55 protein-coding genes, 1 tRNA gene and 1 pseudogene (2 of these 57 running past the window's edge) are annotated in these 57,671 nt (G+C 52.0%); 22 read left to right on the forward strand and 35 right to left on the reverse strand.

Annotation, left to right across the window (positions count from 1 at the left end; genetic code table 11):
• Together IPM28_04725 and IPM28_04730 are read right to left on the reverse strand one after the other, a co-directional pair.
• Nucleotides 1–613, reverse strand: partial view of a hypothetical protein gene (locus tag IPM28_04725; protein MBK9172298.1) — the 5' portion only. The gene continues 101 nt to the left of window position 1, outside the view; the window shows 613 of its 714 coding nt (coding positions 1–613); its start codon is at nt 611–613; its stop codon lies off the left edge, out of view.
• A 173-nt stretch (nt 614–786) separates the two neighbouring features.
• Entirely contained in the window at nt 787–996 is a 210-nt protein-coding gene (locus IPM28_04730) for a helix-turn-helix domain-containing protein (GenBank protein ID MBK9172299.1), read from the reverse strand.
• 159 nt (nt 997–1,155) lie between these two features.
• Between IPM28_04730 and IPM28_04735 the strand changes: the two genes are divergently transcribed.
• Both IPM28_04735 and IPM28_04740 read left to right on the forward strand, forming a co-directional pair.
• Nucleotides 1,156–1,794 carry a hypothetical protein gene (locus IPM28_04735; GenBank protein ID MBK9172300.1) on the forward strand — a complete coding sequence of 213 codons (639 nt, stop codon included), beginning with the start codon at nt 1,156–1,158 and terminating at the stop codon, nt 1,792–1,794.
• The gene (locus IPM28_04740; protein ID MBK9172301.1) at nt 1,794–2,963 is read left to right on the forward strand and encodes a site-specific integrase; all 1,170 of its coding nucleotides are present in this window, start codon (nt 1,794–1,796) and stop codon (nt 2,961–2,963) included. The genes IPM28_04735 and IPM28_04740 overlap by 1 nt, the downstream gene beginning before the upstream one ends.
• Nucleotides 2,964–3,232: 269 nt before the next feature.
• Here the strand turns inward: IPM28_04740 and IPM28_04745 are convergent, their stop codons facing one another.
• From IPM28_04745 to IPM28_04770, 6 genes are all read right to left on the reverse strand, one after another.
• Nucleotides 3,233–4,012 carry a PorT family protein gene (locus tag IPM28_04745; protein MBK9172302.1) on the reverse strand — a complete coding sequence of 260 codons (780 nt, stop codon included), beginning with the start codon at nt 4,010–4,012 and terminating at the stop codon, nt 3,233–3,235.
• A 195-nt stretch (nt 4,013–4,207) separates the two neighbouring features.
• Nucleotides 4,208–5,452, reverse strand: a complete 1,245-nt coding sequence (clpX, locus tag IPM28_04750; GenBank protein MBK9172303.1) for an ATP-dependent Clp protease ATP-binding subunit ClpX — start codon at nt 5,450–5,452, stop codon at nt 4,208–4,210.
• A 69-nt stretch (nt 5,453–5,521) separates the two neighbouring features.
• The gene (gene clpP / locus IPM28_04755; protein MBK9172304.1) at nt 5,522–6,109 is read right to left on the reverse strand and encodes an ATP-dependent Clp endopeptidase proteolytic subunit ClpP; all 588 of its coding nucleotides are present in this window, start codon (nt 6,107–6,109) and stop codon (nt 5,522–5,524) included.
• A 149-nt stretch (nt 6,110–6,258) separates the two neighbouring features.
• Complete coding sequence (gene tig / locus IPM28_04760; protein MBK9172305.1) at nt 6,259–7,689, reverse strand: trigger factor; 1,431 nt, start codon at nt 7,687–7,689, stop codon at nt 6,259–6,261.
• 159 nt (nt 7,690–7,848) lie between these two features.
• A tRNA-Leu gene (locus IPM28_04765) sits at nt 7,849–7,933 on the reverse strand.
• A gap of 59 nt (nt 7,934–7,992) precedes the next feature.
• On the reverse strand, nt 7,993–8,256 hold the full coding sequence (locus IPM28_04770) for a hypothetical protein (GenBank protein ID MBK9172306.1): 264 nt from the start codon (nt 8,254–8,256) through the stop codon (nt 7,993–7,995).
• Between the two features lie 111 nt (nt 8,257–8,367).
• Between IPM28_04770 and IPM28_04775 the strand changes: the two genes are divergently transcribed.
• On the forward strand, nt 8,368–9,870 hold the full coding sequence (locus IPM28_04775) for a UDP-N-acetylmuramoyl-L-alanyl-D-glutamate--2,6-diaminopimelate ligase (protein ID MBK9172307.1): 1,503 nt from the start codon (nt 8,368–8,370) through the stop codon (nt 9,868–9,870).
• Nucleotides 9,871–9,912: 42 nt separating this feature from the next.
• On the opposite strand, the gene IPM28_04780 is transcribed toward IPM28_04775, so the two are convergent.
• Nucleotides 9,913–10,254 (reverse strand): PilZ domain-containing protein, encoded by a 342-nt coding sequence (locus IPM28_04780; GenBank protein MBK9172308.1) that lies wholly within the window; start codon nt 10,252–10,254, stop codon nt 9,913–9,915.
• On the reverse strand, nt 10,238–11,725 hold the full coding sequence (locus tag IPM28_04785) for an amino acid permease (GenBank protein MBK9172309.1): 1,488 nt from the start codon (nt 11,723–11,725) through the stop codon (nt 10,238–10,240). The genes IPM28_04780 and IPM28_04785 overlap by 17 nt, the downstream gene beginning before the upstream one ends.
• Before the next feature lie 195 nt (nt 11,726–11,920).
• On the opposite strand from IPM28_04785, the gene pabB reads away from it, so the two are divergent.
• The 9 genes from pabB to aroC all read left to right on the forward strand — a co-directional run bounded on the left by pabB (nt 11,921) and on the right by aroC (nt 20,992).
• Nucleotides 11,921–13,249, forward strand: coding sequence for an aminodeoxychorismate synthase component I (gene pabB, locus IPM28_04790; protein MBK9172310.1), 1,329 nt, complete (start codon nt 11,921–11,923; stop codon nt 13,247–13,249).
• A 71-nt stretch (nt 13,250–13,320) separates the two neighbouring features.
• Nucleotides 13,321–13,767 (forward strand): biopolymer transporter ExbD, encoded by a 447-nt coding sequence (locus tag IPM28_04795; GenBank protein ID MBK9172311.1) that lies wholly within the window; start codon nt 13,321–13,323, stop codon nt 13,765–13,767.
• Between the two features lie 115 nt (nt 13,768–13,882).
• Nucleotides 13,883–14,686: a J domain-containing protein gene (locus tag IPM28_04800; protein MBK9172312.1), complete on the forward strand. Its 804-nt coding sequence runs from the start codon at nt 13,883–13,885 to the stop codon at nt 14,684–14,686.
• An 84-nt stretch (nt 14,687–14,770) separates the two neighbouring features.
• Complete coding sequence (rpsT, locus tag IPM28_04805) at nt 14,771–15,034, forward strand: 30S ribosomal protein S20 (GenBank protein MBK9172313.1); 264 nt, start codon at nt 14,771–14,773, stop codon at nt 15,032–15,034.
• A 139-nt stretch (nt 15,035–15,173) separates the two neighbouring features.
• Nucleotides 15,174–15,875 carry a queuosine precursor transporter gene (locus IPM28_04810; GenBank protein MBK9172314.1) on the forward strand — a complete coding sequence of 234 codons (702 nt, stop codon included), beginning with the start codon at nt 15,174–15,176 and terminating at the stop codon, nt 15,873–15,875.
• Between the two features lie 99 nt (nt 15,876–15,974).
• Nucleotides 15,975–18,281 carry an ATP-dependent DNA helicase RecG gene (recG, locus tag IPM28_04815; protein MBK9172315.1) on the forward strand — a complete coding sequence of 769 codons (2,307 nt, stop codon included), beginning with the start codon at nt 15,975–15,977 and terminating at the stop codon, nt 18,279–18,281.
• 6 nt (nt 18,282–18,287) lie between these two features.
• The gene (rsmD, locus tag IPM28_04820) at nt 18,288–18,839 is read left to right on the forward strand and encodes a 16S rRNA (guanine(966)-N(2))-methyltransferase RsmD (GenBank protein ID MBK9172316.1); all 552 of its coding nucleotides are present in this window, start codon (nt 18,288–18,290) and stop codon (nt 18,837–18,839) included.
• A gap of 12 nt (nt 18,840–18,851) precedes the next feature.
• On the forward strand, nt 18,852–19,769 hold the full coding sequence (locus tag IPM28_04825) for a DMT family transporter (GenBank protein ID MBK9172317.1): 918 nt from the start codon (nt 18,852–18,854) through the stop codon (nt 19,767–19,769).
• Nucleotides 19,770–19,825: 56 nt separating this feature from the next.
• On the forward strand, nt 19,826–20,992 hold the full coding sequence (aroC, locus tag IPM28_04830; protein MBK9172318.1) for a chorismate synthase: 1,167 nt from the start codon (nt 19,826–19,828) through the stop codon (nt 20,990–20,992).
• Nucleotides 20,993–21,098: 106 nt separating this feature from the next.
• Here the strand turns inward: aroC and IPM28_04835 are convergent, their stop codons facing one another.
• The gene (locus IPM28_04835; protein ID MBK9172319.1) at nt 21,099–21,623 is read right to left on the reverse strand and encodes a prepilin-type N-terminal cleavage/methylation domain-containing protein; all 525 of its coding nucleotides are present in this window, start codon (nt 21,621–21,623) and stop codon (nt 21,099–21,101) included.
• 264 nt (nt 21,624–21,887) lie between these two features.
• Nucleotides 21,888–23,159 carry a phosphoribosylamine--glycine ligase gene (gene purD / locus IPM28_04840; protein MBK9172320.1) on the reverse strand — a complete coding sequence of 424 codons (1,272 nt, stop codon included), beginning with the start codon at nt 23,157–23,159 and terminating at the stop codon, nt 21,888–21,890.
• A gap of 265 nt (nt 23,160–23,424) precedes the next feature.
• Between purD and IPM28_04845 the strand changes: the two genes are divergently transcribed.
• Entirely contained in the window at nt 23,425–23,820 is a 396-nt protein-coding gene (locus tag IPM28_04845; protein MBK9172321.1) for a zinc-ribbon domain containing protein, read from the forward strand.
• 1 nt (nt 23,821) lies between these two features.
• Here IPM28_04845 and IPM28_04850 read toward each other — a convergent pair whose 3' ends face one another.
• The 5 genes from IPM28_04850 to IPM28_04870 all read right to left on the reverse strand — a co-directional run bounded on the left by IPM28_04850 (nt 23,822) and on the right by IPM28_04870 (nt 30,075).
• Nucleotides 23,822–25,825, reverse strand: a complete 2,004-nt coding sequence (locus IPM28_04850) for an amino acid transporter (GenBank protein ID MBK9172322.1) — start codon at nt 25,823–25,825, stop codon at nt 23,822–23,824.
• A 329-nt stretch (nt 25,826–26,154) separates the two neighbouring features.
• Nucleotides 26,155–27,462: a matrixin family metalloprotease gene (locus IPM28_04855; GenBank protein MBK9172323.1), complete on the reverse strand. Its 1,308-nt coding sequence runs from the start codon at nt 27,460–27,462 to the stop codon at nt 26,155–26,157.
• A 28-nt stretch (nt 27,463–27,490) separates the two neighbouring features.
• A complete protein-coding gene (locus IPM28_04860) occupies nt 27,491–27,655 on the reverse strand; it encodes a hypothetical protein (protein ID MBK9172324.1) in 165 nt (54 codons plus the stop codon).
• Between the two features lie 163 nt (nt 27,656–27,818).
• A complete protein-coding gene (locus tag IPM28_04865) occupies nt 27,819–28,793 on the reverse strand; it encodes an SLBB domain-containing protein (GenBank protein MBK9172325.1) in 975 nt (324 codons plus the stop codon).
• A 283-nt stretch (nt 28,794–29,076) separates the two neighbouring features.
• Nucleotides 29,077–30,075 (reverse strand): hypothetical protein, encoded by a 999-nt coding sequence (locus IPM28_04870; protein ID MBK9172326.1) that lies wholly within the window; start codon nt 30,073–30,075, stop codon nt 29,077–29,079.
• A 339-nt stretch (nt 30,076–30,414) separates the two neighbouring features.
• On the opposite strand from IPM28_04870, the gene IPM28_04875 reads away from it, so the two are divergent.
• Nucleotides 30,415–30,654: a hypothetical protein gene (locus IPM28_04875; GenBank protein ID MBK9172327.1), complete on the forward strand. Its 240-nt coding sequence runs from the start codon at nt 30,415–30,417 to the stop codon at nt 30,652–30,654.
• Between the two features lie 2 nt (nt 30,655–30,656).
• Here IPM28_04875 and IPM28_04880 read toward each other — a convergent pair whose 3' ends face one another.
• The 3 genes from IPM28_04880 to IPM28_04890 all read right to left on the reverse strand — a co-directional run bounded on the left by IPM28_04880 (nt 30,657) and on the right by IPM28_04890 (nt 32,650).
• Nucleotides 30,657–31,433, reverse strand: a complete 777-nt coding sequence (locus tag IPM28_04880) for a 3',5'-cyclic-nucleotide phosphodiesterase (protein MBK9172328.1) — start codon at nt 31,431–31,433, stop codon at nt 30,657–30,659.
• Between the two features lie 39 nt (nt 31,434–31,472).
• Nucleotides 31,473–32,234, reverse strand: coding sequence for an SDR family oxidoreductase (locus IPM28_04885; protein ID MBK9172329.1), 762 nt, complete (start codon nt 32,232–32,234; stop codon nt 31,473–31,475).
• Nucleotides 32,235–32,431: 197 nt separating this feature from the next.
• Complete coding sequence (locus tag IPM28_04890; protein MBK9172330.1) at nt 32,432–32,650, reverse strand: hypothetical protein; 219 nt, start codon at nt 32,648–32,650, stop codon at nt 32,432–32,434.
• 560 nt (nt 32,651–33,210) lie between these two features.
• On the opposite strand from IPM28_04890, the gene IPM28_04895 reads away from it, so the two are divergent.
• The 3 genes from IPM28_04895 (at nt 33,211) to IPM28_04905 (ending at nt 36,317) form a co-directional block, all read left to right on the forward strand.
• Nucleotides 33,211–33,705, forward strand: a complete 495-nt coding sequence (locus IPM28_04895; GenBank protein MBK9172331.1) for a hypothetical protein — start codon at nt 33,211–33,213, stop codon at nt 33,703–33,705.
• A gap of 122 nt (nt 33,706–33,827) precedes the next feature.
• Nucleotides 33,828–34,505 (forward strand): DUF2490 domain-containing protein, encoded by a 678-nt coding sequence (locus IPM28_04900; GenBank protein MBK9172332.1) that lies wholly within the window; start codon nt 33,828–33,830, stop codon nt 34,503–34,505.
• A gap of 51 nt (nt 34,506–34,556) precedes the next feature.
• Nucleotides 34,557–36,317: a HAMP domain-containing protein gene (locus IPM28_04905; GenBank protein ID MBK9172333.1), complete on the forward strand. Its 1,761-nt coding sequence runs from the start codon at nt 34,557–34,559 to the stop codon at nt 36,315–36,317.
• A gap of 57 nt (nt 36,318–36,374) precedes the next feature.
• Here IPM28_04905 and IPM28_04910 read toward each other — a convergent pair whose 3' ends face one another.
• On the reverse strand, nt 36,375–36,836 hold the full coding sequence (locus IPM28_04910; GenBank protein MBK9172334.1) for a hypothetical protein: 462 nt from the start codon (nt 36,834–36,836) through the stop codon (nt 36,375–36,377).
• Between the two features lie 252 nt (nt 36,837–37,088).
• Between IPM28_04910 and IPM28_04915 the strand changes: the two genes are divergently transcribed.
• The 3 genes from IPM28_04915 to IPM28_04925 are packed head-to-tail and all read left to right on the forward strand — an operon-like array spanning nt 37,089 to nt 41,153.
• Nucleotides 37,089–38,405 (forward strand): amidohydrolase family protein, encoded by a 1,317-nt coding sequence (locus IPM28_04915; GenBank protein ID MBK9172335.1) that lies wholly within the window; start codon nt 37,089–37,091, stop codon nt 38,403–38,405.
• Nucleotides 38,406–38,455: 50 nt separating this feature from the next.
• Nucleotides 38,456–39,625, forward strand: a complete 1,170-nt coding sequence (locus IPM28_04920; GenBank protein ID MBK9172336.1) for an amidohydrolase family protein — start codon at nt 38,456–38,458, stop codon at nt 39,623–39,625.
• 7 nt (nt 39,626–39,632) lie between these two features.
• A complete protein-coding gene (locus tag IPM28_04925) occupies nt 39,633–41,153 on the forward strand; it encodes a peptidase S10 (protein ID MBK9172337.1) in 1,521 nt (506 codons plus the stop codon).
• An 8-nt stretch (nt 41,154–41,161) separates the two neighbouring features.
• On the opposite strand, the gene IPM28_04930 is transcribed toward IPM28_04925, so the two are convergent.
• The 11 genes from IPM28_04930 to glnA form a co-directional block, all read right to left on the reverse strand.
• Nucleotides 41,162–41,614: a DUF3574 domain-containing protein gene (locus tag IPM28_04930; GenBank protein MBK9172338.1), complete on the reverse strand. Its 453-nt coding sequence runs from the start codon at nt 41,612–41,614 to the stop codon at nt 41,162–41,164.
• A gap of 2 nt (nt 41,615–41,616) precedes the next feature.
• On the reverse strand, nt 41,617–42,108 hold the full coding sequence (locus tag IPM28_04935) for a MogA/MoaB family molybdenum cofactor biosynthesis protein (protein MBK9172339.1): 492 nt from the start codon (nt 42,106–42,108) through the stop codon (nt 41,617–41,619).
• Between the two features lie 8 nt (nt 42,109–42,116).
• Complete coding sequence (locus IPM28_04940) at nt 42,117–43,004, reverse strand: DMT family transporter (protein MBK9172340.1); 888 nt, start codon at nt 43,002–43,004, stop codon at nt 42,117–42,119.
• A gap of 23 nt (nt 43,005–43,027) precedes the next feature.
• Nucleotides 43,028–43,162: a FeoB-associated Cys-rich membrane protein gene (locus IPM28_04945; GenBank protein ID MBK9172341.1), complete on the reverse strand. Its 135-nt coding sequence runs from the start codon at nt 43,160–43,162 to the stop codon at nt 43,028–43,030.
• A 17-nt stretch (nt 43,163–43,179) separates the two neighbouring features.
• On the reverse strand, nt 43,180–45,120 hold the full coding sequence (gene feoB / locus IPM28_04950; GenBank protein ID MBK9172342.1) for a ferrous iron transport protein B: 1,941 nt from the start codon (nt 45,118–45,120) through the stop codon (nt 43,180–43,182).
• A gap of 33 nt (nt 45,121–45,153) precedes the next feature.
• Nucleotides 45,154–45,405, reverse strand: coding sequence for a ferrous iron transport protein A (locus tag IPM28_04955; GenBank protein MBK9172343.1), 252 nt, complete (start codon nt 45,403–45,405; stop codon nt 45,154–45,156).
• 134 nt (nt 45,406–45,539) lie between these two features.
• The gene (locus IPM28_04960) at nt 45,540–47,039 is read right to left on the reverse strand and encodes a DUF3108 domain-containing protein (GenBank protein MBK9172344.1); all 1,500 of its coding nucleotides are present in this window, start codon (nt 47,037–47,039) and stop codon (nt 45,540–45,542) included.
• A gap of 13 nt (nt 47,040–47,052) precedes the next feature.
• The gene (pyrF, locus tag IPM28_04965) at nt 47,053–47,838 is read right to left on the reverse strand and encodes an orotidine-5'-phosphate decarboxylase (GenBank protein ID MBK9172345.1); all 786 of its coding nucleotides are present in this window, start codon (nt 47,836–47,838) and stop codon (nt 47,053–47,055) included.
• 28 nt (nt 47,839–47,866) lie between these two features.
• On the reverse strand, nt 47,867–48,157 hold the full coding sequence (locus IPM28_04970; protein ID MBK9172346.1) for a 2-nitropropane dioxygenase: 291 nt from the start codon (nt 48,155–48,157) through the stop codon (nt 47,867–47,869).
• 15 nt (nt 48,158–48,172) lie between these two features.
• Nucleotides 48,173–48,778, reverse strand: a complete 606-nt coding sequence (locus IPM28_04975; protein MBK9172347.1) for a hypothetical protein — start codon at nt 48,776–48,778, stop codon at nt 48,173–48,175.
• A gap of 182 nt (nt 48,779–48,960) precedes the next feature.
• Nucleotides 48,961–50,382 (reverse strand): type I glutamate--ammonia ligase, encoded by a 1,422-nt coding sequence (gene glnA / locus IPM28_04980; protein MBK9172348.1) that lies wholly within the window; start codon nt 50,380–50,382, stop codon nt 48,961–48,963.
• A 451-nt stretch (nt 50,383–50,833) separates the two neighbouring features.
• Between glnA and IPM28_04985 the strand changes: the two genes are divergently transcribed.
• Both IPM28_04985 and IPM28_04990 read left to right on the forward strand, forming a co-directional pair.
• Nucleotides 50,834–52,951 (forward strand): M3 family metallopeptidase, encoded by a 2,118-nt coding sequence (locus tag IPM28_04985; GenBank protein MBK9172349.1) that lies wholly within the window; start codon nt 50,834–50,836, stop codon nt 52,949–52,951.
• Between the two features lie 73 nt (nt 52,952–53,024).
• A pseudogene (locus tag IPM28_04990) lies at nt 53,025–53,464 on the forward strand (four helix bundle protein).
• 74 nt (nt 53,465–53,538) lie between these two features.
• Here IPM28_04990 and IPM28_04995 read toward each other — a convergent pair.
• From IPM28_04995 to IPM28_05005, 3 genes are all read right to left on the reverse strand, one after another.
• Nucleotides 53,539–55,539, reverse strand: a complete 2,001-nt coding sequence (locus IPM28_04995) for a DUF1570 domain-containing protein (protein ID MBK9172350.1) — start codon at nt 55,537–55,539, stop codon at nt 53,539–53,541.
• A gap of 74 nt (nt 55,540–55,613) precedes the next feature.
• Nucleotides 55,614–56,969 (reverse strand): sigma-54-dependent Fis family transcriptional regulator, encoded by a 1,356-nt coding sequence (locus IPM28_05000; protein ID MBK9172351.1) that lies wholly within the window; start codon nt 56,967–56,969, stop codon nt 55,614–55,616.
• An 8-nt stretch (nt 56,970–56,977) separates the two neighbouring features.
• Nucleotides 56,978–57,671 carry the 3' portion of a HAMP domain-containing protein gene (locus tag IPM28_05005; protein ID MBK9172352.1) on the reverse strand. 1,436 nt of this gene lie beyond the right edge of the window, so the window shows 694 of its 2,130 coding nt (coding positions 1,437–2,130); the start codon falls outside the window, past its right edge; its stop codon occupies nt 56,978–56,980.

Here is a 57,671-nt window from a genome sequence, read left to right on the forward strand (position 1 = left end):
AGGCATCGGCTGCAAGTGTGATCGTGTTGCCCTCAATCCGTTCAAGCCGGAGACCTGCGAACCAATCGCGATACGAAATCGCATTGATCCGGGCTTGTAGTTTGGCTTCGGCTTTGCTCCAAACTTGCTGTTCAAAATCCGAAAGCTTCCCGATTCCCTCTGAATAAGTAATCAATTTAGGTTTAAGATTCTCTTGTGGCGAATCTGCAACTTCTTGCTTTTCTACATCTTGATTTCCTACATCTTGCTTTTCCGTAAGTAGTGTGTTTATCGGGCTTTCGTCTATTTCCGCTTTTTCCGTAAGTAGAGCATTTAAGCCGCCAAATTCATCAATTATGTATTCCCATTCGACGATCTTGTTTTGCTTTCGGATAGCGGTGCGTTTTACATAGCCGGTTTCGATAAGTTCATTGAAGCACGCGTAAACAGCATCCCGTCCACCCGGCGTTAATGCTGCAAGGCCCTCGATCGAATAACGCCATTTCGGGCTGAGGGACATGACCGTCGCAAAAAAACCACGAGCCTTCCAACTCACACGTGTGTCCCGAAAGATCGTTTTTGAAATCTTCAGAAAATTAGATAGATGCTCACGCTCGACCTTCGTAACCTTCACGCGCGACACCTCCGAAAGGCAGGAACCGGCGAAGGCCGCCGGCCGCATGGCGGGTGAGGAAACTTTGCGCTTAGAAGCTCCGATTGTGGTAAAGTAGCAGACATCGTTTCGAGGCCGGGCAAGGCAAGAAATTCGAAACATGAAAGGCTCGCATCCGCGGGCCTTTTTCACTGTTATTGATCCGTCGCCGCGGCACCACGCAAGCCGCCGTTCCGAATGAACTCTTCGAGCTTGAGTAGATCGTAGCGATACTGACGCTCACCGAGCACGACCAGAAAACCGTCAAAGGCCCCAGAACGAGACCGCTCATATACGCTTCGCTTCGGGATCCCAAGGATCTCCGCGACCTCATCCGCATTACCAAGTCTCTTTTCAACAACCATATCGAGTTAAGTCTCCTAAAATGTCACACTTTCTGTTATGTTCCGTTTTCGCCTAATCAGTGCTTGACGCGAGAATAACAACATTTGTATACTGACTTCAACGGATAAGTTTTAATATAAAGTGTGACATCCGTGGCTGCAGTCACATTTTCGCGTTGTATGAAAGTAGACGAACAACGAGAGCGGGCGAGCTTTTTCCTCGAGATCGTGAATTTACTGCCGTCCGATCTTGATCCCGGAGAGATTTTGCCCGGTATTGACACCTTCGACCCGGTGCTTGTCGCCGAGCCCATATCCGCGATTCGCGAATGGTTGCGGCGGTTCGAAAAGTTTCCCGCCTTCGTCGACTTCATAACCAACAATTCATTGACATTGCAGAACGCTCGAAATCAGCTCTTTGTCTTTCGTCAGTTTCGGTCGATGATCGAAGCCATCCTTGATTTAGGTGCTAAAGAAAGAGGCGAGCGAGTCGAATCGGTTGGCCGGGATCCTGACAATAGAAGGCAGTTAATCTATTGGGGCGGCCTCCGGCACACCGGGACTTTCAGCCTTCCGTGCGAACTGCTGAGCGAAAGAAGCGACGGGTTCGAAAACCCGCCGAAGCTAAAGGTTCAACCTGGGCACCGGATCAACGACTTGCAAGGCCTGGATCCACGGCGGTTCAAGCGATGCCCGATCGCGACATGTCGTAAGGCGTTCTTCGCAACCCGGCTTTTCACGAAATCCGGTCATGCTGAATGCTGCTCGGCAAAATGCGGGGCGACCTATCGAAAAAAACGTCAGCGAGGTCTCAAATAATGGCAGGTCACATATCGAAACGCGGGCCTAATACATGGAGAGTTCGGATCACATTCGGAACCGATGCCGCCGGCAAGCGGATCACCTTTAACAAGACGATCCACGGCCCGAAGAAAGCGGCCGAAAAATACCTTCGCGACAAACTGACCGAGAAAGACACCGGGACGTTCATTCAGCCTTCCGCAGAGTCGCTCAATGCGTATCTGGATCGATGGCTCGCAGATAGTGCGAAGCCGCGGCTCGCCGAAAGCACCTTCGAGAATTACAAGTATCTGCTCGGCCTGTACGTCCGGAAGGCCCTCGGTGCTCGTAAGCTCGCCGACGTGCGGCTTCTGGATATTCAGCGGCTCTATTCTGATCTGACGGCTGCCGGTCGTTCGCCGCGGACCGTGCGCTATGTTCACGCGATCCTTCGCTCTGCATTCGCCCAGGCGATCACGTGGCGGCTGATAGCCGTCAATCCATGCAGCGGTGCGGACCTTCCGCAAAGGTCACACGCGGAAATGAAGGCATTCTCGCCCGACGAAGCTAAACGGTTCCTGGCCGCTGCTAAAGCCGATCGGTTGTCCCTGCTCTTCATGTTCGCACTCGAGAGCGGTATGCGTCCGGAAGAGTACCTTGCGTTGAAATGGGCTGATATCGATTTTGCAAACAATACTGCGACGGTACAGCGGACACTCGTTCGCAGAAAAACGAAAGGCGGCGGCTGGTATTTCGGAAAGCCGAAAACCGCGAAGTCTCGCCGATGCGTTCCAATGAGCCGTGAGATCTTTGCGAAGCTCAAGGATCACCGGACCACCCAACTTGAACAAATGATGCGCCTCGGCAGCGAATACGATCGGAACGATCTGGTTTTCGCTAATGACTTCGGCGGGCCGCTCGATCTTAAGAATATAAGGACGCGGAACTTTGCCCGGATACTCGAAGCCGCCGGGCTCGGGCATTATGAAACGGTCGACGATGAAAAGGTGTTTATTCCGGGCTTTCGCGTTTACGATCTAAGGCATTCAATGGCGACGTTGATGCTCGCCGATGGTGTGCATCCCAAGATCGTTTCCGAACGCCTTGGACACGCCTCGATCGTTTTAACGTTGGACACTTATTCGCATGTGCTGCCGAGCATGCAGAAGGACGCGACCGCCCGGCTCGGTGCGGTGCTGTATAGCTAAAAAATGGGAACCAAATGGGAACCGAACTTGCCAAAACTGACTGTAACGCACCGAAACAGAGTATAAGGCTAGAGCCGCGAAATGCCCGAATTTACGGCACGAAACGCGACTTATCGCAACTAAAACGAACAATGAAAAACTCGCCGTTGGACACTACGAATCAAGGGGTCGCATGTTCGAATCATGCCGGGTGTACCACAATTCGTTATGAAAAAGGACGGCATCCGTGCTGTCTTTTTTTGTTTCGTGCAAGAGTTAGTTAATACGTATCATCTTCCTTTCACCTTGAAAGCATAGCCAAATGAAATCACGAGATTACCTGTCCGGCTCTTGCCGTTATTTATTGTGTCTTTTTGAAGTGTCGTCAGGCCATACGAGGCCCGAACGTCAATAAAGAGGTAGTCCTTTTTATAGGGAAACCGAACACCACCACCACCGGTAATTCCGAAGTTCACTCGGTTAAGGCTTTCGATCACATCGGTATCGGCGTCGAATGGGATCGGAGGAAGCGGTTGGTTTGTCGGGGGTATCAATAGCGGAGTCCCATTTCGATCGACATAGATCGTACTCGATCCTCGAGTCTCCTGCGTCGCCTTCAACAGGAAACCGGTATACGGTCCGCCGTTTATGTACGGCTCAGGGCCTGATTCGCGACGCCATGTATATTTGAACATTACAGGAACTTCGAGATATTCGAGTTTTGCCGTGTTCTCAAAATCTGCAAAGTAGAATGCTCCTGGCGGCAACGGCGGAAGGCCGGGCAGTGGCTGAGTTATCGGCTGAATCCCGTCTCGCTTGCCGCCCTGGGGCGCATAATCAATCCCGATCTGAATGGAGACTCGTTTTGTAAGCCCAACATCTGCAAAAGCGCCAAAATTTGGAGCCAGCCGCGATTTGTAATCACGTGTTATCTCCTGTTCATCGCCGCTAACCAAATTAGGCAAACTGAATCCGCCCTTGAAACCGACGAAAGCCTCTCTTTCTTCTGATTGGGCATCGGCCGCGATGTGCGAAAAACAAAGGAGGAGCGCGAATAGGGTTAAAGACACAAAAGCTCGATACGATCTTTGCATTGGATCACCTCGATAGATTGCGACTAACAGACAAATCGATCTCGTCGTTTGACGAGAGCCATTCACTGGACGTCTCCGGCAAAAACGAACAACCGGAGAGAAGCTAATTGTTGCAGGGACTTAAAGTCGGATAACAAGGTTCGAAGAACTGCCATTCGGCGTACAAGACACCTACGCGGCCTGATCGATCGGAGCGACGATGTCGAAGACCGGCGTCTTACGTTCGACCATTTCGCGTGTGATGAAAATATCCTTGACCTTTTTCTCAGACGGAAGAACGTACATCGACTCGAGCAATATCTCTTCCATTATCATCATCAATCCGCGTGCTCCGACCTTACGTTTGTGGGCTTGCTGGGCGATCGCTTTCAACGCACCCTCAGAGAACTTAAGGCTGATGTTGTCGAACTCGAACTTCCTTTGATATTGACGGACAAGAGCGTTCTTTGGTTCAGTTAGGATCTTGATAAGCGCGTCTTCATCAAGTTCGGAAAGCGTCCCGATCACGGGAAGGCGGCCAACGAATTCCGGGATAAGGCCATAATGGATCAGGTCCTCAGGCTCAAGCAGGCTGAAAGACTCGTTGCGACGCTGTTTGCTCGATTTGACATCAGCCTGAAATCCGAGCGACTTATTGCGAAAACGTTTTTCAATGACCTTTTCAAGGCCGATAAATGCACCGCCGCAAATGAAAAGGATATTGGTAGTATCAAGTTGGGTAAATTCCTGCTGCGGGTGTTTGCGCCCGCCGCCCGTCGGGATGTTCGCGACCGTTCCCTCGAGGATCTTTAACAATGCCTGCTGAACGCCTTCGCCCGAAACATCGCGGGTGATAGACGGATTGTCGTCTTTGCGACAGATCTTGTCGATCTCATCTATATAGATGATGCCTTGTTGAGCACGCTCGACGTCATTCCCAGCGGCCTGAAGCAACCTGAGAAGAATATTCTCGACGTCTTCGCCCACATAACCAGCCTCGGTGAGGCTAGTCGCGTCGACAATGCAAAAAGGGACGCTTAGTTGTCGGGCAAGAGTCTGAGCGAGAAGAGTCTTGCCTGTTCCAGTAGGCCCAATAAGAAGTATGTTCGACTTCTGAAGTTCGATCTCGCCGCGGCGTTTCGCGAGTTCGAGGCGTTTGTAATGTTGATATACGGCGACCGAGAGCCGCTTTTTAGGCTCGTCCTGACCGATCACATATTCATCGAGAAATGCCTTGATCTCCTGCGGCTTTGGCAAGTTCGCCCGATTTGCCGCCGTCGCGGTCTGTTCGTCATCATTGATGATCTCGTTACAGATATCGATGCACTCATTGCAAACGTAAACGCCGGGACCGGCGATGAGTTTCTTGACGTCGTTCTGCGATTTGCCGCAAAACGAGCAGCAAAGGAGTTCTTCGGGTCTGCGGAAATTTGCCATATTTCAGAGAAACCGGGCTACCGTCGCGGCGACTTTCGAACCTCGAGGTACTGCAACGATACCACTACCTTACTTTTCCCGATGCTCGATCACTTCATCAATAAGCCCATATTCTTTGGCCTGGATCGGCGAAAGGATACGATCACGTTCGACATCGAGCTCGACCCGTTCGAAAGACTGGCCGCTGTGATGAGCCAGGATCCGTGACGTCATCTCTCGCATTCTCAATATCTCTTCGGCCATGATGCGAACGTCGGTCGCTTGTCCGGTCGCTCCACCCGATGGCTGATGTATGAGGATTCGCGAATGGGGCAACGCAAAGCGCTTTCCTTTTGTTCCGGCTGTGAGCAATAGAGCACCCATCGAAGCACATTGGCCAACACAGATCGTCGTCACATCGTTCTTGATGAATTGCATCGTATCGTAGATAGCCATACCCGCGGTGATCGATCCGCCGGGGCTATTGATATAAAGATTGATATCACGTTCGGGATCCTCGGCCTCCAGGAAAAGCAATTGCGCGACCAACAAATTCGCGATCTGATCGTCTATCGGCGTACCGATAAAGATAATACTGTCCTTTAACAGCCGTGAAAAAATGTCGAACGCCCGCTCACCGCGGGAGGTTTGTTCGACGACCATTGGAACTAACGCCATATTGTTTCTCTCAGATTGGACTTTCGTTCAAGTAGTGGCTTAACTCTTAAACGATAACTTATTGTAAAAACGGCCGATTGCAGATTTTACACAGATTCATGAAAATTGCAAGGCATTGAACAATTGCCTCATCTTTCTTCCCGAAAACGCTACTTGGTCTTTGCCGACCTCTTCCTTTCGGGCTTTGCATCAGCGGATGCCTCATTTTTTTTCTTCGCCGACTTTTTCGGCTTTTCGGTCGAAACAACCGGCTCGGGCGCATTTTCGTCGACCCATGGTGAATCTGTGACGTTTGCGTGTTCGATGATCGCTTCGATCGTCTTGCGGGTCTTCAGGTTGTTCTCGATCGTGCCCAAACCACCCTGTTTCTCCAACGTCGCACGAACCTCGTCGGGTGACGTTCGATAGTATTCCGCGATCTTCGCGAGTTCATCATCGATCTCGTCATTCTCGACGACGATCTTTTCAGCTTCGGCCACCTTGTCCAACAGCATGGCCCCGCGAACATCTCTTTCTGCTTGGGTTCGCATCTGTGAGAACGCCATCTGGATGAAATCATTCTCGACCTTGTTCAAATCTACACCACGCTGCTGCAGGTCCTGTGCGAAATTGTTTAGCAGATTTCGCGACTGATTCTCTATAAGAGTATTCGGCACCTCAAACGGATGCGATTCGATCAATCGAGCGATGGCTACATTGCGAATTCGTGCGTCGGCATCCGATTTTGCATAGGTCTCGAGATCGGCTCTCAGCTTATTGCGGAGATCGGCCATCGATTCGTAACCCTCGTCCAGGCTCCTCGCCCAGTCGTCGTTAGCTTCGGGGGTTTCCATCAAGCCGACCGATTTGATCTTCGCTTTATAATGAACCGTCTTGCCCGCAAGTGCTTGAGAAGAAAAATCCTCTGCATAAGACACCGTGAATTCCTTTTCTTCGTCGGGCCGGACGCCGATCAGGTTTTCGGTGAAGGAACTCTCGATCATTTCATCGCCAAGTTTGACCTCAAGATCCGAAGCGGTGATCGGCTGACCTTCCGGATCATCGGCGAACGTACCTTCCAGATCCGCGATTACCGTGTCCCCGATCGCTGATGCGCGGCCCTCGACCGGAATGAGCGCTGCCTCCTGGCCAAGGCGGTTTGCAATCAGGTCTTCGATCTCTTTTTCTTCAACGGGCTTGATCTGACGCGACACCTCGATCCCTTTGTAATCAGGCATCGGCACCTCGGGCATCACTTCGACATGTACGTGCAGTTTTATCGACTCAGAACCATTTACTTTAACATTTTCAACGTTGTCAATATGTAAATGAGGTTCGGCGAGCGGCTGAAGTTCATGTTCACGAATCGCCTCGGTCACCTTTTCGGGAAGTAGAAACTGAAGCACCTCTTGCTTGATCTCTTCCTTGAAACGGACGCGAATTACATCAAGCGGAGCATACCCCTTTCGAAAACCAGGAACAGAAGCGCCTTTTGCATAGCGCTGGCTGACCTTGCCGTATGCGTCCTTAAGCGACGAAGCGTCGACCTCGATATGAAGTTCACGCTGTGTCGGAGAGATCTCTTTTATTTCGCTTTTCATTAATTGCCTGAGAATAAGTCTATTATCAAACAAGAGGATAACCAAGCGACGGGCAAAAGTCGAATAACCTGAAAATCAAAAAAACCCGTTGGCGAACATCGCATTTAGCAAAATGACGAAGGGCGTCATCTTCGCGCGTCCACGAACGGGCCTTGAACTTGGTGCCGAGGGCGAGACTCGAACTCGCACGTCTTTCGACGCTAGATCCTAAGTCTAGTGCGTCTGCCAATTTCGCCACCTCGGCAAGAGATCCGGCTACGGCAATATCGAATTTAGCCAATGATGCCGAAAATGTCTAGCCACTTACTTGTTAAGGTATTTGCGGTCGTATTCTTCCCACGACATGTTGAAATCGCGGTCCTCGATCTCGCCGTATGCCGAGCCCGAACCCAACGCATTACTCTCGAGTCGCTTGAAAAGGCGATAGCCTCCGTATCCGACCGCTGCAATGAGCCCGATCCAGAACGCATAACCCAGCAGCGACCAAACAATTCCAAGAAGCCAGAAGACCGCAAAAACTCCGAACACGAGTGCGAGTATTGCAAGAATGACCTTAATAAAATTCATGTCCAAACCTCCGTCGTTGACTACTATACGAAATTTCTGCTGCGATGTTCGTTTGAAAATGCCATCTATCGTATAATCCTCTTCTCGAATCCAAGTTCTACCCGATAAAAATTGTCGATACAAGAAACTAACTCAAGATCCCTTTCTGACGACCTCGGAGCCATTCATTACGGTTCCACGGTTTCAAGGACGACGGACGTTACCCACGATTCGCGTCAAGTCCGCGAAGGCACGCTTTTCGTTGCGATCAAAGGAGCGACCGTCGACGGCCATCGTTTCATTGAAGATGTCATGCGTCGCGGAGCCGCAGGCATAATCTCGGAGTACGATCCGCCGGAGGCTTTCGAAGGGATTTGGTTGAAGGTTAGTGATGCCCGGGTCGCATTGGCAAAGTCCGCGTCAATAATTAATGGCCACCCATCGCACAAACTCGACCTCGTTGGCGTTACGGGAACTAATGGAAAGACTACGACGACATATCTTTGTTACGCATTGGCCGAAGCGTCGGGCGTAAAATCCGCGATGCTGACGACGGTTGAATACCGGATCGGCGAACGATCCGAAGAAGCGATCCGGACAACGCCCGAAGCGAGCGACACCAACCGCTTCCTCAGACATGCGGTGGACGAAGGATGCGGCTTTGCAGCTATGGAAGCTTCCTCGCAGGCGATCGACCTTCATCGCTGCGATTGGCTCCGGTTCAAGATCGCTGTATTTACGAATCTCACACAGGATCACCTCGACTACCATCTGACGATGGAGAACTACTTCGATGCAAAGAAAAAGCTCTTTGACGGAAGGCTCGGAGAAAAACCGGCGTCGAGTGTAATTAATATCGACGACGAATGGGGTTCTCGGCTAGCGGACGAACTGAAAGCTGCGGGACAGAGGGTAGTCACAATTTCGCAAGATGCCGCACGTCGTTTTGCCGACCTCACGGCTGAAAACGTCATGGTTTCTTTGTTAAAAGGGACGTCGTTTCTTTTGAAGACTCCCGAGGGAGAACGGACCGTGATCTCCCCGCTCGTTGGCCGCCCTCATGTTTATAACATGCTCGCCGCATCGGCGACGGCGCTCGAGCTCGGCTACAGTCTTGAGGACATAGTCAACGGGCTCTCAAAATGCATCGGCGCTCCGGGTAGGTTCGAGCGTGTGCAGCACGATGGAGATTTTGCGGTCGTGGTTGATTATGCCCATACCGACGACGCATTGCTAAATACACTGAGGACGGCAAAGGAGCTAACCAAAGGCCGCGTGATAACCGTTTTCGGCTGTGGCGGCGACCGTGACAAAACAAAACGAAAGCCAATGGGCCGCGCTGCAGGCAGCCACAGTGACATTGCCATAATAACGTCAGATAATCCGCGAACGGAGGATCCGCTGAAGATAATGGATGAGATCGAGTCTGGACTTAAGGAGACCGGTACCGAGTATTTGTCGATCTCAGACCGACGCGAGGCGATCAACAAAGCGATCTCGCTTGCGTCTCCCGGAGACGTCGTGATCATCGCCGGCAAGGGTCATGAGAACTACCAGATCATCGGCAGCGATAAGTTTCATTTTGACGATCGTGAGGTTGCGCTTGCGGCTCTCGAAGCGCTCAAAGAGATTTGAGGCAAATATACTTTGCTGTTCCGGCGTCCATCGGTTGTGATCCTATTTTTGAACTTCGCGGTTCCTTTTGACAAAATCGTCTAAGAATTGCCGCTGATGGTCGGTCATTTCGACGAACCGCATCGCAAATCCGATCTCAAAAACGTGATTATTGATCTCGCCGGCGAGACGCATCGAGGTTCCATCTCCGATCGGTAGATAAATGAACACCTTTTCACCGTTTGCAAAATCACCGGAAGTCAAGACAAAGCAGCCGTCGCTGCTGATGTCACTCATTGTACCCGTGCGGATACCAGCGTGATTCTCCCATTCGATCTCACATGAGACCCTGAACCTCTCCGATTTTCTCCGTTCTTCGCCGCTGCGTCTATCCGTTATTGCCATCTGCTTCTTCCTCCGCTTCAACAACGCTATTACGGTTGAGAAAATAGTACACGGGCAAACCTAATATGATCAGGAACAGTCCGGTTACTGACTGTGTCGGATTATTGATCAGTGTACTGACCAGCAGCCATCCCGCAACAAAAAGAAATACGATCGGGACGACCGGATATCCCCATGCTCGGTACGGTCGTTCCATATCCGGGTACTTGCGCCGAAAAACAAAAATCGATGACGTGATCAACGCATAGAAGATCCACGAACCGAAGATAACGTAATCCGTCAGCGTGTCGAATGAACCTGACAATGCCAGAACACTTGCCCAAACGCCCTGGAACAATACACCGTTGATCGGAACCGCATTGACCGATACCTTCTTGAACTGCTTGAGCATTAAGCCGTCATTCGCCATCGCATACGGGATGCGAGAGGCGCTCAAGATGGATGTGTGAAGGGTTCCGAGCGACGATAGCATCAGGCCGACGGTGAAGATCGCAACTGCGAAGCCGGTAGCAAAACTCGCAAGATCGCCACCGAAGAACTTGCTGACAACGACCATCGCAACCGATGAATCTTTTGAAACCGACGCGATCGCGGTCGGGTCAAGCACGTAATAGTAGGCAATGTGAACGGTCACGTATAACACGATGATCAAAAGCACACTTCCGATGATCGCCAGCGGGATGTTCCGTTTCGGGTCCTTGACCTCACCAGCTACAAAAGAGAGGTTGTCCCAACCATCGTATCCCCAAAGCGCCCCAAGCATAGCCGCCCCAAAACCTGCGAGAAATGTATATTCGGCAGAACCGAATCGGACCGACTCTGCAACGCCTTCGCAGGTTCCTCCGGTGTCCATCAATGAAAAATTGTCGAATGTTCCGCCGGTCACAAAGATGAATGCACCGAGTCCGACAAGTATCACGAGACCGATCTTGATCGTCGTTAGCGCGGTCGCGATCTGGCCGCTAAGGCTCACCGAAAGGCAGTTTAGTGTCGTAAAGATCGCTATCACGACCACCGCTATCAACTGAAGGGATGTGATCTCATAGGAATAGCCGGCCACGCTCGTTTGAAAAAGGATCTGCTTAAGGGCTCCGCCTAGATAATCATTCAGCGCGATAGCGAATACCACCGCGACACCGGCCTGAGAACCCGTCCTCGCGATAAACATCTGCATCCAACCGAATAGGAAGCTCGAAAGCCGCCCGTACGAGTCCCGAAGGAAAACATAAGGCCCCGCAGCATGCGGCTTCATCGCTGTGAGTTCGGCGTACGTAAGTGCTCCGGCGAGCGATAACAAACCTGCCGCTATCCAGGCCGCAACGACCCAGTTCGGGCTGCCGACATTGCAGGTCATCACCCTCGCTTTAAGAAAAACGCCGGTTCCGATCACATTACCGATGATCACAGATGCCGCGGCCGCAAGCCCCAAACCGCGAATAAGGGTATGCTTGTCAACGGATGTAGAATTCATATTTTATTCCGGGGAAAACCGAACGATCCAGACTGCGTCATTCTAACTTCATTTTTCCCATAACGGAAACGATCATCTTGACCCAGCCGGTCAATTTATCGTACGGTCGACCGCTCACGAAAGCCAAAGGGCTTATAATTGACGCAAAGTCTTAGTACGTCTGACATCGTTTGGGAATAGAACTGCGATCACTGCATGCGATACTCGTCGCGACAACTTGATATCACTATCGGGCACCTGATTGATTCGCTTTCGCTGATCTGCAATGTGCCTGGTTTTAGTGTTCTCGATAGCTGTGGCGTGGCCCATCTGGGCTCACACTTACTCATTATCGGTGTAGATCCGGTCGAAAACTACGAACTCGAGGGCACAGCGGAAAGTGTCCTGGAAAGAACTGAACAGCTGATCGGGCGATTTGGACTCGCAGCAGTTCTCACGTTGTCATACGACTTTGGCCTGAAGATAAACGGAATAACAAAGCGGCCGAAAGGGTTTAGAACTTCATCCGAACCCGATCTTTTCATTGCCGCTTTTGAATGCCTGATCGTCCATGATTACGATACAGGAGTAACGATCATTTCTGGGAACGAAAGCAGATTTGATCGCATTGAGTGCTTGCTGCTGGATTCTGCCACGCCGCATCCGAAGCCGATCACAGAGCCTGGCACGGTAACCTCAAACTTCGATAAACAGTCATACATCGACGCTGTCGAAATGATAAAGGAATTTATCCGCAGCGGTGACACGTACCAGACAAATCTCACTCAGCAACTGACTGTCGAAGTCCCTATCGGGCTGACCGCTTTCGAAATCTTCAAACGTCTCCGGGCTCAACATCCGGCACCCTTCGGAGCATTCATCGAGCGCGGCGGGTCAAGCGTCGTCTCAGCTTCTCCGGAGCGGTTCTTTCGCATCGCTGACAATAGTGTCACAACGTCGCCCATCAAAGGTACGATACGACGAGGCGCTGATCTTGATGAGGACCAGCGGCTCCGCTCTGAACTGATGGCTAGCGAAAAGGACCGTGCTGAAAATACGATGATCGTTGACTTGTTGAGAAACGATCTCGGACGGATTTGCACATACGGCAGCGTGAAGGTTGAAAGCCTTTGTGATGTGGAAGAGCATCCTTCACTATTCCACCTGGTCTCGACCATCAGCGGTGAGCTTCGCAGCAACGTCTCCTTTTCGGAAATTATTCGGGCTGTATTTCCCTGCGGATCCATCACCGGTGCTCCGAAGATAAGGACGATGGAGATCATAGATCAGATCGAAACCGCCGACCGCGGACTTTCAATGGGCTCGATCGGAATCTATATTCCAGAAGGCTTTCCTGGGCTTGAGCCCGCAATTCAGTTGAACGTCGCGATCAGGACAATGGTGATCAAAGACAAAAGGGCGGTCTTCAATGTTGGCGGGGGCATCGTTATCGACAGCGACCCGGAATGCGAGTTCGCCGAATCGATGCTAAAAGCTGCAGCGTTGTTATCGGCGATCGGATGCGAAAGCGACCAAACGACCTAGAAAGGCCGGCAGCATTTCGAACTAGGGAACAAATTCGCCGACGCGGTGTCTAACACAATGGAGGAAGAACGATGCCGCGTCCCGATATCAATGTCACACCGCTTATCGATGTTCTACTGGTCCTATTGATCATTTTCATGATCATCACGCCAACCCGTCCAAGCCGCTTCGAAGCCAGGATACCAGCCGAGCCGACCGATCAACCCGGGGTCATTAACCATCCTCACACCCTGATCGTTGCCATCGATCCGGATCAACGTCTTTTACTCAACGGCAAACATCTGGCGACGGTCACTTCACCGTCTGCCTTGATCGAGGAACTGCGAGCCGTATTTGCGGGGCGTTACGAATCCTTTACGCTATCGGGCAACGACGGATCGGGACGGCCACACATCGAACGAACCGTATTTATCAAGGCCCCGACAAAGATCGCGTACGGACACGTGGCAAGTATAGTCGATGCGGTCCGAATGGCCGGTGCCGACCCGGTAAGTCTTCAGATAGACGATCTTAACTGACGGGCATTGAAACTCGATGCAATTTGGGAGGGTTTTTGTGATACAATTTTTTCGTTAGCACGCTCATTTTTTGGGCGGCCGCACGTCGTTTTCCTCGCATCGAAAAGTTTCAATCGTGAATTATTACGAGACGCTCAAAGTTTCACAGAATGCTTCGAAGTCCGAGATCAAATCGGCGTACCGAAGGCTTGCTCGTAAACTTCACCCGGACAAGAATGACGGTTCAGAACAGACGGCCCGGGCATTCGCAGCGATCGCTGAGGCTTACGAAGTACTCGGCAACCCAGAGGATCGGGCAAATTACGACAAAAGACTTCTGGAGCTAAAGATCGACGAAACACTTAACGGTGATTCTGTTTTTGCCTCGTCGAATTCTCATGCCCGGCGATGGCGACAGTTGGTCTATGAACATCGGTATAACGAGATAATCGACCGCATGATCGCAGAGGAACGTCGTGAATCACTCGCATTGCAACGAGTGATCTTCCCGACCGTCGCCTTGTTTCTTTCAACGATGGTCGTCGCCATTTTCAAGCCTCAGTTCTTTTCAAACTCGGCGGTTATTGGGAAGATAGTCCTGGTTTCGCTGTTTGCAGCTGGCGTGATCCACCTTTACGGCCGTATTCGTGACGGCCTCGACCGATTTACTTATAATGACGATGAGATTCACGATTCGATCCTAGACGATGCGGAAACCCGAACGAAACCTTACTCAAGGGTCTTTGCGGGAGGCATCCTCGTTGGCGGAACCATCGGGAGCTTTGGTATTGGGCTGGTCATCGGAAGCTATGTCGATTTTGTTTCCGTTTCGATCCCGGCAATGTTTTCGCAAACACTGAAACCTGAATTCGTATTCTATCCGCCCATTTTTGTGCTATTTGTTGACCTCGTGCACAAATTCGCCCTTCGTGCTGACTGACGCCTGCCGCTTGACATAGCAAGCCTGGAAATCTATACTCTGGAGTTTGTCTTTTATTGGAATTTCGATCCTTAAATAACAACGATGGCAAATCATAAATCGGCAGAAAAGCGAGTTCGGCAGAACGAAAAACGGAACGCGAACAACCGCAGCAACAGAAGCAAACTTCGGACTCAGATCAAGACTCTGCGAGCCGCCCTCGCAACGGGCGACAAAGCCGGCAGTTCTGACCTGCTTAACCCAACGGTTTCTCTAATAGATAAGGCAGTTAACAAAGGACTTATCCACAGAAATACGGCTGCCCGTCATAAATCGCGGCTGACAAAGCACGTTTCAGAACTTTCGTAACAGCCACGGTCCCGGTCTTTAGCGGGCCTGTAATATTTCGATCAAAGCGGATCTGTCGCAGATCCGCTTCATTTTTTTGTTTTCCGGTTTTCGCATTTGCTAGAATCTGAGCAGTGAAACAACGGGATTCCGCAGATATCTGACGACTAAACGATACCGCTATTATGATCTTATCCTGGCCGCTTTTGTAGCGGTCATTTTGTGCTCCAACCTGATCGGTGTTCATAAGGTCTCTTACGTCGAACTTCCACTGATCGGCGAATACGTTTTCGGAGCAGGGGTTCTTTTCTTTCCCATTAGCTATCTTTTCGGCGACATTCTGACCGAGGTTTACGGGTACGCCCGCTCGCGACGCGTTATATGGGCAGGATTCGGCGCGTTGATCTTTGCCTCGCTGATGGCGGTTACGGTAACAAGCCTGCCCGCGGCCAAGAGTATGCCGCCCGAGTATGTCAACGCCGTCAACATGATTTTCGGACAGACCCCGAGGATCGTCGCAGCGTCGCTCTTCGGTTTCTGGGCCGGCGAATTCGTTAATTCGTTCGTGCTCGCGAAATTAAAACTGTTGACCGCGGGGCGATTTCTTTGGACCCGCACCATCGGCTCCACGATATTCGGCGAAATGGCCGACAGTCTTATTTTCTATCCTGTCGCTTTTCTCGGTGTTTGGCCGACCGAACAAGTCGTAAACGTGATGGTCGGAAATTATTTCCTTAAGGTCCTTTGGGAAGTACTTGCAACCCCCTTCACCTATCTCATTGTCGGATTCTTGAAGCGTGCCGAGAATGAGGATTACTACGATCGCGAAACGGACTTTAATCCATTCAAGCTCGAAAGCTGATCCTCGTGGTGCCTGCTTGAACGGCACCGAAGCAGCCGGCAAGCCTATTTGGTAAACTCTTTTCAGGCAGCAGCCGAATACCCGATGCCGAGCATTTCGTTGAAAACGCCACTCGTTGATCTGGCCGCGATCAAAGGATCTGGTCTCTCGCCGGCCGTCGCACGAAAACTCGCAGCCGCCGTTGCGGGCTTTGCGGGTCGTGTTGATCCGTACGATACGAATGTTGAGGACCTTCTTTGTTATTTTCCGGCAAGATATGAGGACCGCTCGAACCTGCTACAGATAGACAAGCTGTATGACGGGATCGAGGCCTCGGTAGAACTTTTTGTTCGTGTCTCGGGCGCATTCCAAGTTGGAAAGAATCGGGGACCGAAAAAACCACCGCTATACATTTTCGAACTGACGGGCGGCGACCGCGAACGGGTCCGAAAACCCGTTGTCGTGATGTGGTTCATTTCCGGCAAAACGGCCAAACCTGTAATCGAATACTATTCAAAGCGATTCAGCCGCGGCGTTCGGCTTGTCGCTCACGGTAGGTGGGAATGGGACGGACGCCGGAACACATTCGTCCTGAAAGTGAATCGGCCCGAAGAGCTTGAGATACTGCCGAACAGCGAGGACGACGAGACGTTCGGACTCCTTTCGACGGTATCTGATTCACAGTCCGCCTCACCAGCCCCTTCGCAAGATCGGGAGGATGAGGAACTGGAAAAGGACGAAATCCGTGCGGAGTTCGCAACAGTTCATACGGCAAGGCATGTTCCGGTCTATCGTAAACTTGGGCCGTTCCAAACAAAACGGCTTCGCGAGATCTTATCTTTTGTGGTCAAAGAACTTGATGTCGGATCGGTTGACGAAAATCTGCCGAGCGGCTTGAGAGAGCGAAACGGTCTGATAAACCGCGCGGACGCGATCACCGAGATCCACTTTCCTCCCGACTCGGCAAAGATCTCCGAATACGAGAGTTACCGCAGTAACGCTCATCGCCGACTGATCTTCGAAGAGTTCTTTTGGCTCTCTCTTTCACTTCAGTTGATCCGCGGTGAGCGACGGAAAGAGTCAAAGGGTTCGGTTATCGAGATCACCGACGAGATGAAACGTCGCATTGCCGAACTGCTTCCCTTTCGGCTTACCGAAGCGCAGCGGCGAGTCGTCAGACAGATTTTCGCAGACCTTACCTCAGATGCTCCGATGAATCGTTTGATCCAGGGCGATGTCGGGAGCGGTAAGACCATCGTTGCCTTCATTACCATGTTTGCAGCGATCGAAAATGGATATCAGGCGGCACTCATGGCACCGACCGAGATACTCGCCGATCAGCATTATCGGAACGCACGTTCATTTTTCGAAAAAGCTGGGTATCAGGTTGGTCTCCTCATCGGGAGCATGAAGGCCACTGAGAAACGAAGGATCCAGGAATCGATCGCCAAAGGTGAAATACAGGTCATCATTGGGACACATGCGTTGATACAGGACGCAGTCGAATTCGAAGATCTCGGGGTTGCCGTCATTGACGAACAGCACCGTTTTGGCGTCCTGCAGCGTGCTGCACTCAAGAAGCTCGGAACTAACCCGGACGTTCTCGTAATGACCGCGACGCCGATCCCGCGGTCGCTTGCAATGACGGTCTACGGTGATCTTGACGTCTCTCTGATCGACGAACTCCCGCCCGGCCGGACACCGATCAAAACGGTGGTAGTCGGCGAAGATAAACGTGCGGGTGTATATAGGGGCATCGAACGAGAACTGGCGCTCGGCCGCCAAACATATGTCGTGTATCCGCTTATCGAAGAATCAGAAAAACTGGACCTAAAGGCTGCGACGGCAATGTTCGAAGTACTCCGTGACGAGGTCTTTCCGAACCGCCGCGTTGGCTTGCTGCATGGCAAGATGAAGTCAGACGAAAAGGACGCGATAATGAGTGCCTTCGTTGCCGGCAATATCGACATTCTTGTATCGACGACAGTTATCGAGGTAGGCGTGGATGTACCAAACGCTTCGACGATGGTGATCGAGCATGCTGAGCGTTTCGGCTTGTCACAGCTTCATCAGCTTCGCGGCCGAGTTGGACGCGGCTCGGAAAGGAGCTATTGCGTACTTTTGACGGGAGATAAGAAAACGGCAGTCGCGAAAGACCGACTCGGAATAATGGAAGAAACGAACGATGGGTTCAAAATAGCCGAAAAAGACCTGGAGATTCGTGGTGAGGGCGAGATCCTTGGCACGCGTCAATCGGGCGTTCGATTGTTGAGGATCGCGAATATCGTACGGGATATTGAGATACTGGAAGCCGCGCGGTACGAAGCTGAACAGGTGATCTTTTCAAAGAGCCTGGACAAGGAAACGGCGAAACTTGTCGAGATCGTTCGTTCAGATTCAAAATTCCGGCTCGCCACGATAGGATAATCAGATATGCGCATCATCGCCGGCGAATTTCGTGGTCGCGTGATCAAAAGTCCGCCGGACAGCCGTACGCGGCCCACGTCCGACCGGCTTCGCGAGACCTTGTTCAATGTACTGGCGCCGCGGATCGATGATGCCCGTTTCCTCGATCTGTGCGCTGGAACCGGAGCGATCGGTATGGAAGCCGTTTCCCGCGGTGCTGCGTTTGTTACGTTCGTGGACAAATCCCGTAAAGCCTGTGCTCTGATCGAGGAAAATCTTGACCTGCTTGGAATCGCCGAAAGCAAGACCGAGGTTTTGGCTCTCGCGGCCGAGAATTTCACCGGACGCGAACATAGGTCAGGTTGGGATATCGTCTTTTTCGATCCGCCGTATGATAGCGACTATTCAGACGTCTTGTTCGATTTTGGTGCCGAAGGTTCGCGGCTTCTATTGGACGGCGGTTTATTGATCGCGGAACACCATCTGAAAAACCGGTTGCCGGACGCTGTCGGCCATTTGAGGAGATGGCGGATCCTCAAACAAGGCGAAACGAATCTGAGCTTTTACGAGCGCAGCTGAGACGAGCATCGAATGAACGTTATTGTTTGGATCATCCTTTGTCTTATCTGGGGCTCGACCTGGATATTCATCAAGATCGGGCTCGAGGAACTTCCGCCAATTACTTTTGCCGTCTCGCGTTTTTTGCTATCTGCAGTGCTTCTCGTCCCGGTGATCTTTTTCAAAAAGCTGCCGTTCCCAAGAACGGGGTCTACATGGCGTTTACTGATACTGACCGGCGTGCTGCAGTTTACGATCAACTACAGTACGGTGTTTTGGGCCGAACAACATATCACATCCGGTCTCGCGGCCGTGCTTCAGGCGATGATCACGGTATTCGGCCTGGTCCTTGCATGGATCTTTCTTCCTGCAGAGCGAATCACACCTATCAAGATCGTCGCCGTGGCGATCGGCATCATAGGAGTCGGGATCATATTTGCCGACCAATTGAGAGTCGAGAGTACGCTTGCATTCGCTGGAGCGGCAGCAATTGTCATTGGCGCATACGCAGCAGCACAGGCCTCGATACTTATTAAGGCCCGGGCCGGTGGGCTTGATCCAGTGATCATTCTTTTTGTACAGATGATCTGCGGTCTGCCGCCTTTGATCATTTACGCACTCGCTGCCGAGGGCTCGCCGTTCCATCATCACTGGGGAATGCGATCAACAGTGTCCGTCCTGTATCTGTCGATCGCCGGCACCATCGCAGCCTTCTGGCTCTATTATTGGCTTTTGGCCCGGATCGAATCTACAAAAGCGATGATGATCTCGTTGATCACGCCGTTGATCGCGGTCGTGATCGGCAACATTGTACTGGGCGAAACTCTTCCGCCACAGACGATATTCGGCGGATCGCTGATTCTTGCAAGTATCGCGCTGATCGTATTTCGTCGAAGGAAGATTCACGAAGATCCGCACCAGATAGCGGCCGTTTCAGAAATTCAAGCCTAGTGGTTTGTGAAACTCGGGCTATCCGTGGCTAGATATTCTTTCAGGATCGTCTTGATATGCATTTCAAGTTCACAACCGCTGGCGAATCGCACGGACCCGCACTCGTAACGATAATCGAGGGCGTACCCGCCGGTTTGCCGATCGATCAAGACGCTATCGATCATGAGCTATGGCGACGACAGCAGGGGTATGGCCGCGGCGGCCGCATGAAGATCGAATCTGATTCGGTCAAGGTCCTTGCGGGCGTTCGTCACGGTAAGGCTCTTGGGTCACCGATCGCATTGATTATCGAGAATCGAGATTTCGTGCACTGGCAGGACGTGATGTCGGCCGTAGAACCGGACACAGAACCTAAGAATCCGCGTGAAGTAAAGCGCCCTCGCCCGGGCCACGCAGATCTTGCAGGCGGACTGAAATTTCAAACGCGCGATCTTCGCGACATCCTCGAACGAGCGTCGGCGCGAGAGACCGCAGCCCGCGTTGCCGCAGGGGCCGTAGCGAAACAGCTTCTTGCGCAGTTTAGTATCGAAGTCCGAAGTCACGTCGCGAAAATCGGCCCCATTCCTCAACGACCGATCGATGCGGCTTGGGAGTCGATTGCCGCGATACCAGTCGATTCGCTTTTGAATTGCGTTGACCGCGGTCTCGAACGCGAGATGGTGGCCTTCATCGATGAAGCGAAGGCAAACGGGGATACGCTAGGGGGCGTATTCGAGGTAGTCGCAAAAGGGATCCCTGTTGGATTGGGTTCGCACACAAGCTGGGAAGACAAGCTTGATGGTCGAATAGCAAGGGCGATAATGTCGATACATGCTGTTAAAGCGGTTGAGATCGGCGAAGCGATCGAAAATGCAGGGCGATTTGGCTCGGAGGCTCACGACCAGATCCACCATGACGGCGAGCAATTCGTCCGGCCGACGAATCGAGCAGGCGGGCTCGAAGGCGGGATCACGAACGGCGAGGAACTTCGCGTTCGGGGTTACATGAAGCCGATCTCGACACTTCGCAAAGCCCTTCACTCGGTCGACATCGATTCCAAAGAAGATAGTCTGGCGGCATTCGAGCGATCGGACATTACGGCCGTTCCCGCAGCCGGCGTTATCGCCGAATCGATGATCGCGATCGTTCTTGCAGATTCATTGCGCGAAAAATTTGGTGGCGATTCGCTTCACGAAATGACCCGAAATCACCAAGCGTTCCTTCAAAGTGTCTCTGAATATTAGAACAGGATGTTATGCGCTGGCCGAACTCCGCAGCAATACCGAGCTGGTTTCCAGGATCGAAGCATTGCCGATCCGAGTTCGTCGTTGCTCTCTTGTAATTTCCGGCCTAATTGTTTAACGGCAGAGCAGCGGCGACCGCCGCAGCACCCGTGCCGTCCAATACACAGTTTGCATTAGCAGGAATATCCGCCGAGGCCGAAAAGATGACGCCGTCGGTTGCAACAGCAAAATTGCGAGTACCGGTCGTGGTCACTCCGACAGTCGTCAATGGAACGCCCCGCGCACAAAAACTGGCAGGTCGAGCCGGCGTCGAGCTGCTTACGCCACCTGTGAACGAGAATCCGCTTTTGATGCCGGTCGCAAGTACGGGATCGATCAGTCGGGCAGTACCGAGTTGCGCGAACGAAACGCTGTCGAAAGCAGCGACGGTCCCTGCATAATTCCCGCCGCCGAATGTCGATGCATAAGTGACCTGTGCGCTATGAACCGTTCGAAGTGTCGAAATCGCCGATGCCTCGTTCGACGCCCGTCGCGATGCGAGAAGGTTCGGTATCGCGATCGCAGCGATTATGCCGATCACGACCACCACGATCAGTAATTCGATCAGCGAGAACCCTTTTTGGTCTTTCATTTTTTTACCACCTCCAAAAAAGCGGCTGAGATGGAAGACTCGGCCAATAACCACGAAACGATAAATCAATAATCGTGCCAGAACTCTGACAATGGCATCGATTCTTTCCGATCAGGAAAAACCCGGCGAATAAGTGCTCTGTTCGAGAACTAAACTGTATTAATTAGATGTTTTACTGCGAGAAAATGACAAAAGTTGTTAGTCGGTCGTACAAACCAACGGCAGCCAAATAAAGCTATTTGATGTCGCTGTCGGTTCTCAAGCTTATTTGCCGATATCTTTTCGATACTGCATTCCGTCAAATTCGATCATTTTGACCGCTTCATACGCCTTTGAGATCGCAGAATCGAGGTCATCCCCGACCGCGGTCACGCCGAGAACGCGTCCGCCGGCGGTTACGAATTCTCCTGCATCGTTTATTGCAGTTCCGGAATGAAATACGACGATGTCGTCAAGCCCGTCAAGTCTGTTAAGGCCTGCGATCACATCGCCGGTCCTGGCTTTGTAGGGATAACCGTCAGACGCCACGATGACACATGCCGAGTTGCCTGAACGCCATCTGATCTCAGTACGATCAAGCCGCTCTTCAAGCATCGCTTCGCAAATTTCGACAAGATCGGTCTCGAGACGTATCAGGATCGATTGCGTTTCAGGATCGCCAAAACGCACGTTGTACTCCAAGACCTGCGGGCCGCGATCGGTCATCATAAGTCCGAGAAATAGAATTCCGCAGAAAGGAAAGCCTTCGCTTTTGCAGCCTCGAATGGTCGGTTTGACGATCGATTCAATTATTTCATCGGTTTGGCCCTTGCTTAGAAGCGATGCATCGGTGAATGTACCCATCCCACCGGTGTTCGGTCCAGTGTCGCCGTCACCGATACGCTTATGGTCTCGGGTTGCAGGCATTAGAGCGAAGTTCTCCCCGTCGCAGAACATTATCAGCGAGACTTCCCTGCCGACTAGGCATTCTTCCAATACGATGACAGCTGCCGCTTCTGTGCCGACCGTTGTCGCAAGCTCGGCGATCGCCGTCAGAGCTTCGGCGCGGTTGCCGGCAACGACGACCCCTTTACCGGCCGCGAGACCATCGGCCTTTACAACAACAGGCGATAGAGCGTCGCCAAACAATCCCGAATTCAATATTGCGATGGCTTCTGATGATGAATGTGCGGTTCGATATTGTGCGGTCGGAATCTCGTGTCGACGCATGAAATCCTTCGCAAACGACTTGCTGGCCTCGAGCCGCGCCGCGTCCTTAGAAGCTCCGATAATTCTAGACCCGCGAGACTTAAATTCGTCGACGATCCCAAGCGCGAGCGGCGTCTCACCACCGACAAAAGTAAGATCGATCGCGTTGGCTTGGGCAAAATCGGCAAGCGATACGATCTCGTTCGGGCTGATTGGTACAAGCTCAGCCATCGACGCGATACCGGCATTGCCATTGGCGCAAAACAGCTTTTCAACGAGTCGGTTCCGCGAAAAAGAGCGACAGATCGCATGCTCACGCCCACCCGATCCGATGACTAGAATTCTCATTGTGTCAATCTTTACAAACGCCGGACTTTTGTGCAAATCGTTTTGGCTTGACAGCGAAAGTCAATAGTTATAAGGTCGCAGATAGTCCCAGCCCCATTCGCTCCCAGACGGTTTTGTTTGATGTTGTCGCTGGGAAATCTTCGTTGAATCTTGTCGAATTTTCGGACATTCAGCGTTCTTTATGAACCGATCGTCCGGGGAAAGCGTATTGCAATAGTCTCGGCGATTGTCCGACCGCGACGCGACATTATTGGAGGCTTGTGCAATGACCGAACATGGGTATAACGAAATCGACGGACACGAAAACGGTTCGGTTTCGGGTGAAGCCGAATTTGTAGATCAATCGATCAACTGTATCGATTGCGGGAACGACTTTATTTGGACTTCCGGTGAGCAGGCGTTCTTTCGAGATAAGAACCTGAAAAATCCGCCAAAGCGTTGCAAGGACTGTAAACAAGCAAAGACTCAGAGGTTGGCTGCGATAGCCGCGGCTCAGGAATCCGGCATAAAGCAACGCATCGAGGTCTCGGTCAACTGCGCAAGCTGTAATGCAAGCACGACCGTACCTTTTTATCCATCTCAGGGCCGGCCGGTCTATTGCCGTTCCTGTTTTCTCGAAATGAACCCGTCGCTTCTCAACAGCGGCAGCCCCGATCGTTGACCTATCCGCCGACGTGAACATTAGGCCGCAATTCGGGGTCAGGTTCCGCCTGGCGGAGGATCTCACGCGTTACGGGTGCCGTATCGCCCTCGCCAAAGAGAATGTAACGAGCAAGGTACATGATCGGGTTCCCCTCACTCCATCCGAAATAGACATGCGGGATCTTGCCTGTACGGTCACGAAGATGCAATAACAGGGCGGCGATCGCGTTCGGAACGGCTGGCGATTCGGTCCGCAGGATACGATATCCTTCGATATCGACTCCGCGGATCGTCAGCCCGCCGGTGAATTCCGAAGCGTCCCCGAGTTCGACCTCATAAAAGATCACCGGATCGGACGATGGGATGTGGTTATCGATCCGCTTTTCGTGTTCCTTGAATCTATACTCGCCTACGTTGCCCACTTCACGACGATTCGTGACTATCCGAATGTCGCCCTCGGACATCTCCTCGATGAACTCAAGAGCTTTCTCATCGAACGTGATCTTGTCGATCCGCAGTTCGGTCGTCCGCATAGCCCTCGAAATGAACGAGGTGACGATGATCGCCAATATGAATAACGAAGCTATCTGGATGCCGCCAGGCTGCTCGATCATGTTCACGATCGTCGTGTAAACAAAGACGACCGTGATCATAAGGAAAAAGATCCATTTCTTTTCAGCTTTGCGGCGAGCCGAGATCGTAACGGCGACGGCCGCCGAGGTCATCAGCATCAAAACACCGGTAGCATACGCACCGCCCTGGGCCGCCACATCAGCCTCAAAAAAGATCGTCACCAAGAAACAAATGGCGGTGAATACCAAGACCAACGGTCTCGTTGCCCGAGCCCAATCAGGAGCCATGCCGTAACGCGGCAAATAACGCGGGACGATATTCAATAGACCCGCCATGGCTGAAGCGCCGGCAAACCAGAGTATTGAGATCGTCGCTAGATCGTATACGGTTCCGAAGCCGGTGCCAAGGTACTTGTGTGCAAGGAACGCGATTGCCCGGCCATAAGCCTTGCCGCCCTCCTGATACTCAGACGCGGGGATAAGCATCGTTGTAACAATACTGCTGCCGACAAGGAAAAAACTCATTATGACCGCAGCACCGGTCAAGAGCTTTTTTCCGTTTCTGATGCGCCCTTCGATGTGTCTGGTGACGTCGGGCGGCTCTTCGGTCTGGTCGATCACCGACATATGGAGCGTAGCGAGTTTCGCTTTCGGAAGCTCAACATCACTCTTTACGAGAGGCATCACAACAACCCCTGTCTCAAACCCCGAAAGACCGAGCGCGAGTCTTGGAAAGGTCAGGATCGAGGCAGCAATAAGGAGAAAGATACTGCCTTCGATCTTTGGGTCAGACCACAAAAGCGCCTGCCAATTCGGCACGATCTCAGGCTGAATCGCAAATATCTGATACATCCCGACCGAGATCGTGATGATGTTCAAAACCAGATAGAATGCGACGATAACGACCGCCAGACCGATGACCTCATTGAAACCGCGTAGGAACATAGCTCCAAGCGCGGCGATCAGAACCAGCGTGACGATGATCTCATGGTTAAGAAATGTAAGATTGTGTTCAACGTAAGGATTCTCGATTATGTGGGCCGTGGCATCAGCGGACGAAAGCGTGATCGTGATAATAAAGCTTGTCGCGACAAACCCGAGAAGGGCGAGAACGAACATTTTTCCCTTCCATCTCGAAAGTAGCTTTTCGAGCATTGAGATCGAACCGTCGCCGTGCGGGCTCTCCTCGGCTACCCGCCGATACATCGGCAATGCTCCAAAAAGCGTTAACAACACCAAAACCAGCGTTGCAAACGGTGACAAGGCGCCGGCAGCAAGCAGAGCGATTCCCGGCTGGTAGCCAAGGGTCGAAAAGTAATCGACGCCTGTGAGACACATCACTTTCCACCAAGAATGCTGTGGATGCCGACCGACATGTTCATGCGGGCCTTCGATCTCGCCAACGTTATCGAAAAGCCATTTCTTCAGCCAACTTCTTTCCTTTACTTTCATATCGGAAAACGAAAAAACCGCGAATCGGATCGAGTCAGCGGTAATTGGTTCATTCGGGATCTCAATGTCGCATGCGCCGTGGAACGTGAGGCAAATTTGCGCGCTTCGGTCCGGGCAATATCATTCAGTTTACGCCGATTGCTCAGTAGGTCAAGGTGCGCTGGGCCTGCAAAAAATAATAGGGCGACGTCTCCCACACCGTCGCCCTGTTGGCCACAAGTCCTCACTCCCTGTGACCGGATGTTCACCGGGGAGGTGAACCCCTCGATTATGCACCAAAAAGGGCTAAATGCAAATACTTTTTTTGACTGGATTTTTCTCGGAAAAGCCTACTTTTGAAGAGGATTTGAGGCGGGCAAAACGACGATCGCACCCGGGAAATATGAGCGGGCGCCGCTGCGGTCTTCGACGTATATCGAATATGTTCCGGGCAGAGTATCAGCAGTCGATTCGAGTTCGAAACTAACGACGGACAGGCGGTCACCGTAATCGAGTGCCCGAAGCGACTCCTTCACAACATTGAAGAACGGCGACGTGGCTCCAACAATGATCGCCCTCGGATCCAGATTACGGCCGCCGAGGTAAAGCGTGACCGTTCGACCAGGATTGAGACCAACGGCAACCTTTGACAATTGCCCATTCAAACCGACGAACTGCAACTGCGCGGCAGTGTCAGACCGTTTGAGCGATCGTCGCAGGATCGCTCGCTCATCGTTGTCGATCGAGACATCACCTAGGAATTGATCGCCGATCTGCGGCTTTGCGATCTGCGCGTCGCGCCAAAACGCTTTGTAGCTGCCCTCCGCCAAGCCTCCGAAATTTGCATAGCCCGACGAGTCGGCATTTCTTGCGGCAAAAATACGACCTGTCTCGGCCTCTTCCAGCCAGATGCTGCCGGTCGGTTGTAGTCGGCTTCGCGCCGTTGTAGCTCGGACCTCGAGTTCTCCGCAACAGAGTTCCTCGCCGGCCATCGGACCGTACGTTTCAAGGAGCAATGCCCGATCCAGATCTGCCAGCGATCGTCCCGCGAAACTCGCCATCGAGTAAAGACCATTCTTAGGGACGTTTTCGTGCATCGCCGTCCCAGAGATCATTGAATGCTCGAGACCCAGCAAGTGACCCAGTTCATGGACCAGCACCGTTTCGAGATCAAAAGTACCAAATGTTCCGTCGGTCGAGAATTGATGAAAAGGACTGAGAACGATGTCTGCCTCTGTGATAACGCCATTGCGATCGAAAAAGATCCGGGTAGCTGCAGGCACGTCCAAAAGCTGGTTGCCAAAGAAGAGCACGTTCTCAGCCGTCGGAGCGATCGTTACAAGGCTGACACCATCGCCCGAAGCTCCGGCCGGGCTGACGTTCGAGCGTGGCGATGAAGCGCGTTCAAAACGTATGTTCCCAACAGATTCCCAAGCGGCAATGCTTCGGCCGATCGCACCATCAATGTCGCTCCCGACCTTTATGTTGAGATTATCTCGCGTTAACGAGTCTGAGATGGCAATTCGGATAGGATTTCGCGGCCACTGAAGACGCAAAGCCGTTTTTGCGTGATCGAAAGAATCGGTCGAACCAACGGCCTGCCACGGCATCGCTGCAGCCAAAATGATCACGAAGAGATTTCGAAACAAGTTCCTCATCCCGTCCGACAGGCTCGTCTTCTATCTATCAGAACTGTTCACGGTCGACCAGTTCGACGTTTTCGAGATCAGCAAATGCAACGATCAGAAGAAGTGCAACAAGGCCTACGGTCGCGAGTAGGTATAATACAGGTATCTGTTCGATATAGATCAGAAACCCGATCACAACCGCTGCGGCGAGCAGCCAGAGCATCGCGACAGTCCTCCGGCTAAATTTCCTGGAATTTTTGGACATATGTACAACGCGGCGGATCAAACTATGCCGCAATCTTTAAGTTAAACAAATTACCGGCCATTTTTCAATCATTTAGGTGATCGTAACTTTATTTTCGCCAGAGAGTTCAGGATCCGCGACGTCAATCTATGATCCGCAACGGCAGCTTAGGGTCAGCCGACCCAAATGCCGCCGCATTCTCGATCACAGGCGGGAACCGGCGTTTTGGTCTACCCTTTTGGCTAACATCCACAACGTCATATGGTTTTAGCGCGATGTCATCGGTCTTTTTTGCCTCGATCTCCGCTAAGCTGAAATTAAGCACCAAAGAGGTTCCCGCCTCGCGCCGAAAAACCGTAACCTCGTTCGCATCACCCTCTTTAGAGATACCGCCGGCGGCGGCTATCGCCCGAGAAAGCGTGATTCCGGCCCTTGCTGAAAGCGAGAGAGGGTTGTTGACGCCTCCGATCACATAGATCGGCATTGCTTGCGTGACCGTAACAATGTCGCCGCCAAGTATCGAGACGTTGGACGACGGTGAACCGCTAAGTAGATCGGCAATTTTGATGATGGTGTTTCTCGGTTCGTTGCTTTTCGATCGATTCCCCGACGAACTTGCGGCGCGAACGGCGTCGTCCTCACAGCTTAGATCCGGCGGACGAAATATATTTATCTCGCCGCTCGCAGTGTCGGTGATCCCACCTGCAAGAACTATCAACTCGGTGATCGTCACACGTCGCTGTATTCGGAATCGCTGGGGAGTCTTGACCGCGCCTCCGACATAAGCGACCGGACGGTCGGTTTTATCTACGATCTGAACGATGACCTTCGGATCCCGGAGAATTCGCGAGTATTGCGCCGCGATCTCAGTTGCGACCTCGCTCTCTGTCCGGCAAAGCACGAATATTTGCCTATCAACTTTGTCAAACCCGTCAAGAAAACCTTCGGGATTCACCCGGCCCCGCCAGTCAAATTCGAAGCTCCCTACCACATCGACGTCGATCACATCGCCAAAGTGGATCCGATCCTGTCCTGCGGCCTTTATGGACTGAGTTCGTACATCGATCGGATATCCGGCGAAGGTTACAAAAAGAATGGTAAGCAAGGCTTGTTTCAAACTATGTCTCGATGGCGTAAACCAGCCTCACCGAATTGACAGATCAGTCGTCAGAACCATTTCCGTCATCTGATGAGGGCGTATCCCGTTTGGGTTTGCGTTTTGACCGGGTTCCAACAGTTCCCGGAACCGCAAATCCCCGGAACTCAAGGTTGCAGCTGTCGCACAACAGGTTATAGCGAAACAACAATTTCGACAATATCATCGTTGGACGATAGCCTTTGCGAATCCTGTCGCTTCTGCATTTGGGACACTTTTGAGCAATCATTTATCGTCAAATAGATCAGACGTCGCGAACCTCGGTCTCACTTGTCGGCCCCTCCAGCATCGATTCTAGTCTCGCGATCTCGCGCGTGATCCTTTCATACGGTGCTCGGTCGTCTTCAGTTCCAGCGAAACCAGTTTGGACCAATCCAAGCGCATGCCGATAGTGAACGAGCGCACGCTTCAGATTACTTCGTTTCTCGGCACGCTCGGCCTTTTCAACCAGCGACGAGACCTCAAGCGACGAAATGACCTCGGCCAGAACCGTACGCGATTCGATCAAGGCCGGTTCATCCGGATAATGAGACAATGCTGCGTCAACTATATCCACAGCGCGGCCCGCAGACTCGATCTTTTCGGCAACCTTAACCCGTTTGCTCGATTCAAGGGAAAGGGCTCGCGATTCGATCTCGGCCCATTGCATCATGTGAAATCGATGTACTTCGCGAACAACACGCTCTCCGTTCTTGAAAGCTGCTATTCGCGGCGAGCCGATCGCGACATTTGGTAATTCCCGTGAAATCGCAGCAAGATACTCGTCGCACAGATCAAAGACCTCGCGGTGCCCCTCAGGTAACTTACCGAACATCCTGGCGGCTTCTGATTTCTTCTCGATATGTCTGAGCATCTGAGCATTTTGCTCGAGCGTGATCTTATGCGCGGTTCCCACACCAGGATGCGCTGCCCTTACACCTCGAAGAGTCCGGTCGAGCATTCGCTGCTCGATCACCTGTCGTTCCCGTGCGTTTCGCAGAATTATCTCGCGGAGAAAGACTGCACTCCCGAGCACGATGCTGGCGGCAAGACCAGCACCGATCCATGGCGTCTCATCGCGACCGTCATGCAATATTCCCCAGACAAGGAAGAATGTACCTCCCGAGGCCGCGATGGCGAGCATATAAAAGCCCGAAGCTGGCAGCCAAAACGGTCTGGCGGTTCGGCTGCGTCGATCACGACCACCCGCAGCTGTAACGATCGCAGCTTTCCCGATGGCAGTCTTTTCAATCTGTTGCGGCATTGGGAATCAAGTCGAAATCGTTTTTAATAGTGAGTAATAAGCCGGCGTATGTCAATCTTTGCATAACCGAGACCATTATTAGAAAGCCAATTGAGGCCGAAGGCTTCGTATCATAAATCGACTTGATCGATCGAGTTACACTCAGATCGAGATCTTTGTTATACTCCTCGCCGATGAGCGGCCAACGAAGAAAACAAAAGGACCTCCCTCTCTTTGATTCGATTCGTAAACCCCTTGCGCCTCCAAGCCAAAAAATCGGTAAGGACAAACCCGAAGAGCGCATACATCCGGCTGGCCGAAAGGTGAAACACAAGAAGAAACCTCCCACCGACGATTGATATGCCACTTTTCAAGAAGAAACCCAAGCAAGAACCGTTGACAAACATCGATATGTGGGCACGGCCCGAAATGCTTGTTACTTTCCGAGGAGAGATCATGCCCGGCAAAGACCGAGAGTCAAGAACATTTCGTGTCAAGACCGTCCTTTCGAACGGACGTGTGACGCTTTACGACTTTCCGGACGAACATAGAAAAGGAGCATTCGAACCGATCAATTTTCGCCGCAACCTGACGAAATGAAACTAGAATTCGTAGATCCTGCCAACCTCTAAGATCTCTACTGACGAGAGCCGCAGCGACCTTATCTCGGCGATGATCATCTCGCGATACATTGGCTTTAGATTCACGACGTAAACCGGACAATCCTTGTTCCGAAATTTGTCGAGTTCTCGTGCCAGCCGGTCTGGCGTGAGGTGGTGCGAAATGTCGGCAAGGTCGCCAAGATCGTTCGGAAATGCGCATTCGATCAAGAGAGCCGAAAGTCCCTCGGTCTCATTTATAAGTTCCCAAAATGCGTCCATTTCGGCTGTATCGCCGGAAAGGGCAATGCTCTTATCATCGTGCTCAACTACAAATCCCGAACTGGTCACCTTGTGATTCACGTCAACTGACCTAATTTTCAGGTGAGCGACCCCAAACTCATCATTTGCCCCGATCTCGCGATACTCAAGCACCGGGCCATTGGCGTTCCGCAGCTCAGAAAACCGTGGATACACCGCCCAATTGAAAACGTCGCGCTCAAGTACCTCGATCACCTCGCGACGAGCGTGAACGCGGACCGGTTCATCGAGATTAGCGAAAAGGTCGTCAATGAAGAGAGGCAGGCCGGCGATATGATCGAGATGAGCATGGGTCAGAAGTACATCGCGAATATTTTCGCGCTGTGCATCGGAAACGGAGGTCGCCAGACTGCCTGCGTCGATCGCAACGCGATCGTCGATCACGAAGCATGTAAAATGCTGGCCGCCGGACACCTTGCCCGTTGGATCTATCGTACTTGGCAGCAATTGTAGTCTCAACTGAAGATCACCTCGTCGGACAGGATCGACCGAGTCATATTACCGGGCGCATGTCTCCGCCCGGCCTCCGTCGATCGCATACGTTGCGCCGGTTATCCAACCGGCTTTTTCGGAAGCGAGGAAGCATATCAGATCAGCGACCTCTCGCGCTTCGCCGGCTCGACCCAGTGGATGGGTCTTCTTTGCATTCTCCAAAAACAAGTCATAATCGGCATCGCTCATTCCGCCGCGCTTGTGGAGATTGGTGACAACAACTCCTGGATTGACCGCGTTGACCCTTATCCCTTTTGGTGCAAGATCAAGCGCACTGCACCGGGTGAGCTGATCGGTCGCGGCCTTTGAAACGCAATATGCCAAAACTCCAGGAAATGCACGCGTTCCGGTTACGCTCGATATGTTAACGATGTTCCCCTTGGTCTTTTCTAGATGCGGAACACATTTTTGCATCACGTAAAACATCGAACGAACGTTGATCGACATCATTTTGTCCCAATCGTCAAGGGTTGTACTTTCGATCGAACCGGTTTTGATGATCCCGGCAGCATTTACAAGTATGTCAATTTGACTCAAATGCTGAACCGTTTCTGATACCAATCGGTCAACTTGCGACACTTCGGTAATATCGGCCAAATGAACGCGGATCGCGCCCTTCAGGTCACGCGCTTCATCGCGAAGTGTGCCGAGATCGCCCTCGTTCCTACCAACAGCAACCACGCTCGCACCCTTTTCAGCCATCGCGAGCGCCGTCGCTCGTCCGATACCGCTGCTTGCACCAGTTACAAGAGCAACCTTATTTTCCATATAGCTTTCTTTACCGGGATCTTGAGCTAAAAGGATAACAATCCGATTCTGCGTCTTGCAAATGACGAAGAACGCGTCGCATTTTTGCCAGCCGGAAGAATAAAAGGCAACTCGTTTAGAGCTGCCTATCGATTATAAATATTGGGTATTATTGCGAAAAGAGAGTTCTACGGAGCCCGTTTCAGGACCTAACCGATCTAGGACTCCGTAGGCTGCGGTTGTTGAGCAAACAGCTTTTCCAGTGCGATCTTTGTCTCGTCACGCTTGCGGGTCTGAAAATCGCTGACCCACGTAGTGACTGTCGAGACCATTTCACGTGCGGCTGCACGCTTGGTCTTTACTACCGGCTTCACCGGCCGTTTCCGATCGTCGATCTGCGCCTTTTTGATTACTTTGACTTTTGATTTGTCAATCATGCAATTGTTCCTCCTTATATTGGTTTCTGACTTAATTCGGCTTCAAGGATCGAATCCGTTTCCATTCTTCGTTTATTCCTGTATGCAATCGATGTGCCAATGATGAACGATTTCATCAGAAATTTTTGCGTATCAGGCTGAAATAACACTCAGGGGACCTGGCCGCGATTCGCAAAACGCCAAAAAAACTCATGGAATTTTGCGTTCTGCCAAAATTGGTTTACGACGAGTGTCCAAAAAATGTTCCCTTAAAACGTCCAATTCCGCGTAAATATCTTACTAATAGACGTCTGATTGACCGATTTCCGGACAATCGATCGTCTGGAATGGTCTTTGCACGTCATGGGTCCGTGACGATTTTTGATTCACTTGTCATTTACCTAACGTTCGGTGCACCATTCGCGGTGTACCGCTTTTTCCAGCTGAGTAGGCCAATCCGAGCAAGATCGATCGCGCTATTGGCGTTTTCATTCCTTTTCTGGCTGCCATCCGCATACCATTTGGTACGACGCAGCCTGTCAAATTCGTCACGTGTCTCTCATTTCGTAACGCGAAAAAGTTTGGATGCACGTATCATTACGGTCGAAGAGAATTTTCGTTCGAGCCTTGAAAGAGCTATTTCCAATTCTCTCCCCGATAATCACCGCCGATCCTTCATGGCGCTATTGGATCGTTATGTCGGCTTGCGCCTCGCTGTCGAAGATCAAACGACCGGCGAGGGGTCTCTTGCCCTTTTTGAGATCAGCGGCCACGCTCAGCCTCGACTTGCCGCGATCTGCTTTGATCGGCTCAACCGAATTCGACTAGAACGTCACTCTCGTCTGGCACAGCGCGACCTGCTTGCTTCGATCCTCACGATGGAAGCAGACAAAGAATTGACCGCATTAACGGCACAGTTGGCTAGGGCTATCGGGGATTCACATCTGGCATCAGCATTGAACAATAGCGAAGCAACCCGACAAAGGCATGCAGAGACGACCGTTCGCGAAGATATTTCACGCGAATCGATGCATCTTACGAGTCACCAGACTCAAGAGCCAGTTTCTCTTTCGTAGCAGAGGCGACGGTGACATTTCGAACGCATTTAACATTTCTGTGATGTTCCTGTAACATTGCGGTTTTGCTGATGCAAACACCAAAGTCAAAATTTTTTATCGTCTGCAGGAGATTCGCAGGCGTGCTGAATTTCACGCTTTTCATTGTTGCCACGTGCTTCTCACAATCGACGACTCCGGACTCCGACTTTCAGATCTGGAATGAAACCACCTTGGTTTTTCCGATCATAAAAGGGTCAGATCGCGAAGAAAAACAGATCGACAAGTTATCCCTTTTGGTTTTTGGTGTCGTTCGGCTGGGGCAGAATCGTCTTCGTTCGACCGACATACGACTCGGAACGGGTTTTGATTACAGGATAAACCGCTTTATTTCTTTCTCTCCAACGTATCTTTATGGCCGCGGAGAGGTCGACCGCCGCATACGGGCATATGAACATCGTATACGGTTTGACCTTACCCTAGGCAATAAATGGAAGCGATTCTCGATCAAGAATCGCAATCGTGTCGAATATCGATTCCGGAACTCGCGAAGTGATTCGGTCAGATATCGAAACCGGCTGACGTTCACCTATCCCGTTAAACATAAAGGCAAAGAAGTATTTTCGCCCTACGTTCACGACGAGGTCTACTACGACTTTACAGCGAAGCGATTTACGACGAACGAGTTCGCCGCAGGCATCTCGCGTAAACTGACCAAGGATGTGACCGCTGATCTTTTTTATGTACGCCGCGACTTCCGAAATCTGCAGGTGCGATATTGGAATGGCATCGGCGTAAATCTGAAGGTTCGCATCGATTAAAGCTCCGATCCCCGCTTTATTCTCTTCTGATTCCGAACTAAAATCTGCGCAGTGCTGTTATTACTGCATCTTTTTGCCCTATTTCTGCTCGTCTTGCTTGGGTTCTACGTTTTCGTGGCAAACCCACGCAATCGTGCTCACCAGACGTTCGCTGCATTCATTGCGTTTTTAGCTCTTTGGACCACCAAAGATCTCATCTTCTGGAACTTTGGCACGGACGACGTGAACGCCGGATGGTGGGTCGCTTCGAGTTTCGTAATTGCATTGTTAATGCAGTTTTCATTGGCTGTATTCGCTTGGGTATTTCCTGAGGATGGCCGAACACCGCGAAAGCGAGCGGCCGTATTGTTCTCGCCTGGGCTGATCCTTATTCCCGCCGCTGTCTTTGGATATCTGTGGAGCGAAGTCACTCTTATACAGGGCATATTCTCGATCGAATTGGCACCGCTTGCTTATTTGTTCGTCGGCTATGTTTATTTCGTCTTCTTTTACGGTGCGGCAACGCTTTTTGTTAAGTATCGACGATATAAGGGAACGATAAAGGGCCAACAACTCGGGGCGATACTTTGGGGACTTGCGATCACAGGAGTGTTGAAAACGCTTGCGAATCTCGTCCTGCCGTTCTTTGATGTCTATTCGCTTTTGCCCTACAGCTCGATCTTCGCTTTGCCGGGCGTCGTTATCTACGCGTATGCGATCTCGAGTTTTCGACTTTTTTCGCTGCAGACGGCATTCGATCAGTTTCGGCTGTTTCCGATCACATACAAGATCGCATTGAGTATCGCGACGGTCGCGATCTTGAGTTTTCTGCTCTTTCAGGTGCCTATCGTCTGGTGGTCATTTCAGGATGGGCCATCGATCGACGCGTGGAAGCGTTACCTTGTATTCAGTGTTGTTTCGGCGCTCATCCCAAATCTGCTTCTTGTTCTTCTTGTAGTTCGCATTATTTCTCGTCCACTGCAGAAGATCACTCTTGCCGCAGTTAGCGTCGCCGAAGGTGATTACGGCACAGAGGTCGATCTGAAGAAAAGCAATGACGAGATCGGGCTCCTGGCCGGTTCGTTCAACGAGATGAGCCGGAAAATGGCGGCTGATATCGATCAGCTAAAACAAATGAATGAGCAAATGCAGCGAGCCGACCGATTAGCCGCGATGGGAATGCTTGCGGCGGGTGTCGCGCACGAGGTCAATAATCCGCTTGCCTCGATCTCTAGTATCGTTCAGATGATCCGGTCCGGAAAACTTGTCGGTACGGAAAAGGACGAACAGCTTGACTTGGTACAGCAACAGATCGATCGAATAACCCGAGTAACCAAAGACCTCACAGATTTTTCTCGAACCAGGCCGGCGGAAAGGTCGATCACTAGTATTCGGGCCGTTATCGAATCGGCACTCCGTCTCGCAAATTTCGATTCGTCATTCCAGCGTCTTGATGTCGAACTCAAAGTTGAGAAACAACTCCCGCCGATATTCGCCGACGGCGATCAACTGCAGCAGGTGTTTCTGAATCTTTTTCTTAACGCACGTGATGCGATAGATCAAAACGGAGCTTTACAGATCAGCGCTAAGGCAGATGCCGGAAACGTGATCATCGAGGTCAGCGACAATGGGGTCGGTCTTGATGATGTAAACAGAAAGAAGGCGTTCGACCCTTTCTTTACGACAAAGCCCGCCGGAAAAGGAACCGGTCTCGGACTCGCCGTTTGTTATGGAATAGTTACCGGGCATGACGGCACGATCGACGTTCGAAGAAACGAAGCGGGCGGCGCTACATTCACTATCAGCTTGCCGATAGTCCGCGAAGGCAAATAAAAAAGCGGCTGGCAATTGCCAACCGCCATTTCTGGACGACTTGAATCAAAAACCGGATCAGTTTGCGTAATAGCGTTTGCCGTTCCGAACGTAAAACTGACGTCCATTCGATGCTCGATAATAGCGGTCGCCATTTCGCGTATATAAATATGTCGCACCCGCACCGGCCAGGCCGCCAATGATCATCCCGGTCTTGCCACCAGCCCAAGCGCCTGCGCCGGCACCCAAAAGTCCGCCGCCTGCTATCTTCGCGGCCCGCCGATAATTCGAATTATATGCTCGCCGTTTCGTACCTTTTCTGCTTGAGGCATAGAGCAAACCCGCGCCTGCGCCGATCATTGCACCGTTACGGCCGCGGCCGATAAGAGCACCTGCCGCTGTACTTCCCGCGACGATCGCGATATTAGTTGCGAGGCCTGGATATTTCTTTCTTTTCTTACGAGTTTGCCCGTCGGCGTTCACAACCAAAGCCGTCACAACAAACATCATCATGATCGCAGATATAAATAGCTTCTTCATCTTAAATTCCCCCTATAGAATCAGAATTGCACCTCCAGTCAGTCAACATCCGTGCCACAGTGTGGTAAATCCGCGGAATTCTCCGCATTAGCGAACGATCCTTCGTGTTTGCCGAATCAATTTGCGTTTGGGACGTCGAGTTCCCTCCTTTCCGATGCCCCATATCGTTTGTCGAATCTTGACACTAACACCATTTCGTTGCACTTTATCAATACACCACGCAGTATTGATCGCTTATTCGAGGAACATTCAATGAAACACTTCTTATACTGCTTTGCAGCCATTGCTTTCATTTCGTGTACGGCAATCGGACAGCAGCAGCCGGTCGCATTTGTGAACGCGCGGATAATCCCCATCGTCGGTCAGCCGATCGAGAACGGGACGATCGTGATCCAAAATGGCAAGATAGTCGCGATCGGCCCGAACGTTCAACCGCCGGCCGGAGCTTTGATCAACAATCTTTCCGGGAAAACGATAATGCCCGGATTGGTAGATACGCACAGCCATATCGGCGGCGGCTCCGGAGCTGACGCGTCGAGCCCGATACAGCCGGACGTCCGGATCCTCGATGGGATAAATGCCCGATCTTCGAGCATTCAAAGGGCGCAAGCGGGCGGCATCACCACCGCTAACGTAATGCCGGGGTCAGGCCATCTCGATAGTGGCCAAACGCTTTATTTGAAGCTGCGCGACAACGCGGTGAAGATCGACGATCTGTTGATCTTCAGTAAAGATGGCAGTTATGCCGGCGGGATCAAGTTCGCGAACGGAACCAATTCGATCCGTGCAGGTGGGGGTGCCTTTCCGGGAACGCGTGCCAAATCAGCAGCTCTGGTTCGCGCTCAGTTCATAAAGGCACAAGAATACCGCGATAAGGTGTCCAAAGCGGCGGGCGATGCTTCAAAGCTGCCGCCTCGCGACCTCGCGATGGAAGCTCTCGTCGAGGTCCTTGACCGCAAGAAGGTCGTTCATTTCCATACACATCGGCACGACGACATCCTCACCGCCCTTCGCCTTCAGAAAGAGTTTGGGTTTCGGATCGTTCTTCAGCACGTTTCCGAGGCATGGAAGGTCGCCGATGAGATCGCCGCGGCAAAGGCCCCATCGTCAATAATCTTTATCGATTCGCCAGGTGGAAAATTAGAAACGACGGACATCAAGTTCGAGAACGGAGTTGCGCTCGAAAGAGCCGGCGCGTTGGTCGGATTTCACACGGACGACAGCATAACGGATTCCAGGTGGTTCCTCCGTTCGGCCGGATTAGCGATCAGGGCCGGAATGTCCCGTGACAAAGCTCTCTACGCATTAACTATGGCAAATGCCATCATGCTCGATCTTCAGGACAGGGTCGGCTCGCTTGAGGTCGGAAAGGATGCCGATATCATCGTTCTTTCGGGCGATCCGGTAAGTGTTTACACGCAGGTCCTGGAAACCTGGGTCGAAGGCAAGCGGGTCTTCGATCGCAGTGATCCGAAAGATCGATTGACCGCAACCGGAGGTTTCGGTGCGGGCAACGATCCCGGCGATCACATCAACTGCTTCGACGGCGATCTCGGAGGCGGAAACTAATGACTATCAGCTCATCCAAAATTAACATCACCTGTTTCACCTTGGGATTTATGATCCTCGTCCTCGCTTTTTCGCTCTCTGCATCGGCGCAGATAGCGGTCAAAGGTGAGACCGTTTGGACGATGGCCGGCGAGCCGATCTCAAACGGCGTAATACTAGTGAACAACGGCAAGATCGAAGCAGTCGGCCCTGCGTCGCAGGTGAATATACCGGCAGGCTACCGCGTGATCAACGCAAAGGTGGTCACACCCGGCTTGATCGACGCCCATACAGTGATCGGACTCAATGGATACCTCAATCAGCCGCACGACCAAATGGCTCTCGACGGCGGGGCGAGTATTCAGCCGGAACTGCGTGCAATCGACGCCTACAATGCAGAAGAAAAACTTGTCGAATGGGTTCGCGGCTTCGGCGTCACGACCATTCACACTGGACATCAGCCGTCGGCATTGATCTCTGGCCAAACGATGGTAGCGAAGACGACCGGCAAGAACGTGGATGAAGCAACCGTTATCCCGACTGCAATGATCGCCGTGACGCTAGGCAACGCCGCCAATGCGGGAGCCGGCCGCTCGCCGGGATCTCGGGCTAAGCAAGCCGCAATGCTTCGAGCCGAGTTGATAAAAGCACTTGAAAACTCGAAGAAGAAAGAGCCGGCAACTGATCTGAAGTCTGCGATCCTCGATCGGGTGATCAAACGAGAAATACCGCTTTTGATAACGGCTGAGGCGGCCGTCGACATTATGACCGCACTCCGCATCGCGAAGGAGTTCAATATCCGTGTCGTTCTTGACGGTGCGTCAGACGGACATATGCTTATCAACGAGATAAAGGCCTCCGGTTTCCCTGTCATAGTCCATCCGACAATGGCTCGACCGGGTGGCGACCGCGAGAATCTCTCGATGGAAAACGCGGCCAAATTGAAAGCGGCCGGCATTCCCGTAGCGCTACAGAGCGGCTACGAAGGCTACGTTCCGAAAACACGCGTCGTGCTCTTCGAAGCCGCGATGGCTGCCGCAAACGGCATGTCGCGCCGAGATGCATTGGCCACAATTACTATCGATGCTGCAAGGATCCTTGGGATAGATGGCCGGGTTGGCTCGATCGCCGTCGGCAAGGACGCCGACCTTGCAATGTATGACGGCGACCCGTTCGAATTCATTACCCACTGTATCGGAACAATGATAAACGGAAAGATGGTCAGTGAGGTGATCAGGTAACGCATCTATGTTAGCAACAGCATTTTTGTCGACGATGTTTCTTTTCCAGGCGCCCGTTACGGCAACACCGCGTCCTGCGGAATCGCCGAAGCCCGCCGAGGCTTCACAACAACAGCGTGATGAGCCACCGGTTGTTACAAAACACTCTTCACGAGTGGGTGGTCGACAGCTTAATTACACGGTAACGACCGGGTTCATGCCGATTCGAAACGCGGTCTCGGGCGAAACCGAGGGCCGCATTTTCTATATGGCATATGCTCTCGATGGCGTTGCCGATAAGAAGACGCGCCCTTTGATGTTCTCGTTCAACGGCGGTCCGGGTTCGGCGTCGGTTTGGCTCCATCTCGGGGCGCTTGGGCCAAAACGCGTAAAGATGCTGGACGACGGAATGATGCCTCCGCCGCCTTATGAACTGGTGGAGAACGATCATAGTTGGTTAGATCTAACGGACCTTGTATTCGTGGATCCGGTGGGTACCGGCTATTCGCGAGCCGCAAAGCCGGAATTTGCCTCGAAGTTCTTTTCGGTGAATGGGGACATTGATGCGAATGGCGAATTTATCCGAATGTTCCTAGGCCGCAACGAACGTTGGGCATCACCGCTGTATCTCGTCGGCGAAAGTTACGGCACAACACGAGTAGCCGGACTTGCAAATCACCTCTTCGAGCGTGGGATCGGCCTAAACGGGGTCGCTCTCGTGTCGATGGTCACCAATTTTCAGACTATCCGCTTTGCCGACAATAACGACATGCCGCTTGTAATGATGCTTCCGTCGTATGCGGCAACAGCCTGGTATCACAAAGCATTGGCGCCATCAATGCAAAGCAAGCCTCTGACCGAGTTACTTCGTGAAGTAGAAAATTTCGCCACTCGTGAATTTGCACCCGCCCTGCTGAGGATCGACCGCCTCAGCAAGCAAGAGCGAAACGAACTGCTCGAGAAATTTAGTTCGTATACCGGTCTATCGAGGACATTTATCGAAAATCAGAATTTCCGTGTGGAACTCGGCGAATTCAATAAGGAATTGCTGCGAGGCAGAAAGCGCACGACCGGCCGACTCGATAGCCGCTTTCTGGGGTTTGACCGTGATTCGGGAGGCACCGGACCCGAGTTTGACCCAAGCATGACCGCCATCAGAACCCCTTACACCGCTACCTTTAACGATTATGTTCGGCGCGATCTCGGGTTCAAATCGGATCTCGAATATTACATACTTGGCGGCGGCATCACGTCACCCTGGAACTGGAATACGAATAACGGCTATGCTGACACGACCGGAGCTCTCTCATCAGCGATGCGAAAGAATCCATATATGAAGGTGTTCTTGGCGAGCGGTTATTACGATATGGCCACGCCGTACTTTGCATCCGATTATACTATGTCATCAATGCAGCTTGACCAGGCCCTCCGCAGCAACATCACGACCGAATACTATGAGGCAGGACACATGATGTACATCGAAAAGAACTCACTGGTCAAGTTGAAGAACGACATCACGGCATTTATGCGGAACTCCGCGCGGCGATGATCGAAACGTTAGTTGAATGAGACATCCACGGATCCAGGCAGATCCATTCTGATCACCGCTTCCTGATCAAATCGCTTGATGTAAGCCGCCCTGATCATGTCGATCTTTCGGCGGCTTTCTAACTTTTTGTTCTTTGGATACAGGATGACCAATACACGGCTTTTCTCGGCGATGGTTCGCCCGCTCGAATCCTGATAACGGCCCTCAGCGAGCAGGATCGTGTAGCCTTTTGGGAAAGCCGGGCTCACCACATCGTCAAGAAACTGGATCCATTCTTCATCGGTGACCTCGCTGCCGTCAGGCTTCGAAAGGCCGAAAAAAAGTTCCGTTCTAAGAAATCTTTCGAGCGCCGAGGTCGATCTGGCTTGTAATGTTGGCCCCGGAGATGCGAACGCTTCGATCGATAGTATCGATACCGCAGTTGCTATCAAGATCGTGGTTCTGAGGAGATTATTTCTCATTTCTAATGCGATGTTTTACCGGCGATCAGGTCGATAGCATGCTGAAGAACTGGACGGATCACTTCGAAGCTCTCGACCACTCCGTTTGGTGAACCCGGGAAGTTGACGATCAGAGTTCCGCTGCGGATTCCGGCAACACCGCGGGAAAGCATTGCTGATGGTGTTTTCAAAGCCGACTTGCTTCGGATCGCCTCCGCAATTCCCGGAGCTTGTCGTTCAATGACCGCAAGTGTTGCTTCCGGTGTATTGTCGCGTGGAGAGAACCCCGTCCCGCCCGTCGTCAGAACGAGGTTGACATCCGTGCGATCTGCCGACGAACGGATAACGTCTTCCAGAATTGAAACGTCGTCAGCGACGATCAGACGATCTTTCACCTCTGCGCCCATCGCGATCAGAAGCCCGACCAGCGTTGTCCCCGAAACGTCATTGTCCGGGTGCCGAGAATCGCTGGCGGTGATCACGACAGCCATTATTTTCACTGAGGTAGGTTCCATTCGAACGCTTACGCGACTGTCGATTCTAGCTTTTCCATTGCCCTGACCCGTCTGCTGTAAAGTACACTTAGCAATACGCCGAATACGACCAGCGACATTCCCATGATACTAGATACGGTTTGAAGTTCGCCAAAAACGATCCAGCCTATCGTGACGGCATATATGAGGCCGGAGTAGTTCACGATCGCAACACCAGCAACCGCTTCGCGCTGCAACGCGTTCGTAAGAAATATCTGACCGAGCTGCGAAAATACTCCGATCAGAAACAGGAATAGCCAGTCCCAATCCGTCGGCATCCGCCATTCGAAGAAAAGACTGATAAACCCGGCAACAACGCCGACCAACTGAAAGTGCAAAACAACTGTCAGCGGATGTTCCTTTCCCTTCATGCTTCTCACAAGATTGTATGCGACACCAGAACAAAATGCCGAAACAATACCGATCACGAGATAGAAGAGCGAGATCCTAGGATCGAATCGTTCGATCAGCAAAACACCCGAGAACGCGATCGCGTAAAAGATCCACTGGATCGGCTTTACTGATTCGCGAAGCACAAAGATCGCGATGATGGTCGTAAAGATCGGCGAAAGGTACTGGATCGTCATCGCCGATGCAAGCGGAATATTCTGAACGGTGGTGAAAAACAGATATAGCGCTGTCGTTCCGAACAATCCGCGGAGCAGCAATAACGTGTGGTTGGAGCCACGCCAGTCGGCTCCGGCGCGCTTTAACCCTACAAGACAAAAGAGAGTCGCAAGGAGACACCTGAAAAACACGACCTCCATCGCGGGAATGTGCGACACCTGTTTGACGATAATATTGGCGATCGCAAACGACAGCGTCGAAAGAAACATCGCCTTGACGCCGTCTGTTAGTATTGTTTCCTTTGTGCTCAAATGTGGGTTTGCTCTAACTCGATCTAGCGGCCGCAGCCGCATTCTTGCTTACATTCGCCAACATGCTTCGTCGGGCGGTGTTTACGAATAAAGTTTGCGGCAATGTAAACGACAGCCGCTAGAACGATAAGAAAAACGATGATGCTTTGGATGTGCACTCTAAAACACGGTCCGATCAATATCCGAAATACGAACCCGCTTGAAAAGTAGCAAAGGCGGCCGTGTATGCGAGCACGGTCATGTAGGCGACCATGAACATCGTCCACAACCAGGAATTGGTCTCGCGCCGCACCACCGCGACGGTCGACATACACTGCATCGCGAGTACGAAAAATACCATAAGAGTGATCGCGGTCAAAGGCGACCACACCGGTGTGCCGTCTTCTCGTTTGGCCTCACGGATCGCAGAGATCAGTGTCTCGGACTCCTCGTTGGCGTCCCTACCGACGTTGTAGATGATACTGAGGGTCGAAACCAGAACTTCGCGAGCTGCAAAACTCGCGATCAAAGCGACGCCTATCTTCCAATCGAAACCCAGCGGCTGTATCACCGGCTCGATCGTTCGGCCGAGCATTCCGGCATAGCTCTGTTCAAGCTGCCTACTTTCGCCGGCGACCTCCACGCCAGACACATCGTTCGTCGTTTCGGAGATCCGCGGAAAATATGCCAGTGCCCAGAGGATGATCGAGATCGCAAGGATCACGGTTCCGGCCCGCTTCACGAAAAGCCACGACCTTTCGAACATGTTCTGCAAAACAGTGCGAAGGCTCGGCATCCGGTACGGCGGAAGTTCCATTATAAAGGGCGTCGGCGGAGCCTTGAGCACAGTCCGTTTCAGAAGAAATGCGACGATGATCGCAGCGGTGATGCCGAGCGAATACATTGCCAGCATGAGCACCGCGCCCACCGAGACAAACCCAAAGAAATACTGGCCCGCAAAGAACGCAGATATCATGAGTGTGTAAACAGGCAACCTCGCCGAACAGCTCATCAGCGGCGCGATCATGATCGTTGCAAACCGATCGCGTCTCCCTTCGATCGTCCTGGTCGCCATGATTCCCGGTATCGCACAAGCGAAGCTACTTATTAGCGGTAAGAATGCTTTGCCGTGGAGCCCGACTCGGCTCATTATCTTGTCAAGCAAGAACGCCGCTCGGGCCATGTATCCCGAATCCTCCAAGATCGAAATGAATAGGAAAAGAAGAAGGATCTGGGGTAAGAAGACCATCACACCGCCAACGCCCGCGATCACGCCGTCAACTATAAGATCGGTTAGCACGCCAGGAGGCAGGCTGGCCCGAACCGTGTCCCCCAGGGCTCCGAATCCCTGATCCAATAGATCCATCGGCACTGCGGCCCACGTGAAGATCGCCTGAAACAAAAGAAGCAGGATCCCGAGAAGTATAACGAGCCCGAACACGCGATGCGTCAAGAGCCGATCGATACGATCGGTCACACGGTGGGCATCACGGTCGTTGTGCTTCACTGACGCCTGAATGGCGTCGGAAATGAATTTGTAGCGCGAAAAGATCGTGGAATTCTCAGATTCCTTTCGGTTGGTCTCGATGGTCGGAGTCGTCCCGCCTCTTTTGGTCGCATTACCAACAGCGTCAGCAAGTTCGGCAAGGCCGCGTCCGTTCTTCGCGTTGACGGCGACGACGGGAACACCAATGAACTCCGACAGTCGTGCGAGATCGATCACGTGCTTCTGCTTTTCAAAGACGTCGATCATCGTCAACGCGACTACGACCGGAATACCGGTTTCCACAATCTGAGTGACAAGATACAGGTTGCGTTCGAGATTCGTCGCATCAACGACCGCGACGACCGCGTCAGGACGCACCGTTCCCAGCTGCTCACCTGTCAAAACATCGCATGCGATCTTCTCATCAAGAGAGGTGGCGTCAAGACTATAAAGCCCGGGCAGATCGGTCAGCAACGCGGGGGAGTCTTTAACGCTCCAATTACCGGTCTTGCGTTCGACGGTCACACCCGGATAGTTCGCTACTTTTTGATTGAGGCCGGTTAAGACGTTGAATAGTGTCGTCTTGCCAGCGTTCGGGTTGCCGGCAAGAGCGATGTTGAGAATCTGAGAGTTCGATCTTTCAGTATCCATGTTAGAACGGGACGCAAATGATGACGAACTGCGCTAGCCTTCGACCTCGATCGCCGATGCCTCATTCCTTCGGATCGCCAGACTGTAGCCCAAAAGACGTATCTCGATCGGATCGCCGAACGGTGCGGACTTGATCACCTTTACTGAGACCCCAGGCACAACACCCATCTCCATAAGTCTCTGCGCAATGCGGCCGCCTCCTCGTACTGCTACCACTTTCGAGATGCTGCCGGCTGGCATCTGCGAAAGGTTAAATGACTGCGTATCTCTCACTTTCTTTTCCATCTGGTTTTTCCGCGGTTCGCAACAACGATCAGCAAAACAATTGGCGACCGTCCATCCTCGATATTAGACCAATTGAAAATAGTTTCCAATTTCAATTAGTCGAATAAGGCCGGACGACGATGTTCGATCGACCGCTACTGTGGTGGGGAAACTTTTGAAGATACAAGATCGAGCTGATAGGTACCGATGGTCATACGAAGGGGCAAGCGCCGTTCGTCCGTTCCAAGCCATATCTTTGGAGATAGCTGATCGATCGACTGAATACCCGTGGTCACCGAGATCTGTTGCCCGCTGATCTTTTCGCCCGCAAGCGTAATTACTTCGACCAATGACGGCCGCAAAGTAAATATTGAGGTTCGGTCGATCCAAAATACGGCGACACGCGTGTCATTTACCGGATTACTAAGGTCACGGCTCGGCTTTAGATTGAAGGACCGCAAAGCGTATACAAGCGAAAGAAGACTGTGTGTGCCTACCGGAACTTCGATCCGTGTGGCGGAACCGAAATTCACGGTGCTGGTACCCTGATCGAAAACGGCCGTATGATTCGCGGACGCCAATCCACCTGAAAACTTTACATCAATTCGCTGAGAGGCAAGTGTTTCCGGGTCGACTCGGGCAAATGCCTCGCCTCCGTTTCCAAATGCAGGGTTCGCCCCTATCAGGTTCGCCAATCTTGCTGTGATGAGCAGGCTGTCCGCGCCTTCGAACTGATTCCGCTCCTCTGCACGCAGCACCAAGGTGCCAACCTCAATGCCGTTGGTTGAGATCTTAAACTCAAGCGTCTCACCGAGGACGAAAGCAAGATCTGTGGCAAGCGGCATATTCGGGGCGTAAGGACGAGGCGTCGGGCTGGGTTTGGGCGTTGCGACCGGACGCGGTGTCGCAGCCGGCACCGGCGTGGCTGTGGCCTGAACCACTGGAGCATCGTTGCTTATGCTGGCGATCGTCATTCTAAGTTGTCCCTTTTCGGTTTTGGATCGAAAAAGCACCGGAATACGTGCATCGTCGGACGAAATATTGATTCGCAAATCACGCAGACCAATCTCGGTAAAATACTCGCTTTGAACTGTGATAAGGCTCGTTTCGAATGTTCCTGCATCGGTCGTGAGCGTTTCAACCCCCGTCTGCTGATAAGAAACCGCATAGGTTCGGTCGCCTTCCTGCAGCATCATCGAACCGGTTCCAGGACCGCGACGAACAGCATAGATCAACGTAGCGAGGTCGAAATTCGGCGTAGGGGTAAGCGAGAAATCCGCGAACGATTCTTTAGGAAGCCCGGTAGATAGGTCGGCGTGACGAATATAAAGCGGCAATCCACTGATCGGCGAAGCGAATACCGTTCGCGATCGATCAAGCGAATAAAACGCAGCACTCGCAAAGTCCAGAGTTCGAGCTCGAGTACGGATCTCGACCACATCGGCCGATCCGATCTTACCCGAGGATGCGACATACATCTCGGCGTACGCGACATTCGGGAATTTTTCAAGTGAGACCGTATAGGTGAGTCGTTCTCCGACACGAAATAAGCCCTCAGCTTGCCCATTCTGCGAATAGGCCATCAAGTTCAGCGCAACGAACATTGTGAGCAGTAGCCTCGCCGAAAAAAACGTCTTTCGTCTTGATTGGGTCATTGCGGTCGGTCGGCTAATTGCTTGTCTCGTCAAAATTCATTTCATTCAAAGCTAATTCGATCTCGGAAACGATGTTAGCAACTGCTGTTGAGCGGTTTTGGGCGCGAACGATCGGACGTCCGATCACAAGAAAATCGGCACCGGCCGCAAGGGCCGCTCCCGGTGTACTTACACGTGATTGATCGTCAAAAGTTCCGGACGCGGGCCTTACGCCGGGCGTTACGATACAAAATTCCCGGTTCTCGACCGACCGTCTTATCATTTGAGCCTCTAAGGCCGAGGCGACCACACCGTCGAGTCCGCACTCGGCAGCCAAAACCGAGAGCCGTTTTACTTGCTCGTCCATCGAACGTTCAATTCCGGTCTCAACCAATGCGTCCGGTGCCATACTCGTCAATACCGTAACACCGATTATCAACGGCCGAACCAACCCCTCGCGCTCGCAGATATCACCGACTTCCCCGACCGACCTCCGCATCATCTCAGATCCGCCAGCAGTATGCAGGTTGAACATCCAGACACCGCACCTGGCCGCCTCGACAGACGCTTTTGCGGCCGTATTCGGAATGTCGTGAAACTTGAGGTCAAGAAAGATCCGGGAGCCGTCTTCGACAAACTCGCGGACGATCGAAGGGCCTTCCGCAGTGAAAAGCTGAAGGCCGATCTTAAACCCGCCGACGCTGTTGCTTAATTCGCGGACGATCTCACGAGCCGCCTCGGCGGAATCGACATCGAGAGCGACGATAATGCGGCTCTTTGCGTCAAGCTGTTGGTGATCGGGGCTTTGAATGGGTTTCATTCAGGATGAACATCGCGGATCGCCGCGCTCAATCGAGGTCAAGCGGATTTTTAAAGGGCTTACCGATGTCGGTATCTGCACGCTTCAGAGCTTCCTTGAATTTTTCTTCGAGCAATCGTTCGCGGTCCTTCATCGACGACATCTCTTGAGCAAACAACTGATCGCGAAGTTCTTTTTGTTTTGAAAGTTCACCCTTCAGATCTTCAAAGGAACCGGTTACCTTCTTTTTCTCTTCGTGTGCCAACATCGCACCTGTTTGCGCGTCGATCGTCAACGTCGATTCGCAGCAAGGACACAGGACTGTGAATTTCTCGCTCATTGTCCGAATTATACACTATCGGGGCGGCCGACCGGGCAGGATACGTTCGCGGCGTTTCTTCTCGGGATTCTCGACTACTGGTCCGGGCGTCGGCGTTTTTGTCGGAATCGGCTGTAAGCCCGCCGCTTTGACAAAATCGTTGACCGATACACGCGAAATATCCGGAAAACGGTCGCCGGGGACATTTACCACCTTGTCACCAGCAACAAATATCTTTACCTCCGTTTTCTTTCCGTCATTTATCTTCTCGACCCTTTTGATCTGTGGATGGCTCTTGAACAAACGTGTCTCTCGGGCGACGTCGGTCAGCGTCGACCAATATTCCGAATCGTCAGGTGCAGGCCTTGAAAGCGGTTTTGGCGTTCCCGCCGAGCCGTCCGGATTTGGGAGGCCGGTCGAATCCCGGTCGGCTCGAGTTTGCTTTTCCAATTGAGAATTGGCTATTGAGTTTGGCAAAGTCGCATTTGTATCCGCACCGTTCGGGATGTCGGTATCAGAAGGCCGATTAACCTCGTCTGGAGAAACATCGACGCGGGCCTGGCTGCCGTTCGCATTTGCATTACCGCTGCTATTCGGCCCGTCGCTCGGCGAGCCACAACCCGTCAGCACCAGTACGATCATCAAAAAAGCTGCTAGGAACAATATACCGGCAGAAGGCAAACGACTTCCGATCAACTTGTGAGGGACAACTAGATTCATTTCCTGACAATGATACCCAAAAACCAAGACTCGCGGAAGTCCGACATATGAAATGAGCAGCCGGTGAGGGCTGCCCATAACTCGAACCGAATCTGTGAATCGCCTTAAATATCATAATACATCGAATATTCAAGCGGGTGCGGCCGTAGTCGAAGCGGCGTGATCTCTTTTTCGCGCTTATATTTGATCCAACGCTCGATCATCGAGGTCGTGAACACGTCACCCTTTAGAAGAAAGTCGTGATCATTCTCGAGTGCGATCAGCGCTTCATCCAGAGAACCTGGCAATGAAGGCACATTCGCCAGTTCTTCGGGTGGAAGATCATAGATATCCTTGTCGAGCGGTTCGCCGGGATCTATCCGATTTTGTATCCCATCAAGGCCAGCCATTAGCAAAGCCGCAAACGTGATATACGGATTGCAGCTTGGGTCCGGTGGACGGAACTCGAGTCGCTTGGCTTTCGGAGAAGGAGAGAACATCGGGATCCGCACGGCCGCAGATCGATTTCGAGCCGAATACGCCAGGTTTACTGGTGCTTCAAAGCCTGGAACCAAGCGTTTGTAGCTGTTAGTGGTCGGCGCGGCGAACGCGACAAGCGCCGGTGCATGCTTAAGCAGCCCGCCAATATAGAACTTCGCCATTTCAGACAATCCGGCATATTGATCACCCGCAAAAAGCGGCACGCCGTCTTTCCACAATGACTGGTGGACGTGCATCCCTGATCCATTGTCGCCGTAAAGCGGTTTCGGCATGAAGGTCGCCGTTTTGCCGTGAACCGAGGCGGTGTTCTTGACCACATACTTGAAGAGCATGAGGTTGTCGGCAGTGTGCAGCAGATTTGAAAATTTGAAATCGATCTCGCATTGACCGGCCGTGGCTACTTCATGATGATGACATTCGACGTTGATACCTACTTCCGCAAGAATGCTTGACATCGTGTTGCGCAGGTCGACAAGCGTATCCATCGGGGCGACCGGAACATAGCCTTCCTTCGGGCGGATATGATATCCGGAGTTCGGGTTAAGGTCACTACCGCGCCGGCGGGTGTTCCAATGTCCCTCTTCAGAATCAACGCTGAAGCCAGCAGACTGTTGCTCGTTGTGAAACGATACCTCATCAAAAACAAAGAACTCGGCCTCGGGCCCGACAAAGACGGTGTCGGCGATGCCGGTAAATTTGAGGTAACTTTCAGCTCTGACAGCGACCGACCGTGGATCGAGTCCGTAGCCTTCTTTTGTGATCGGCTCCATTACATTTGCGATCAAGCATAACGTAGGTTCGTCGGTGAAAGGGTCCATCCAAAACCTTGATGCGTCCGGCACCAGGAGCATGTCCGATTCATTGATCGCGGCCCAGCCGCGGAGTGACGACGCGTCAAACCCAAAGCCGTCTTCAAATGAATCCTCGGTAAGATGCGCGATAGGAAACGTTAAATGGTGCCACGACCCTGGAAGATCAGTAAACCGGACTGAAACGAACTTTGCCTCCTGATCGGCGGCGTAGTGCAAAACATTCTTGGCGTTCATGAATTCTCCTTAAACTTAAGTTATGGTAATAAAATACGAAAGCTTCCCAAATTATCGGAAATTACTCCGTCCGCTGAAAACATTCCTCCGTAGCAACGTCTATGCCGGAATCACCACCGATATCTTTTTGACAGCTAATTGCTGAGAACACAGAGTGTATCTGACAACCGCCGTGTAACCTGGCAAGGTTATATATCTTACATATTTGTAGCTTGACGCTATCTTTCCGACATAATCGTCATATTCAAGGTTTGATAAAAACTACTATTCCCGGGTGTGTTCGCCGAAGTGATAGTGTGCTAAAATCCAGTCACATTAGGTAAATGATCCAACTTTAGAACGAACGCAGCATCTTCGGGCCGCATCCCAATGCGTGACCATTTATATCGATATCCGGAGGAATTTCTCAATGAAGTTAAAATCAGTAAGGCAAGCATCGCTAACGGCGTTCATGCTCGCCGCATTTACGGGGTTTGGTCTATATATGTCTTCAGAAACTATTTCAAGTGCGTCAACGTCTGAGAAAGAAAATACGATCGAAAATCCACTGGTTGCAGAATGGTCAGGTCCGTTCGGCGGAGTTCCTGCTTTCGACAAAGTGAAGGTCGCGGATTTCAAACCCGCTCTCGAAGAAGCGATGGCAGAGCAGTTGGCCGAGATCGACAAGATCGCAAACAACAGCGAACCGCCGAATTTTGAGAACACGATCGCCGCGATGGAACGGGCGGGTTCAAAAATGGAGCGTGTTAGCACGATCTATTTTATCTGGAGCGGAAATATGAAGGACGCCGCTTTCGCAGCAGTTGAGCGTGAAATGGCTCCGAAATTTGCTGCGATGGGCGATAAGATCACTCAAAACGAAAATCTCTTCAAGCGGATAGAGGCCGTTTATAATTCACCGGAAAAACAGAAACTCACGTCTGAGCAGCAGAGGTTGGTATGGGTACGTTACACCAACTTTGTGCGAGCCGGCGCTCGTTTGAACTCGGAACAAAAAGCACGGCTTTCACAGATCAATCAGCAGTTGGCCAGTCTGTTTACCAAATTTGGCCAGAATCTATTAAAAGACGAAAACGAACAATACGTGCACCTTAGGTCTGAGTCCGAGCTTTCCGGAATGTCACAGTCATACAAGGATGCCGCAGCTTCGGCCGCCGCTTCGAAAAAGGTCGATGGTTGGATAGTTTCGAACACCCGGTCTTCGGTCGATCCGTTCCTAACCTATTCTGAGCGTAGAGACCTTAGGGAAAAGGTCTGGAAGATGTTCGTTAATCGTGGCGACGGCGGCGGTGCGACCGATAACAACGCGACGATCACCGAAATCCTCCAGCTTCGTGCTGAGCGGGCAAAAATGCTCGGCTATCAGACGCATGCCCATTGGCGGCTTGAAAATGCGATGGCCAAAACGCCCGAACGTGCAATGGAGCTCTTGGAAGCAGTATGGACACCCGCCGTCGAACGTGTAAAAGAAGAGGTCCGCGATATGCAGGCTTTGGCAGATAAAGAAGGCGCAAAAATAACGATCGAACCATGGGATTATCGCTACTACATGGAAAAGGTCCGAAAAGAGCGTTATGACCTGGACGCCAACGAGGTGAAACAGTATTTGCAGCTCGACAAGATCCGGGATGCAATGTTTTTCGTTGCCGGCGAGCTCTTCAATTTCACCTTTTCGCCGGTAAAGAACGTTCCGGTCTTTCACCCGGATGTTACGGTTTGGGAAGTAAAGGACAAAACCTCTGGCAAACACGTCGGACTTTGGTATTTCGATCCGTACGCACGTGACGGAAAGCGATCCGGTGCATGGATGAACGCATACCGCAGCCAGGAGCGGATGGATAAGCCGATAACTACGATAGTTTCGAACAACTCGAATTTCGTAAAGGGCAAACCTGGAGAACCTGTGCTTATCTCCTGGGATGACGCATCAACAATGTTCCATGAGTTTGGACATGCACTGCACGGCCTTTCATCCGACGTTACTTACCCGACGTTGTCAGGAACCAACGTCGCGCGAGATTATGTGGAGTTTCCTTCTCAGTTGCTTGAGCATTGGCTTTCGACGCCGCAGGTGCTTCAGAAATACGCGGTTCACTACCAGACCGGCAAGCCGATACCCCAAAGCCTTGTCGATAAGATCGAAAAGTCGGCGACGTTCAATCAGGGATTTGCAACGACCGAATACCTATCAAGCGCGTTGATCGACATGAAGCTTCACCTTGCAGGATCACAGTTGATCGACCCAGACAAGTTCGAACGCGAGACACTGGCATCGCTTGGGATGCCTCGTGAATTGGTAATGAGACATAGAACTCCGCAGTTTGCTCATGCCTTTGGCAGCGACGGCTATTCGGCGGGTTATTACAGCTACCTATGGTCCGATGTCATCACTGCGGATTCCTTCGGAGCATTTACCGAGGGCAAAGGGCCGTATGATAAGGCAGTTGGCAAAAAGCTCGTAAAGAACATCTTTTCGGTCGGCAACACGATCGACCCGGCCGAGGCATACCGCAATTTTCGCGGCCGTGACCCAAAGGTGGAAGCACTGATGAAGAAACGCGGATTTTGATCACCACCCATCGCTAGGCCGTTGTCAATGGGATCCGTTCCGCTCGTGGGACGGATCTCACCTTTCCTTTACGATGAAGTACCGAGTTCTTGAAGGACTACCGGTCTGGCAAGCTTCGCTCGAGATCGCTCTTCGTTTTTTTGCCTTCTCGGAAAAGGCCGATTTTCGCGGTGTGGGCGATCTCAAGAACCGACTGGAAAGGGCGTCGTTTCTATCTCAAATAACATCGCCGAGGGTTTTGAGCGCGGGACAACTACCGAGTTGATCCACTTCCTGTACATTTCGCGTGGTTCCGCAGGCGAAACTCGATCGATGCTTCGGGTCTGCGAACGATCGGATCGATTCGCAAATTTCAGATCTGAGATCTCAGATTTGATCGGACGCTCGACCAACATATCGAAGCAGCTTCATGGCTGGTTTGAATCACTCAAGAACATGGACATAAAAGGCGTCAAATTTTACACAAACAAGGAACGCGAACGCCGAGAGAGACCGCGAGTTCGAAGAATTTGACCGCGAAATGGCGAGATATAAGGCTGAACTCGAAGCTCGGCTTCGAGCTAAAGATTAAAACAAATGCTCGCGTGCTATTCGATCGATTTCAAACGTTCGGGAACGATATCTATCGCGATTATTCGGCCGGCGGTCTTTTTCTTCTGATCCTGTTCGGGTACGTATGTTATAACGGCCCAAATAGGCTGTTTGATGCTACCGCACCCGATCTGAAGGTCCGGAACATCTACATAGGAGGTCAGCTCAAGGCCCTGAAAATCCTTGCTTGTAAGCCGGACTGTAGCACTCCCCTCTTCGATCAGAAATGTTATGCTGTCCCGCGAACATTCGATACCATTGAGGTGCCCGAGAATTCGCTTTTCACCGGCTTGCGGTTTTCTAAGGATCCGATTGAGCGATTCGAGTTCGGCGGCTGCTGCGAGTTCCTTGAGTTTTTCTTCGGTCAGTTCCTCATCCGCACCCACCACGACAACTGATTGACGGCGAAGGCCACTTTCCCCAATATCCGGTTCTGCCTGCCCGCCGGCGATCTTTTTCTCCCTTTCGGAATAACGCTGAAGGTCGCTGACGTTTTGCAGAACGCTTCTTGCACGGGTTCGAACGTTCGGGTCCTGAGCTGTTTTGTAAACGCCTTCGGCAAGTCGTTTAGCCTCGTCAAAATCGCGTTTGCGTCCGTGGAGCCCGGCGAGGTGCAGCATATAGTTCTCGTTCCCCGGAGAAAGCCGGAGTGCGGTGCGGATCTGCCCGATCGCTTCATCGATCTCGTCATTTCGGACCAAAGCAATGAAAGCGAGAAGCGAATAGCTTTCGGGGAAGTTCGGATTCGCGGCGATCGCCTTCCTGAGCGACTCGCGGATCGTCCGCGCCGCTTCGTCCGAATAATTGGCTACCCAGCCGTTCCCGTCCATTGCCTCACGGCTTAGCACATACGCATAACGATAGTGGACAAGGTGTCCAGCAGTTTCGGCTCGTCTTGCCTTTTCAAGAAAGCCCTTGGCATCGGCAAACTTTCGCTGCCGCATCTTCGCCATGCCCATAGTGGAGTTTGCAAGAATATTGTCGGTCTCAGCGGCAAGCGACTCCGCGAGGCGAGCTTCGGCCTCTTCAATTCGGCCCGAACCGAGCAGAAGGTCTCCAAGATACGCATTGGCCGCGGCAAGCGACATCGGCTCGGTCTTGATCTCGTCGTCGAAAACAAGTTTGTTCTTAAATGTGATCTGGAAGCCCTTGTAGGTACTTTGACCGACATAGCGGCGAAGTTCCTTTTCCATTTCCTCGAAGCTCGTCTTAAAAGCAGCTCGGAACGCCGCTTCAGGTGTCTCTCCCTTTCCGATGGCGTTCAAATAAGCATTGATCTCGTTTGCTCGGTTGCCGCCCTTGCCATGTATCAGATAGTGCATCAGCGCCCAGGACTGAGCATAGAAGATGTTGGCACTATGGCTTCCCTGCTGGTGAAGCGTGAAGTAGTCGATCGAAAAGAACTGCTGGAGCGGAATAAGTTTCGTGTTCTGAAGCGTGTACAAGTGGTTGTTGTTGAGATCCCCGAGATTAACCCGAATATCACCCTCGATAGAAAACTGGTCGTAGTATTCTGCCAGCCCTTCATTGAACCACGGCGGCACCCTGGACCGGCCGAAACTGTTGTTCACAAGGTAGTGAACATACTCGTGATAAATCGTTTGATAAGTTTGTCGCGATTCGCCCTCAGTGGAGAGCACGATGTAATTTGCGTCTTCTCGCGGTGAGAAATAGCCCGCCACCCACTTTGCAGCTTTACCGTCTGCGGACTGGGGTTTATATGGACGAAACGCCTTCTCATTGCGAAAAACGATGACGGTAGTCGGTACCGGCGACGAATACCTCAACGACGGAAACAGCTGAACGAATACCTCCCGGAACTGCTCAAGCCGCGTCGCGACACGTCTGATCTCAGCTTCTTTAGCATCGCCGATCAAGTGAAAATTGGTCGAACGCGCCGAGGTCCATTTATCCTGAGCCACGGCCGGAATTGCAAACGCGGCGACGAATACGAAAATTACTATCAGCAAAGGCTGTGGGACACTTTTGTCGGTCATAAGGTACTGCTCCGAAAGAAGTTTCGCGTTATGTTACGCGTTTCGCTTTTTCGATGTCAATAATTTTTCCCCGATCATGACTTCGGCTGAATACCCAGATTTCGCATACGGCGGTAGAGATGGCTGCGGTCGACCCCCATCTCTTCAGCGGCCTTCGAGATATTTCCATCGTGCTCCGCGAGCTTGTGCAATATGAACTCACGCTGATAGGCATCGGTCGCTGACTTAAACGTCGGGAAACGAAAACTCGACGAACGAACTTCGTCGCTGACCCCAAACTCCGGCAGATCCTTTGCACCGATCTTTTGTTTCGCAACCATTATGACGATCCGTTCGACCGTATTTCGCAGCTCGCGGATGTTTCCGGGCCAAGTGTGTTGTCGAAGGGTCGCAACCGCATCCTCAGTGAACGTTTTTGGCTTTTTGGCGTAATCATTTGAAAATTTCTTATTGAAGTGTTCGACCAATGCTGGAATGTCCTCTGAGCGCTCCCGAAGGGGCGGCAGCTGAAACGGGATGACGTTAAGCCGATAAAAAAGATCTGCTCGAAAATTGCCATTTTCGATCAGATCATCCAGACGTTTGTTGGTTGCCGAGATCACCCTTACATCTACCTTTACGGGCCTGTTGCTTCCGACCGGTTCGAAACGTTGCTCCTCGAGGACGCGGAGCATCTTTGCCTGAACACGCGGCGACATATCGCCTATCTCGTCAAGGAAAAGCGTCGCGCCGTCGGCGATCTCGAACTTCCCTTTCTTGTTAGTCGTAGCACCAGAAAACGCCCCTTTCACATGACCAAACAATTCTGATTCGACCAATTCTTCAGGGATCGCGGCCGAGTTAACCTCGACAAATGGTGCTCCCCGGCGTCTCGATTGGGCATGGATCGCGCGTGCGAAAAGTTCTTTCCCGGTTCCGCTTTCGCCGGATATGAGCACACGCCCGTCGGACGGAGCTACGACCGCGATCTGCTTTCGCAGTGCCCGCATCGCGATCGAATCGCCAACCATTATATACTCGTCAGCGAGGTCCCTCTGCAGCTGTTCGTTGCTTCTTTCGAGATCACGTTGGCGTACCGCATTCTTGACCGTAACGACGGTACGCTCGAGGCTCAATGGTTTTTCGATGAAATCGAAAGCCCCGAGTTTTGTCGAGCGAACAGCGGTCTCGATGTTCCCATGGCCCGAGATCATGACCACTGCAGCGTCGCTTCCCTCTTCGCGAAGTTTTTGAAGGGTCTCGAGTCCGTCGATGCCGTCGCCCAGCCAGATATCGAGCAGAATGCAGGCGAATTTCTGCTCACGGGCCGCATTGAGACACGCCTCACCTGTTGCTGCCGCCTCTACTTCGAAGCCCTCGTCCTCAAGAACGCCGCGCAGCGTTTCGCGAATACCGGGCTCATCATCAACAATCAAAACGGAATTTGCCATCCAAATATCTAAACCGCAACCGGCAACTCGATTATAAATTTCGCTCCCTTTGGCTGATTCGCTACGACATTTATTTTCCCTTTATGCTCCCCGATGATCCGATGAACGATCGCCAGCCCGAGGCCTGTGCCGCGGCCTTTTGTCGAGAAATAAGGTTGAAACAACTTCTGCAGATCAGCCGGAGCGATGCCTTTACCGTTGTCAGAAACCTCTGAGACGATTATGTCGCGGGCAAGGTCGTGTCGTGTCGTGATCGTGATCGAATTCTCGGTCGAGCCATTATCAAATGCCTCAAGCGAGTTCTCGATCAGGTTGACAAAAACGCGTTTCATCTGTTCAGCGTCGATCATCGCCTCAGGGAGTGACGCGGAAAGGTCAGCAACGATGACAGCGGAGTTTTTTCGGCCTTCGTAGAGAGCAAGCACCTTTTCGACAATGCCGTTAAGATTCCCGCGCTCGGGCTGGGCGTTGGGCAAGCGGGCAAATCGCGAGAACTCATCGACCATAGCCTTTAACGACTGCACTTCACGCAAGATGGTCGTCGTACCATCTTGGATCACACGCTTCGTTTGACCGTCGGTCGCATGGATGTCTCCGCTGCCATTACTATGCGATTCAATGAACCGTTTTGCTATCCGCTCGGCCGAAAGCTGTATCGGCGTAAGTGGATTTTTGATCTCGTGTGCCATTCGGCGGGCGACC

It is taken from the genome of Chloracidobacterium sp. (assembly GCA_016716305.1).
Taxonomy (GTDB): domain Bacteria; phylum Acidobacteriota; class Blastocatellia; order Pyrinomonadales; family Pyrinomonadaceae; genus OLB17.

What these genes read in the sequence shown, in the direction of transcription:
- IPM28_04730 (MBK9172299.1), bottom strand. Translation starts at nt 996, where the DNA reads ATGGTTGTTGAAAAGAGACTTGGTAATGCGGATGAGGTCGCGGAGATC.
- IPM28_04785 (MBK9172309.1), bottom strand. Translation starts at nt 11,725, where the DNA reads ATGAATTCTACATCCGTTGACAAGCATACCCTTATTCGCGGTTTGGGG.
- IPM28_04855 (MBK9172323.1), bottom strand. Translation starts at nt 27,462, where the DNA reads ATGAGGAACTTGTTTCGAAATCTCTTCGTGATCATTTTGGCTGCAGCG.
- pyrF (MBK9172345.1), bottom strand. Translation starts at nt 47,838, where the DNA reads ATGAAACCCATTCAAAGCCCCGATCACCAACAGCTTGACGCAAAGAGC.
- aroC (MBK9172318.1), top strand. Translation starts at nt 19,826, where the DNA reads ATGCATTTCAAGTTCACAACCGCTGGCGAATCGCACGGACCCGCACTC.
- IPM28_04985 (MBK9172349.1), top strand. Translation starts at nt 50,834, where the DNA reads ATGCTCGCCGCATTTACGGGGTTTGGTCTATATATGTCTTCAGAAACT.
- IPM28_05000 (MBK9172351.1), bottom strand. Translation starts at nt 56,969, where the DNA reads ATGGCAAATTCCGTTTTGATTGTTGATGATGAGCCCGGTATTCGCGAA.
- IPM28_04875 (MBK9172327.1), top strand. Translation starts at nt 30,415, where the DNA reads ATGCCACTTTTCAAGAAGAAACCCAAGCAAGAACCGTTGACAAACATC.
- purD (MBK9172320.1), bottom strand. Translation starts at nt 23,159, where the DNA reads ATGAGAATTCTAGTCATCGGATCGGGTGGGCGTGAGCATGCGATCTGT.
- IPM28_04890 (MBK9172330.1), bottom strand. Translation starts at nt 32,650, where the DNA reads ATGATTGACAAATCAAAAGTCAAAGTAATCAAAAAGGCGCAGATCGAC.
- clpX (MBK9172303.1), bottom strand. Translation starts at nt 5,452, where the DNA reads ATGGCAAATTTCCGCAGACCCGAAGAACTCCTTTGCTGCTCGTTTTGC.
- pabB (MBK9172310.1), top strand. Translation starts at nt 11,921, where the DNA reads ATGCGATACTCGTCGCGACAACTTGATATCACTATCGGGCACCTGATT.
- IPM28_04970 (MBK9172346.1), bottom strand. Translation starts at nt 48,157, where the DNA reads ATGAGCGAGAAATTCACAGTCCTGTGTCCTTGCTGCGAATCGACGTTG.
- IPM28_04825 (MBK9172317.1), top strand. Translation starts at nt 18,852, where the DNA reads ATGAACGTTATTGTTTGGATCATCCTTTGTCTTATCTGGGGCTCGACC.
- IPM28_04995 (MBK9172350.1), bottom strand. Translation starts at nt 55,539, where the DNA reads ATGACCGACAAAAGTGTCCCACAGCCTTTGCTGATAGTAATTTTCGTA.
- IPM28_04850 (MBK9172322.1), bottom strand. Translation starts at nt 25,825, where the DNA reads ATGAAAGTAAAGGAAAGAAGTTGGCTGAAGAAATGGCTTTTCGATAAC.
- IPM28_04975 (MBK9172347.1), bottom strand. Translation starts at nt 48,778, where the DNA reads ATGATCGTACTGGTGCTGACGGGTTGTGGCTCGCCGAGCGACGGGCCG.
- IPM28_04885 (MBK9172329.1), bottom strand. Translation starts at nt 32,234, where the DNA reads ATGGAAAATAAGGTTGCTCTTGTAACTGGTGCAAGCAGCGGTATCGGA.
- rsmD (MBK9172316.1), top strand. Translation starts at nt 18,288, where the DNA reads ATGCGCATCATCGCCGGCGAATTTCGTGGTCGCGTGATCAAAAGTCCG.
- IPM28_04920 (MBK9172336.1), top strand. Translation starts at nt 38,456, where the DNA reads ATGATCCTCGTCCTCGCTTTTTCGCTCTCTGCATCGGCGCAGATAGCG.
- IPM28_04835 (MBK9172319.1), bottom strand. Translation starts at nt 21,623, where the DNA reads ATGAAAGACCAAAAAGGGTTCTCGCTGATCGAATTACTGATCGTGGTG.
- IPM28_04935 (MBK9172339.1), bottom strand. Translation starts at nt 42,108, where the DNA reads ATGGAACCTACCTCAGTGAAAATAATGGCTGTCGTGATCACCGCCAGC.
- tig (MBK9172305.1), bottom strand. Translation starts at nt 7,689, where the DNA reads ATGAAAAGCGAAATAAAAGAGATCTCTCCGACACAGCGTGAACTTCAT.
- IPM28_04735 (MBK9172300.1), top strand. Translation starts at nt 1,156, where the DNA reads ATGAAAGTAGACGAACAACGAGAGCGGGCGAGCTTTTTCCTCGAGATC.
- IPM28_04960 (MBK9172344.1), bottom strand. Translation starts at nt 47,039, where the DNA reads ATGACCCAATCAAGACGAAAGACGTTTTTTTCGGCGAGGCTACTGCTC.
- IPM28_04930 (MBK9172338.1), bottom strand. Translation starts at nt 41,614, where the DNA reads ATGAGAAATAATCTCCTCAGAACCACGATCTTGATAGCAACTGCGGTA.
- IPM28_04780 (MBK9172308.1), bottom strand. Translation starts at nt 10,254, where the DNA reads ATGGCAATAACGGATAGACGCAGCGGCGAAGAACGGAGAAAATCGGAG.
- glnA (MBK9172348.1), bottom strand. Translation starts at nt 50,382, where the DNA reads ATGAACGCCAAGAATGTTTTGCACTACGCCGCCGATCAGGAGGCAAAG.
- clpP (MBK9172304.1), bottom strand. Translation starts at nt 6,109, where the DNA reads ATGGCGTTAGTTCCAATGGTCGTCGAACAAACCTCCCGCGGTGAGCGG.
- IPM28_04770 (MBK9172306.1), bottom strand. Translation starts at nt 8,256, where the DNA reads ATGAATTTTATTAAGGTCATTCTTGCAATACTCGCACTCGTGTTCGGA.
- IPM28_04860 (MBK9172324.1), bottom strand. Translation starts at nt 27,655, where the DNA reads ATGCTCTGGCTGCTCGCCGCAGCGGTTGTGATCGGGTTTCTGATCTAT.
- IPM28_04910 (MBK9172334.1), bottom strand. Translation starts at nt 36,836, where the DNA reads ATGAAGAAGCTATTTATATCTGCGATCATGATGATGTTTGTTGTGACG.
- IPM28_04845 (MBK9172321.1), top strand. Translation starts at nt 23,425, where the DNA reads ATGACCGAACATGGGTATAACGAAATCGACGGACACGAAAACGGTTCG.
- rpsT (MBK9172313.1), top strand. Translation starts at nt 14,771, where the DNA reads ATGGCAAATCATAAATCGGCAGAAAAGCGAGTTCGGCAGAACGAAAAA.
- IPM28_04740 (MBK9172301.1), top strand. Translation starts at nt 1,794, where the DNA reads ATGGCAGGTCACATATCGAAACGCGGGCCTAATACATGGAGAGTTCGG.
- IPM28_04795 (MBK9172311.1), top strand. Translation starts at nt 13,321, where the DNA reads ATGCCGCGTCCCGATATCAATGTCACACCGCTTATCGATGTTCTACTG.
- IPM28_04955 (MBK9172343.1), bottom strand. Translation starts at nt 45,405, where the DNA reads ATGGAAAAGAAAGTGAGAGATACGCAGTCATTTAACCTTTCGCAGATG.
- IPM28_04870 (MBK9172326.1), bottom strand. Translation starts at nt 30,075, where the DNA reads ATGCCGCAACAGATTGAAAAGACTGCCATCGGGAAAGCTGCGATCGTT.
- IPM28_04915 (MBK9172335.1), top strand. Translation starts at nt 37,089, where the DNA reads ATGAAACACTTCTTATACTGCTTTGCAGCCATTGCTTTCATTTCGTGT.
- feoB (MBK9172342.1), bottom strand. Translation starts at nt 45,120, where the DNA reads ATGGATACTGAAAGATCGAACTCTCAGATTCTCAACATCGCTCTTGCC.
- IPM28_04925 (MBK9172337.1), top strand. Translation starts at nt 39,633, where the DNA reads ATGTTAGCAACAGCATTTTTGTCGACGATGTTTCTTTTCCAGGCGCCC.